Below are 56,602 nucleotides of genomic sequence, written 5' to 3' on the forward strand. Positions count from 1 at the left end.
TCATGGTCCCGCGACCGGAGCAGCTCGCCTACTACGGTGGTCTGGCTGCGCTGGCCGCTTTCGAACTCATCGACTGGCCAGTCGCGCTCGTCATCGCCGCGGGGCACATCCTGGCCAACAACCATCACAATCAGATCCTCGAAGAACTCGGCGAGGCGATGGAAGACATTTAATAGCCGCTGATAGCTGCCAATAGCCGCTAATAGCCGCGTCTTTCCCCACCCAGCACCCGATGGCGCACGGCCGCGCCGCGCACGGCCGCGACGCCACCGCGTGGTGCGCGCACCTCATCGCCGATCACCGCCCTAGCGGACGTGTCGTCCGGTAGCGGTGCGCGGCGATCGCCCCCGTCGCCACCGTGCACTTTCCCTCGCCAACCTCGGTTCCTCGCCCACCTTCGCCGGCGCTCACGCAAACCCGCTCGGACATTCGGGCGACACGCCGTCGACGGGCATTCTCACCTGAGAAAACGAAGGCGAAAACGCCGACATTTTCACCGAGTCAACGGGGTTACTTGACTCGTGTTTGAAACTCAATACAGTAACCAGGGATCGCCCAATGATGCCCAGGGGAGACCAATGACCTCCGTGAACGGGGACTGGCTCGACGACTTTTACTCAAGTGTTGACGCCATGCGAATAGACGAGATTGTGGAGCATTTTGCACCAGACGGTGAGTTCGTCTTCGCGAACCAGCCAGCCGCAATTGGTCACACCGCAATCCGGCGGGCCTTAAACGACTTCTACTCCACCATCGAAAGCATCCGCCATACGGCGCGTAACCGATGGTCGGTGGACGACCGCACTACCATTTTTGAAACGCACGTGCGGTATAAGACTCGCGCGCACAACGAGCTGGCCGTCCCCGGTCTCGCTGTCATCGAGCGCAATTCTTCGGGTCTGATCCATTCACTGCGTGTTTACGTTGACAACTCAGCACTTTTTGCGCCGCCCATGGCCGGCGCGGCGGAGGCCTGAGCGGCTGGTGGCGCCAAACCCGAATCCGGCGCACGGCTTCCCAGCCCACTTCGCCGCGGCCCGGCCAATGAACTCAGTTGCGCAGCACGGCGACGCCCCCCCATTGCAACTGACCCTGGCTCGCCTGAATCGTCTTACAACACAACGTATTAACAAGTAATGGGAGATAACACTATGGTCAAAATCGCTGTCATTCTGGGCTCCACCAGGCCGGGCCGCAGCGGTGAAGCGGTGGCCCACTGGGTCATGGAACACGCCGCCCGGAGAACCGGCGCCGAATATGCACTTGTGGACCTGCGCGATCACCTGCTGCCGCACCTCGACGAGCCGGTCCCGGCTCTGTTGTCTGACCAGTACGCAAACGAACACACCAGAAAATGGGGCGCGACCATCGCGCAGTTCGACGGCTTCGTTTTCGTGACACCCGAGTACAACTACTCGATGCCCGGCGTCTTGAAGAACGTCATCGACTACCTCTCCAAGGAGTGGAAGAACAAGGCCGCCGGGTTCGTCTCGTATGGCAGCTCGAATGGTGCTCGCGCGGTCGAGCAGCTCCGGTCGGTAATGGCTGCAGTTGGTATTGCTGACGTCCATACCAGTGTGGGACTGAACCTTTTCTACGATTTCGAAAACCTGACTGTGTTCAAGCCAAAAGAACTCCACGTTGCTGCTTTGGAAACAATGCTTGCTGAGGTCGAATCATGGGCGCAGGCCTTATCGCCGCTGCGCCAACAGAGCAGCGCGTGACCGGCCGCGCACAGCACCCTGCCGCGGCGTGACGGGCTGATGCGACCTCTTCTCACCGGCAACGAGAGGTGTGCCCGGACCCGGCCCGGCGTGTGTGCGCCCACGCGCAGTTGTGCCTGTGCCCGCGCACCAACTCGGCCGGATAGGCCTGCACACCGCCGAACCGCTGCGCTAGCGTGGACGCACAAGTCCACGCGCGGGAGCGCACGCCCAGTGCGCTGAGAGGACGGCTGGGGCCGTCGACCGTATGAACCTGACCGGGTAATGCCGTCGTAGGGAGATGTCCATGACCGATCTGTCCACATCCGCTCAGCCGATGTCCGTAACCACCGGACCGATCACGGGCAGCAGCAAGGTCTACCAAGACCTGGACGGCTGGCCGGGTTTACGGGTGCCGTTCCGGCGGGTGCACCTGTCCAACGGGGAGCATTTCGACCTGTACGACACCTCCGGCCCCTATACCGACCCGGACGCGGTGACCGATCTGCACCGCGGGCTACCACCCCGGGCCGGTGTGGTCGGGGACCGCGGCACCCAGCTGCAGCGCGCCCGGGCCGGGGAGATCACCCCCGAGATGGCGTTCATCGCCGCCCGCGAGGGTATGCCCGCCGAGCTGGTGCGCGACGAGGTGGCGCGCGGGCGCGCGGTGATCCCCGCCAACCACAAGCACCCCGAGTGTGAACCGATGATCATCGGCAAGGCGTTCACGGTCAAAGTCAACGCCAATATCGGCAACTCGGCGGTGACGAGCTCGATCGCCGAGGAGGTCGACAAGATGGTGTGGGCCACCCGCTGGGGTGCGGACACCGTCATGGACCTCTCGACCGGTAAGGACATCCACGAAACCCGGGAGTGGATTGTGCGCAACTCCCCGGTGCCGGTCGGCACTGTGCCGATCTATCAGGCGCTGGAGAAAGTCAAGGGCGATCCCACCAAGCTGACCTGGGAGATCTACCGCGACACCGTGATCGAGCAGTGCGAGCAGGGTGTGGACTACATGACCGTGCACGCCGGTGTGCTGCTGCGCTACATCCCGCTGACCGCCAAGCGGGTGACCGGGATCGTGTCCCGCGGCGGGTCGATCATGGCCGCCTGGTGCCTGGCGCATCACCAGGAGTCGTTCCTTTACACCCATTTCGAGGAGCTCGCCGAGATCTTCGCCCGCTACGACGTCACCTTCTCGCTGGGCGATGGGCTGCGGCCCGGCTCGATCGCCGACGCCAACGACGCCGCCCAGTTCGCCGAGCTGCGCACCCTGGGGGAGCTGACCAAGATCGCCAAAGCTCATGGTGCACAAGTGATGATCGAAGGGCCGGGACATATCCCCATGCACAAGATCGTTGAGAACGTGCGGCTGGAAGAAGAATTGTGCGAGGAAGCCCCGTTTTACACGCTGGGCCCGCTGGCCACCGATATCGCCCCGGCGTACGACCACATCACCTCGGCGATCGGCGCGGCTATCATCGCCCAGGCCGGCACCGCCATGCTCTGTTACGTCACCCCCAAGGAACACCTGGGCCTACCCGACCGCAAGGATGTCAAAGACGGGGTGATCGCCTACAAGATCGCCGCCCACGCCGCCGATCTGGCCAAGGGCCATCCGCGCGCCCAGGAGCGTGACGACGCCCTTTCCCAAGCGCGTTTCGAGTTCCGCTGGAATGACCAGTTCGCGCTGTCGCTCGACCCCGACACCGCACGCGAGTTCCATGACGAGACACTGCCCGCCGAACCGGCCAAGACCGCACACTTTTGCTCCATGTGCGGCCCGAAGTTCTGCTCGATGCGCATCACCCAGGACGTGCGCGACTACGCCGCCGCGCATGGCCTGGAGACAGCAGAGGACATCGAGGCCGTGCTGGCGGCCGGCATGGCCGAGAAGTCACGCGAGTTCGCCGAGCACGGCAACCGCGTGTACGTCCCGGTCACGTGAACTATCTGCCGCTGCCGCACCCGGGCGAGACGCCGGTGCGGGTGCTGACGATTGCCGGTTCAGACTCGGGCGGGGGCGCGGGCTTGCAGGCCGACATCCGTAATTGCGCGCTTCTCGGTGTGCACGCCTTGTGCGCGGTGACCGCAGTGACTGTCCAGAACTCGCTGGGCGTCAAAGGTTTTCACAAAATCCCCGATGACGTCATCGCCGCGCAGATCCAGGTGGTGTGTGACGATATCGGGTTCCAGGCCGCCAAGACCGGCATGCTGGCCTCGACCGAGATCATCGTCGCCGTCGCCCGGGCGTGGCGGGACCACGGCCCCGCCGTACCGCTGGTCGTCGACCCGGTGTGCGCGTCGATGCACGGTGATCCGCTGCTGCACCCGGATGCGTTGGATTCACTTCGCACCCAACTATTTCCGCTTGCCACCTTGGTCACCCCGAATCTATACGAGGTTCGGCTGCTGGTGGACATCGAGGTCGTCGACTCGGAGTCGCAACGCCAGGCCGCCCGGGCGCTGCATGCGCTGGGACCCATGTGGGTGCTTGTGAAAGGCGGCCATCTGCGGCCGTCACGGACCAGCACCGATGTGTTGTTCGACGGCACCGACTTTTACGAATTCGACACGCCGCGGGTGGATGTCATCCACGACCACGGAGCCGGGGACACTCTGGCCACCGCCATCGCGTGTGCGCTCGCCCACGGGTTCACCGTCACGGACGCGGTGCGTTTCGGCAAGCGATGGGTGACCGAATGCCTGCGCGCCGCCTACCCGCTGGGGCATGGCCACGGCCCGGTGTCGCCGCTATTCCGGCTCCGCGCATGACACTCCAGCAGATCGCCGGCGTCGCGCATGAACCTGCCGGTCAACCGGCGGGCGTGGTGGTGCTGACTCACGGCGCCGGCGGCAGCCGGGATTCGGTGCTGCTGCAAGGGGTGTGCGACGAGTGGGCGCGGCGGGGCTGGTTGGCGGTGCGCTACAACCTTCTGTACCGGCGGCGCCGTCCCACCGGCCCGCCGTCGGGGTCGGAAGCCGGCGACCGCGCGGGCATCGTCGAAGCCATCGAGGTGTGCCGGGGGCTGGTCCGCGGGCCGCTGATCGCCGGGGGGCACTCCTACGGCGGCCGGCTGACCTCGATGGTGGTCGCCGAGGGCGCCGCACCGGTGCGGATGCTGACGTTGTTTTCCTATCCGCTCCATCCGCCGGGCAAGCCAGAACGCGCCCGCACCGCGCACTTGCCCGCCATCACGGTGCCGACGGTGTTTACCCACGGCACCGCTGACCCGTTCGGCACAGTCGAGGAGCTGCGGGCCGCAGCCGGCCTGATATCGGCGCCGACTGCGATTGTCGAGGTCAGCGGCGCCCGCCACAACCTGGCCGCGACAACCCTCGACGTGCCCGCGCTGGCGGTAGATGCGGCGCTGCGGCTGCTGAGCTGACATGCCGAGCCGCCGAGAAAATTTGGCCGGTACCGCCGGTATTGTATCGTCGGTTTGTGGACTCATCGCCCTATGACGTCGTCATCGTGGGCGCCGGCTTCGGCGGCATCGGCGCTGCGATCCAACTCAAGCGGCTCGGCTACCACAACGTCGTCATCCTCGAGCGCGAGGCCGATCTGGGCGGGACCTGGCATATCAACCGCTATCCGGGCCTGGCCGTCGACATCCCCTCCACCACCTACTCCTACTGGTTCGAACCCAATCCGTACTGGTCACGGTTGTTCGCGCCGGGCCCGGAGCTCAAACGCTACGCCGACCACGTCGCCGACAAGTACGACGTGCGCCGCTACATGCGGTTCAACACCACCGTGGCAAGTGCCCTTTGGGACGAGGACGCCCAGCTGTGGCAGGTGGCGCTGGCCGGTGGAGAAACGCTGGCAACGCGGTTCCTGATCACCGCGACGGGTTTCCTGTCCCAACCGCACACCCCCGACATCCCGGGTATCGAGACGTTCGACGGCAAGGTGATCCACACCACAGCCTGGGACGACAGCTATGACTTCCGGGGTCGTCGCGTCGCAGTCATCGGCACCGGTGCGACCGCGGTGCAGCTGGTCCCCGAACTGGCCAAACAGGTCGCCGACCTGACGGTTTACCAACGCACCGCGATCCACGTGGTGCCCAAAATCGACTTCGCCATCCCGGTGTGGCTGCAGCACGTATTCGCGCGGGTCCCGCTGGTGCACCGTGCCTTCCGGCTGGTAACCGACACCGTCTTCGAGCTGATGATCGTCACGGGGGTGCTGCATTACCGGCGATTCCGGCGATTGAACATCGCCGCGGCGGACCTGGCCAAGATCAACAGGTTTGTTTCGGTCCGCGACAAGGAGCTGCGCCGCAAGCTGACGCCCGACTATGACTTCGGCTGCAAGCGGCCCACGTGGTCTAACAGTTACTACCGCACCTTCACCAAACCGCACGTGCATTTGGAGACCGGTTCGATCGAGCGGATCGAGACGGACGGGATCGTCACCGCCGACGGGCGCAAGACCGTAATCGACACCTTGGTGCTGGCCACCGGATTCGATTTGTGGGAAGCTAACTTCCCGGCCATCGAGATCGTCGGGCGAGAGGGGCGAAACCTGGGAAAGTGGTGGCGGGAGAACAGGTTTCAAGCCTACCAGGGTGTCTCGATCCCCTACTTCCCTAATTACCTCAGCCTGGCGAGCCCGTACGGATTTTCCGGGTTGTCGTTCTTCAACACCATGGAATACCAGATGCGGCACATGGATCGTCTCTTCAGTGAGGTAAAACGCAGGGGGGCAACGACATTCGAAGTGACCGAAGAAGCCAATGCCCGTTTCCTGGACCGGATGACCGAACTGCTCGATGATTCGGTGTTCTATCGGGGTGACTGCGCCACGTCGCGTTCCTACTACTTCAATCCCAGCGGTGAAGCGGCGCTGCTAAGGCCGACGTCCACCCGCAACGCGGTGCGGGAGGGCTCGACCTTCCCATTGAGTGACTACGCGATTGCCTAAAGCGGGTCCAAGACGGCCTGCAAGCGGGCGGCCCCCGGGTCGGGCGCGGCCAGCACCCAGCCGAGCCCGCGGCGCGGGTAACTCAGCCGTGTCAGTTCCCGCCCGTGTAGACACGACGGGATCAGGGAATCCCTGTCGGATGGCAATCACCGATGTGACGAACCGGTGCACCCGATACGGGGGTTCCCGCCCCGCTCACTGGCGCCGAAGTGCCGGGCCGACGTGAATAATCGTCATTTCGCGCTTGCCGTTGCCGGCGTCGCGCTGGTGGCGGTGGGTCTGCTGGCGCTGGAGTTCCCGGTCTATCTCAACCAGTACGACCAATACGGTATGCAGATCAGCTGCGGACGCGGTTTCAGCGCCAACCTGACCCAAGCGGCGGAGGCCAACGGCAACGGCCTGGTGGCGCATTGCGGGACCGCTTTGCTTATCCGGCGTGCCTGGGCGATTCCGACGGTCGTCATGGGTTGGCTGGTACTCACCGGGTTGCTGGTGGTGCGGGTCCATGGCACGTCGCGGAAAGAGGGACACGACGACGCCTCCGGCCCCGCAACCCCGCGGCAGGGACCGCAGTGACCGCCCTCGCCAGGCCCGGGAAAGGCCTCGCCGGTGTGCGGCCCGGGCCGGCGCCCGACCCGCGGTCCTGCCTCAAATATTCGATCAGGCAGTGAACGGTACGGTAGCACAATGGAATTAGGAGTTCATTTCATCGATTTTCTGCCAGGTGACCCGGCACGGCTAGGTCCGACACTGGCCGCGGCAGCCAAAGCCGCCGAACAAGCCGGTGCCGCGATGTTCACCCTGGCTGACCATTTCTTCCAGATGGACAGCGTGGGGCGTGCTGAAGACCCGTTTCTCGAGGGCTACACCTCATTAGGTTTTCTCGCCGGGCAGACGGAGAAGATCACGCTGGCGATGCTGGTCTCAGGGGTGACCTACCGCTATCCGGGGCTGCTGGCGAAAACGGTCGCCACGCTCGACGTGCTCTCCCAGGGCCGGTCCCTGTTCGGTATCGGGGCCGCCTGGTACGAGCGTGAGCACCTCGGTCTGGGAGTTCCGTATCCGTCGGTGCGCGAGCGGTTCGAGATGCTGGAAGAAACCCTGCAGATCTGCCGGCAGATGTGGAGCAACAACAACGGGCCGTATCAGGGCAAGCACTATCAGCTGGCCGAGACGATCTGCGAACCGCAGCCGATTCGGCGGCCACCGATCCTTATCGGCGGTTCGGGTGAGAAGAAGACGCTGCGGCTGGTTGCCCAATACGCCGACGTGTGGAACACCACGGTGTCAGAAGTCGACGAGCTCACCCACAAGATCGAGGTGCTCACTCAGCATTGCCAACCGATCGGGCGTGACCCGGCAACAATCCGCAAGACGGTGGGCCTCTTCGCTGATCCGTTCGGCGACCCGGCCGGGTATCTGAAAACCATTGAACGCTACGCACAGCTGGGTGTGAGTCTGATCAACGTCGGACCCCTCCGGGGCAACCCCGACCCGGTTGGCTTCGTCCGCCGACTTGGCGACGAACTGATACCCAGACTCGCCGAAATCGGGTGAACCTCGTCAGCGCGGCGGGCACAGCCACAACCCTTGATCAGTCCGACCGGTCCCATGCGCGGGGGCACCGGACCGGTCAACCTGGGTGACACCGGCCGCCGTCCCGCTACCGGCAGCCCGGGCTTCCGCCGGTTACCGCGGTGGACACGCCGACGTCAAGACTTCCGTCGTGACACGCGGTGACTGGACCGTATCGTGAATCCGTGCAGTCGTGGTAATTAAGACGTCGCGCAGGCATTTCAGAAGAGGTCGGGACATGGATCTTCGCCGCGGGATACGCCCGCAGCCGCAGCGCTGCCGGCGCCGCAACGTGATCACGTCAACCACGATTGTCATGATCTGCGGATGGCTGGCAGTTTCGGTTCCCGGCTGCGCGCATCTGATCGATGGGCACGGCGTGTCTATGCTCTACGACCCGTTCCACGTCGCGGGACTGCCGGTGTCCGACGGTAAAAGCGGTCCGCGCGAGAACGCGCCCGCGCCGACCGGCAAGGTGAAGCACACCGACCACGGCGACATCGACACACTGGCTTTGCTCTCGATCAACGACATCGAAGAGTTCTGGGCCCAGACCTACAGCCAATACCTGAAGGGCACCTTCACCCCTGTCGAGAAGCTGGTTTCCTACGACTCCACTGACCCCGCGAGTCCGCGTGTGTGCGGGCGCCGGACCTACCATTTGGTCAACGCCTTTTTCACCCCGCGCTGCACGCTGATCGCCTGGGATCGCGGCGCGATGTTGCCCGCCGGCCGACGCTATTTCGGTGATATATCCATTCCGGGTGTTTTGGCGCACGAGTATGGGCACGCGGTGCAGCGGATGGCGAAACTGGTCGACAAAAAGACACCCGGGATCGTCTACGAACAACAGGCGGACTGTTTCGGCGGTGTCTTCATGCGTTGGGTGGCCGAAAACCAGTCCCGCCGATTCACATTGAGCACCGGCGAGGGACTCGACCACGTCCTGGCGGGACTGATCTCGCTGCGTGACCCCGTCGTGACCCCGGAGGACCGGGAGTTGGTCGACGAGGGGCACGGCACGGCGCTTGATCGGGTCAGTGCATTTCAAATGGGTTTTGCCGGTGATGCAACCACGTGCGCCGGAATCGATATGCAAGAGATCAAGCAGCGGCGTGGTGACATGCCGATGTCACTGCAGATCAACCCCACCGGCGACCTCCAAACCGGCGATATCGCGATCGATGAGGACACGTTGTCGACGCTGGTCGAGGTACTGGGGAAGATCTTTTCGCCCCAACGGCCTCCCCGGCTGTCCTTCAATCCCGCGAAATGTCCCGACGCCGAGACCAGCACGCCCGCGTCCTACTGCCCGGCCACCAACGTCATTACCGTTGACCTGCCGGCCCTGCAGAAAATCGGTACGCCCGCACAGGAGAGCGAAGAACACGTTCTGGTGCAAGGTGACGACACCGCATTCTCGATCGTGATGTCCCGGTACGTGTTGGCGGTGCAACACGAACGTGGACTGCCACTGGACTCGGCGATGGCGGCGCTGCGCACCGCGTGCCTGACTGGGGTGGCGCACCGTAAAATGGCTGAGCCCCTGGCGTTACCGTCGGGCAAAAGCCTGGTTCTCACCGCTGGTGATCTCGACGAAGCCGTCGCCGGGCTGCTCACCAATCACCTGGTCGCCAGCGATGTCAATGGTGTCACGGTGCCGGCCGGCTTCACCCGGATCACCGCCTTCCGCTCCGGGGTCGTGGGCACCGAGGCCCAGTGCTACCTGCGGTTCCCGTGATCCACTCCAGCGGCCGTTGCTTCGCCCACCAGTACCACAGGTGTCGGCAAGCGCTAGCGCCAGTTGATTTCCGGTGGACTCTTCGACACGTCGGCAGTGGCCGACACAAACGCGGTGGCGGTGCCGGTCGTCGTACCGCCGGCACGGTCGTTGGCCGAAATCGGGTACCTGGCGCTTCCCATGACTGAAGCAGTCAGTCGGTACGGGTCGAAATAGCTTATTTTGAGATCACTGAGATCGGGCTTACCCCACCGGACAGTCCCGTCGACAATCGACGGATCCTCCACCCGCACCGGGCAATTCGGGGGGTCCACCACGTTCGACTTGGTGCACTGGTCGAGGTCGTCCTCGACCGCGGACATCACCGCCTGGTTTCCGGTGTCGCTGAGTTCGAATGTGAAGTCCGAACCATACAGCCCGGCACCGTACGAGCTGAGACGGTCGAGCAAGAGGGGTTTGGCGGTCACAGACAGGTTCGAATTAGACGTACCGACGTCGTCCCAGCCGGGGAACAGGTAAATCCCCGACTGGGCCACTGGTTTACCGAAGAATGTCACGGTCTTGAGCGCTTTGTTCTCCGTGTTCTGGTTACTCAGATCAACCTTGATGGCGGCTTGCTCCAATTTCCACCCGCGGTCGGTGCGCTTGACGCGCAGGGTGGTATCGGAGATTTGGTTGCCGAAGTTAGCTACCACGTGAACCTCTCCCGCGCCGAAGCGGGAATCCTCGTTGAGGATCTTAATGTTGGTGATCGGCCATTGAGCGATCTGCTTTTTCAATATTTCGTCGGTGAGCAACTCCGTGGACGCAGGCTGATCGTTGCTGTAGGACAGCGCAGCTTTCGCGTCGCCGCGGGCCAGCGCCTCCAAATAGCCTTTGACCGCATCTCCGCCGGTCCCTTTCCGGTTTCCGCCGCTCGTGGAGACCAGGACCACGACACCGACCACAACGGTGACCACGACAGCCGCCACGATCCCGAGGATCCAGGGGGTGCGCCGGCGACGGCGCGGCAGGAACGGCGGCGCAGCTCCGGGCGGGCCGGGAAAACCCCCCGCCGGCCACGGCGCCGCGGGTGGCACCGGGGGCAGAGGCGGCTGCTGATAGGGCGGCTGCGGCTGTTGCTGATAGGGCGGCTGCTGATAAGGCTGCTGATAGGGCGTCGGCTGGCTGAACGCCTCGGGTCCGACATAGGGTCCCTGGTGCGGCCCAACACCCGGGCCGCCGTGGCCGCGCCGCGGATCGGGCCAATTGCTCACGGCAACCTCCTGTCGAGTGCGCTGCCCGGAACCGTCGACCGTCGACGCTCCCCGGCCGCGCACCGGTCATCGCGTCAGCTTTGCCGGGCTGACCTGGGAATCATATGCCGCGTCGAAACCCTCGTCGGACGTGATGTGGTTGACGTGCAGGTTTGTGGCGGCGACCGCGGCGCGCCCGGGCGGCGGCTGCGCCCGGCGGCCATCCCTACGGCCGCATCGGTGTGCGGTTGCGCTTATCGTGGGGCGGCACGCCGTTGACACCCGAGAGGGACTGCGCGTAGCTGCCCACCGCGAACGCCACCGCTGAACCCATCACGGCCAACGCGTCCCGATTGATGTTGTCGATAGTGTCTCGGGCGCTGTGGTAGTTGGGGTCGAACGGGGCACCGGGCTTGCCGCCCCACAGCCGGGCCTGCGCGGTGGTCTTCTGCTGCGACGCGCCGGTAGTCACACCACCGATCGGCACCCCGGCGACCAGAAACGGACGGTAATCGGTTTTGGTGCTCAACGGCATGTCGGCGGGCCGCTTGCCGGCCAAGTTCAGGTAACCGGCCAGAACCCGCTCGATCCCCGCTGATCCTTCGGGCACGTCTTGAGGTGCTATGCCCGCCCCCGGCGGCCCCGACTGGTCGCCGTCATCGGTGAAGAACCCGGCATTTGGTGAGCCCACGGTGTCGGCGTTCAGGTACAGCGCAATGTCGTTGAGTTGAGCACGGCTCAGACCGAACACGTAGTCGATGGACCCGTTGATGCCCTCTTCCTCGGCCCCCCAGAACGCGAACCGCACGGCGTTGGTCACCGGCGGCGCCGAGCCCAGTTGCAGCGCCGTCTCCAGCACGGCGGCCACCCCGGAACCGTTATCGTTGATACCCGGCCCTTCCTGCACGCTGTCCAGATGGGCACCGACCATCACCACGTCTTTGGTTGAGCCGGTTTTGGTTTGCGCCAACACGTTTCGCGATGTGATCTTGACAGTCGCGGTGTCCAGGGTAAGGCGTATAGGCGAGGTCGTGTGCCGCAACGCGGCAGCGCCGTCCGCACCGGCCACTGCCACCGGAAGCCTCAGCTGGTTGTAGTAGCCGGGAACAAACAGTTTGGGTGGTGCGCCCTGGCTGCCGGGTTCACTGGTGACGATCAGTGCGGCGGCGCCCCGAGCCGCTGCGGCGTTGTGCTTGTCGACGATCGAGCACCCGCTGTCGTCGACGACGGCGATCGCACCCTTGGGCAGGGCAGACCGGTAGTCCGCTGCGGCGCATCCACCCGGTTTGACCGGTCGCACCACCGGTCCGGTGATGCCGCCGGGCGGGGTCCGCACCAGCAGTGACGCCTGGTCGACGGGGTAGCTCTGGCCGGCGACCGTCAGTGTCGGCTGGCCCGGCGATGCGGTGTACAACCGGTCGAACTGCGGCGTCGCCACGTCAAAGCCCTTGCTGCGCAGTGTCTTCACGACATATTCGACGCTGGCGTCGTAGCCGGGTGTGCCCTCGGCCCGATTCCCGTTGTGGGCCGTGGCGATGTCTTGCAGGGCGCGTAGATGCGTCAACATCGCTTCCGCGGTCACCTTGGCGGCCAGGGTGTAACCGAGGCTTGCCGGCAGGGACGGCGGGCCGGGTTGAGACGAGGAGCATGCCACCACCAGCCCGGTTAGCACCAGCAGCGCCACGCCCGGTCGAGCGATCATGTCTTGGTGAGCACGTTGCGGGTACGGTCCTCACGGACTGGGACACCGTTGCGGCCGCTGAGATCTTGGGAATACCATCCCACCGCGTAGGCGACACCGCCCCCGAGGATGCCGAGCGGGACCTGGTTGATGTGCTCAAGCGTGTCGGTCTTCTTGTGGTAGTTGGGGTCGAACGGCTCACCCGCGGTTCCGCCCCACAGCTCGGCCTGTTCTTTGGTCTTCTTCGCCTCGGCTCCCGAGAACAGTCCCCCGGAGGGGATGCCGGCCAGGGTGAACCCGTCGTAGTCGGAACGCCCGTCGAATGCCGTGTCCTGCGGTGTCTTACCGGCGGACTTGAGGTAGGCGACCAGTGCGCGCTCGATACCCGCCGAGCCTTCCGGCACCACCGGTTGACCGCGTTGGTCAGGCGGCATCGACAAATCCCCGTCGTAGGTGAAATAGCCGGGATTGGGTGACGCGAGCATGTCGAAGTTCAGGTACAGCGCGATATCTTTCAGCGCCTCCAAATCCAGTGAGCCGACATACTTCTGCGATCCGACGAGCCCGAGTTCCTCTGCACCCCAGAACGCGAACCGGACCGCGTTGTGAATGGCCGGCGAGTTTCCAAGCTGCACCGCGGTTTCCAGAACTGCGGCCACTCCAGAGCCGTTGTCGTTGATGCCGGGTCCCTCAGGAACACTGTCCAGATGCGCACCGACCACCACCACGTCGTGAGTCGACCCCGTTTTGGTCTGCGCAATCACGTTACAGGCCTGAAACGTTTGCGTGTTGGCCTTGAGTTTGACGGTGGCGGGGCCCGGGTGGGCACGCAGCTGCGCTCCGTCAGCCTTGGTGACGCTGACCACCGGGATCTTCACGTCCGAGTTCTCGCCCAGGGTGCCGCCCATGTCCTTTTCGTCGACGTTATCGGCGATGACCAGCGCCACCGCGCCGCGCTGCACCGCGACTTCCTCCTTGTGAAAGAACGGGCAGGTGCCGCGGTCCACCAGCACGACCGCGCCCTTCACTGGCAGCCCGTCGTAGTCGGAGGCCGTGCAGCCGGGGCTGTCCTCGACGGGGGCAGCCACCAGCGGGCCGCTCACCCCGTCGGGTGGGGTGGCGAGGCTGAACTGCAGCGCACGTGCCTCTACCGTCTTGCCGGCAACCGTCACCGATCCCGGGTCGGCGTGGAAAACCCGGGCCTCAAACTGAGGTGTCTGCACGTCAAAACCACTGCGCTGCAACGTCTTGACCACATAATCGACGCTGGCACTATACCCTGCAGTGCCCACCGCACGGGTTCCGTTGTTGGCGTTGGCGATGTCCTGGAGTTTCCTCAGGTGCCCCATCATCGCCTCGGTGCTGACCCGGCCACGCAGCGCGGTGGCGAACCCGGCAGCGGCGGGATTCTGCGTCGCGGACTGCGACGACGTCGACCAACGCAGGCATCCGCCGACCAGAAACAGCGTGACCACGACTACGACGACCATCAGCGGTGCGGTTCTCGAGTTGTTCGCCATCGCGCCCAGGTTAGACGCCGTCGAGATTCCCGGTCACGCGTGTCGCCGATCGGCCGCAGCTTCCACCCGCACGTTATCCAGGCCGAGCAGCTCGGCCAGCCGGGTGACGACCCGTTGCCCGGTGCGCAGAATGACCTCCCGGCCGTCGGCCCGGGCCTGCTCGTCCAGCGCGATCAGTTGACGATGAGTCACGAAACGCAAACCCTCGGCATCGATGACCAATTCCGTTTGCGCCATCAACGGCCAGATCCGGCGGAACGCGGCCGTGAACGCGTGGTCCTCGTCCGCGTCGATCTCACCCGACAGGGCGAAACCGCTGTCCCGCTCGGCGTAGAGCTGGAAGCCGACCGCGCCCGCGTTGGTGAGCGGGTGCAGACAAAGCAGCTCCTTGGCCGCTGCCCCCAGCACAGTGACGTCATAGGTACACAGCGCTGAAACGGGCAACATCGTCATGGTCCGGTCGGTGAGGAACTCGAAACGAGCGAGCGCATCGCGCTGCTCGGGGGTGTGTGCCACCGCGGTGCCGTCAACCACGGCGCGGCAACCCGGGCAGCCGGTGGCCAGCAGCTCCTCGAGAGTGGCGATACCCCGGGTCATCATCGCCTGGGGATCCACCACATCGCTGCCGGGACGAAACGTGTAGTAGTCCTCCACCGGTGCCACCCAGATCTGGCCGGACCGCACGCCCTCGCTGAAGCCGAGGTCGGCGAGTTCGGCCCGTAATGCTGCCCTACTGGCCGCACCGACGAACAGGATCCACTCGTTTCGCGCGAGCCCGTCGCCGATGTACTCGGCGGCACGGTACCGGAATTCGGCTCGGTTGACGTATCCCCACCCCAGATGCTCCGACGGGCCGAACCCCACAGCCGAGCGCACGGAGCCGTGGCGGCGCATCACGCCGCCTTTCCCGGCGAGCGGTCGAGCCGGATATACGCGTGAATGGTGGTGCCTGCTCGGGAGGTGTAGGTGCGCACCAGATCTGCTACCGCATTGACGACGAAAAGACCGGACGCGCTGACCTCGCCGACCGACGGTGGTCGCCGTCCCACCAGCGGATCGGCCAGGTGCGCGCCGCCGCGAGCCTCGCAGACCACATGGTTGTCGTGATGCCAAAACGCCAGGCGGCACCGCGCACTGCCGCGCTGCAGGCTACTGGTCGCGAGCTCGGTGACGACCAGCTGCAAATCCGCGATCCGGTCTGCCGACATCCCCAGCAAACTCCCGTACCAGGCGCACCACTGGCGTGCCCCGCTGAGATCGGCCAACTTGCCCACCGCAAAGGTCACCGCGGCCGGATGGGTTTGCAGCGGTTGATTGCCCCGCTCCACTGCGACGTCGACGGCGTACTCGGCGCTGCGCCGGTGGGCGCCGTCCTGCCACAGCAAGGGGTGGGTGAGACGAGCATCGGCAAGCACGCTGTCATCCAACCGGACCGCGTCATATAAACACAGGCAGGTCGCGTCCTGACCCTCCAGCGCCAGGTTGACCAGCGCTTCATGCTGGACACAGGCGGGGTATTCGACACTGCTGCGCCCCGGCCACATCGATTCACCGATGATCCGCACCGGCCGACCACGGTGCCGTTGCACGAAGCCGCTCATCCACCCCAGAATCCGGCCCGGGTTGCGGCCCACCTGGCAAATATCGGTAAGCACCACCTCGTGAGCCTCATCGTCAGCGACCCGGCGCAGCACACTGTGCAGCCGCACCATCTTCGCGCCGGGCACCGCGACCAATACCGGGCACGCCTTAGTCAACCACTCGGACACGAAATGCACCACGGAATCGACGTATTCGTGCTCCGAGCGGTAAAACAGCGCGGAGTGCAGCAGGCCGTGCTCAGTGTGACCAGTCATGCCGACGGCATAGTCCCCCAATCGGTGGCCGCGTCGGGGCGCCGCTAGGGGCCCGCCGCCAAGGTACCCCAGGTGGGGGATTCTCAATCACCGGCGCTCTGCGGAGGGCGCCGGATCACCGGGTCGACTGCACGATCAGGTCGGCGACGGCGGCCATTCCAGCGGCGTTGGGATGAAACGGCGCCGGACGCCGCGGCAGCGGCCAGGTCGCACCTGCCGTCCACGGGTTCGCTGACCAGGCGTGGTGTTCTCGGCTGGCCGCGCCGGCGCGCACGATCATGCAACCGGTGGCCGCCGCAGCCGCCGCGGTCAGTTCTTCGAGACGGGTCGCGACGTAACGTCCCAGCTCGGCGTCGGTGTCCGCCAGCGGGGCGGCCGACGTTCCCGCCGGCGGCAGCACCGTGAGGTAGTCGACGAAAACCACGCGGGCCTGCGGGGCGCGGCGGCGCACCGCAGCGCCCACCCGGCGCAGGGACTCGCCGGAATGGTCCAGCGCCTGCTCGCGGGCGGCCGGGTCCAGCAGCGAACCGATCACCGGCAGCAGCCGCGATACCCGGCGATCGCGCGTGCCTCGCCGACCGGGCACTAACCGCCTGGCCGACCCCAGCAGCGCAGCAGCCATCAGCAGCGGGATGTATCCGACGTCGTTGCCGCCAATCGTGATCGTGACCAGAGTTTCTGAGCCGTCCAGGGCATCGATCTGCGGCGGCGCGCCGCGCTGGCGATCGTTGAGCACATGCGCGGTCGTCGCGCCGGAGCATGTGACGTCGACAAGATCGAGGTTCAGCCGCTGGGCGACCAGGTGCGGATAGTTGTGCGCCGAGCGTCCGCAACCCCGCGGCGCGCCTGTGGCACGCGGCCTGATTCCCGGGCCTGCCGCCATCGAGCTGCCCATGGCCACATAGCGGCTCAATCGCGCGCCTCATCACCGGACCGCAGACCGCCCCCCGTCCTCGGCGGGCTGGACGCCCGGGCCCAAAAGCGTCTGGGGATACGCCCGGCCCGGCGGGCCAGGTAGCCGGCGTTCACGGCGGCGGCCATCGCCGCGGCCATCGTGGGCGGGTCGGCGGCCCGGGTCACCGCACTGGCCAGCAGCACCGCGTCACAGCCCAGCTCCATGGCCAGCGCCGCGTCGCTGGCGGTGCCGATGCCGGCGTCAAGCACCACGGGGACCCCGGCCTGGGCGACGATCATCTCGATATTGTGCGGATTGGTAATGCCCAGCCCGGTCCCGATCGGCGAGCCCAGCGGCATCACCGCCGCGCATCCGGTGTCCTGCAGCCGTCTGGCCAGCGCCGGATCGTCATTGGTGTACGGCAGCACCACAAACCCATCGTCCACCAATTGCTCTGCGGCCCGGACGAGTTCAACGGCGTCGGGCAGCAGGGTGCGGTCGTCGGCAATCACCTCGAGCTTGACCCAGTCAGTGTGCAGCGCTTCGCGGGCCAGTCGCGCGGTCAGCACTGCCTCGGCTGCGGTGTGGCAGCCCGCGGTGTTGGGCAGCGGAGTGATCCCGAGCCGGCCCAGGACATCAAGCAGCCCGGTGCCGCCCGCGGCATCAACCCGGCGCATCGCTACAGTGGTCAACTCGGTGCCCGACGCGATCAGCGCCTGCTCGAGCACCGCCAGGTTAGTCGCTCCCCCGGTGCCCAGGATCAGCCGCGACGAGAAACTGCGGTCGGCGATGGTCAGCTTCTGCTCCGCCCCGCTGCGGGCCGCGACGCGGGGTTCCGGGGACCAATCCGGCGATCGGGTGTCAGCCACCTTGCACCGCCGTCACCACTTCGAGCCGCACCGGGGTGGAAAGCTCAGCAAGTTTTGTCTCCCAACGAGATCGCGGTAGCACCTCCTGCCCGACTGCGACTGCGACCCCGTGGTGGGGATAGCCCAGCGAGTTCAGCAGCGCCGCAACGGTGGTCTGCTCGTCGACCTGCAGCGGCTGCTCGTTGACGACGACGATCATCGGTGGGCTCCCACCGCCATCAGCTCAGTGACAACCTGGTCAGCGGTCCACGGCGCCAACAGAAACCCGGAGCGGCCGTGCCCGGCGGCGACCAGAGTCCGCCCATCCAGGCGTTGCACCAGCGGCAGGTTATCCGGTGTCGTCGGGCGCAGCCCGGCGGAGCATTCGGCCAGCTCGTATTCGCCCAGCCCGGGCAGCACCGTGCAGGCGTCGTCGAGCAGGTCACGCACTCCGGAGACAGCCGGCGCGGTGTCGCGGCCGTGCTCGTATTGGGTGGCGCCGACGACCACCCCGTCGCCGCGCGGCACCACGTACACCTGCCGGCCGTGCACCCGGGCGCGGATCACCCGCTGCGGCACCGGCATAGCGCCTGTCCGCCAGCGCAGCCGCAGCACTTCGCCCTTCACCGGGCGGATCGGCAGACCGGGCCACAGGGCGGGAGCGTCGACACCGTTGGCGATGACGACCGCGTCGCATGGCACGGTGGACAGGTCTGTCACGGGCGGCGCCCAGCTGACGCCGAGCCCCTCACAGGCCGTGCGCAGCGCGTTCAACACCGCCCGGTTGTCCACCGCCAACTCGGTGGGAGCGCGAAAGCCGTGCCGGATGCCTTGGGCCAGCAAAGGTTCCACCTCGCGGGCGGCTGACTGCCAGATCACCGGGTGACCTTGCGCGGAGAGCCAGTCGGCGACGGTGCGCAGATCGGCCACATCGGCGGAGTCGACGCCCACGACCAGTGACTCGCGGGCGGTGATCACCTGCGCCGGCAGCCCGTGTGCGAAATCGCCCTGCTGCCACAGCCGCAGCGAGTCCAGGCCCAGTCGCAGCAGCCGCTCCTCACCCGGCCAGCCTTCGCTGTGCGGAGCCAGCATGCCGGCCGCCACCCAGGACGCACCCTGCTCGCTGCTGCGGTGCACCCGCACCGACCAGCCCGCCTGCGCGGCCCGGCGCGCGATCGACAGCCCGATGATCCCGCCGCCGATGACGGCCAACGACCCCGGTGAGTCTGCTGACATCGCTGCTCCCTTCGCCGGCATGATCCGGATCAGGTCCGACGGTAAGGGCAGGTCCTCTTCGGGTGTGCCCACTCTCAGCCCCGCACGCGCCCGGGACTCCCGTGTCTTAACGACCTCAGCGTTCCACGCTAGCGCGCTAACGTCGCGGTGTGCATTCACGTATCGACCGCCCTGCTCCCCCGTTGGGCGCACCGCCCCGGATCGGCGCGGGCCAGCTGCGCCGGCGTCTGGCGGCGGCGCGGCTGTATCTGTGCACCGACGCCCGCCGGGAACGCGGCGATCTGGCCGAATTCGCCGACGCGGTGCTCACCGGCGGGGTCGACATCATCCAGCTGCGCGATAAGGGCTCGACCGGCGAACAGCGCTTCGGCCCGTTGGAGGCACGCGATGAACTGGCCGCGCTCGAGGTGCTGGCCGACGCCGCCACGCGGCACGGTGCCCTGGTCGCCGTCAACGATCGCGCCGACATCGCACGCGCTGCCGGTGCCGACGTGCTGCACCTGGGTCAGCACGACCTGCCGCTGGAGGTGGCGCGCGATATCGTCGGACCGGACACGCTGATCGGGCGGTCCACCCACGACCGTAACCAGGTGGGCGGCGCGCTCACCGACAATGTCGACTATTTTTGCGTCGGCCCGTGCTGGCCCACCCCGACCAAGCCGGGCCGCCCGGCCGCGGGCCTGGGCTTGGTGCGCGCCGCCGCTGCGCTGGCCGGGGACACACCGTGGTTCGCGATCGGTGGTATCGACGCACAGCGGCTTCCCGAGGTCATCGCCGCGGGTGCCCGACGGGTCGTGGTGGTTCGGGCGATCACCGCCGCCGACGACCCACGTGCCGCCGCGGAACAGCTCAGGTCACTGCTTGCAGCAGCGAATTGATCCGGGATGTCAACCGGGACGGCGCCTGGTCAGCCGCACCCGCCATGCACCAGACGAACACCCCGGCTTCGATTTCCAGGGTGCGCGGGAGATGCCGCCGCCGCTCGTCACCGTCACGCAGCGGAACAGTCGCCGGTGCGGTGCGCAGCCGCGGCCAGCTGGCGGCGAACCCCGGGTGCAGAGGCAGGTGCGCGACCTCGTCCTCGCCCACCCAGCGCAGCTCGGTGCTTTCCCGGTTGGGTACCGTGCGCAGTAACTCGGCGGCGTCGGCGACGACCGTGGTATAGGTCCAGTGGCTGCCGCCGGCCCCGAAAACCTCGGCAGTGACCACCGTCGCGCGCACCGACAGCTGCTCGACGGGCAGCCCGGCCTCCTCCCGGGCTTCGCGCACAGCGGTCTGCTCCGGGGTTTCGTGACTATCGCGGGCTCCGCCGGGCAAACCCCAGGTGCCGCCTTGATGACTCCATTGCGCCCGATGCTGCAGCAGTACGGCCGGGGTGCCGTCAGCCCGGGGCGCCCGCAGCAACAGCCCAGCGGCGCCGTACCGGCCCCAGTAGGCAACCCCGTCAGATACCACCCACCCGTCACCGTCGCCGCGCACCCGTCCAGGATAAGCGGGCCTGCCCGCGGCGGCAGGGATGCGAGCGGAGCCGCGCGATCAGCGGCCCAGACAAACTCTTAGAATTCTTTTATACAGTGCGGGGGGTGAACGGCCGAAAGGTGGGGTCCGAAAAGACGTGACCGTTGAGCTGGCGCATCCGTCGACCGAGCCGTTGGGGTCGCGGTCGCCGCTGGAACCGGCTCACCCCCGCTGGTGGTTCATCTCCACCACTCCGGGCCGCATCCTCACCATCGGCGTGATCTTGGCGACGCTGGGCGTGCTGAGCGCATTTGCCACCTCGACGACAATCAACCACCGCCAGCAAGCGCTGTCCACGGTGCTCAACCACACCGAGCCGCTGGCATTCGCCGCCGGCCAGCTCTACACCACACTCTCGGTGGCTGATGCGGCCGCCGCCACCGCGTTCATCGCCCAAACCGAGCCGCGCACCGTGCGGGCGCGCTACGAGCAGGCGATCACCGACGCCGCCGTGGCGGTGACGCGGGCATCGAGCGGGTTGACCGACGAGCGGTTGGTGCAGTTGCTGGGCCGGATCAACGCCGAACTGGCCGTCTATACCGGGTTGATTGAGATCGCCCGCACCAATAACCGAGCCGGAAACCCGGTCGGCTCCTCGTATCTGTCGGAAGCGTCGGCGTTGATGCAGTCGACTATCTTGCCTGATGCGCAACGTCTCTATCAGGAGACGTCGGCGCGGGTGGACTCGGAAACCACGGCGTCGACCCAGATCCCGGCCCCGGTGATCCTGATTGTCACGACCACAGTGCTGTTCGGCGCGTTCGCGCACCGCTGGCTGGCCCGGCGCACCCGGCGACGGATCAACCCGGGCCTTGTCGCGGGCGCGCTTGCGATAATGGTTATGGTGATCTGGGTGGGAACCGCGCTGGCGATCTCCACGGCAGGGAGCCGCAGCGCCAAAAACACTGCGGCAGAGTCACTTAAAACTGTCACTAACCTGGCGATCACCGCCCAGCAGGCACGGGCCGATCAGACGCTGTCGCTGATCCGCCGCGGCGATGAGGAGGTGCGCAAGCAGTCCTTCTATCAACGCATCGACACCATGCAACAGCAGCTCAACGACTACCTGTCCCGACCCGACGCGGTCGACAAATCCGACCTGCGCGGCGCCGGCCAGCTGCTGACCCGCTGGCGGCAAGCCAATGACCGCATCAACGCCTACATCACGGTCGGCAACTATCGGGCCGCTACCCAGGTAGCGTTGGGTCACGACGAGGACGACGCCACTCCGGCGTTCGACAAGCTCGAAGACGCATTGACCAAGACCATGGAGCAGAGCCGCAGCCAGTTGCGCGGCGATATCCTCAACGCGCGCCGTGGGCTGGCCGGCGCCACGGTGGGCGGTGTGGTGCTTAGCCTTGGTGCGGCAATCGCGGTGGCCCTTGGTCTGTGGCCCCGGCTGAACGAGTACCGGTGATGACCCGCGCATCCGGGATCTGGTCGCTGTGCGTAGCGCTCACCGCGATCACGGTGCTGGCCGGTTGCGCGCGTACCGAACCCTTGGTGATCACGACGGCTCCGACGCTGCCGCCCCCCACACCGGCCGGTATGCAAGTGATGCCGCCGCAACCTCCGCTTCGGCCCGACACCGCTGCGGAGCACTGCGACCGCACCGCCAGCCTTCGGCCCTTTCCCACCAAAGCCGAGGCAGACGCTGCGGTGGCCGACATCCGGGCCCGTGGCCGGCTGATCGTCGGACTTGACATCGGCAGTAATCTGCTCAGCTTCCGTGACCCGATTACCGGCGAGATCACCGGGTTCGATGTGGACATCGCCGGCGAGGTCGCGCGTGACATCTTCGGCACGCCCGCACAGGTCGAATACCGGATCCTCTCCTCCGACGAGCGCATCATCGCGTTACAGAAATCGGAAGTCGACATCGTCGTCAAAACCATGACGATCACCTGCGAGCGGCGCAAGGAGATCAACTTCTCCACCGTCTACCTCGACGCCTACCAACGCATTCTCGTCCCGCGTGATTCGGCGATCACCAAACCGTCCGACCTTCCCGGTAAACGGGTGTGTGTGGCCCGGGGAACGACGTCGCTGCACCGGATCCGGGAGATCGCACCACCACCATCGATCGTGGAAGTGATCAACTGGGCGGATTGCCTGGTGGCGCTGCAACAACGCGAAATCGACGCGGTCAGCACCGATGACTCCATCCTGGCCGGGCTGGTTGCTCAAGATCCCTACCTGCACATCGTCGGCCCCAACATGGAGACCCAGCCCTACGGCATTGGGATCAATCTGACCAACACTGGTCTGGTCCGGTTCGTCAACGGCACCCTCGAACGTATCCGCCGCGACGGCACGTGGAACGCGTTATACCGCAAGTGGTTATCGGTGCTGGGCCCGGCGCCGGCCCCGCCCGCCCCAAGGTATTTGGACTGATGGGTGAGCCGATGGACTCCGAACGAGACAAGTTTGAGGAGGACGACGTCGGTCCCGGCACCCAGCCGGCCGACGTGCTGGCCGACTCGTCCGCGCAGCGGCGGGCGGCGGCCACCCAGGCGATCTTCCGCCCCGAGTTCGACGATGACAGCGAGCCAGTGGCGGTCGGCCGAGTCGACAGCGAGCCGCAAGAACGGGTGACGACGGCGACGCGAGTGGTTCCGCCGGTACGGCGGCTGGCCGGAGGCTTGGTGGAGATTCCGCGGGTGCCCGACATCGATCCGCTCAAAGCCCTGATGCCCAATCCGGTGGTGCCGGAGTCCAAACGCTTCTGTTGGAATTGCGGGCGGCCGGTGGGTCGGTCCGGCCCGGATGGCGAACCGGCTTCCTCCGAGGGCTGGTGCCCCTACTGCGGCAGCCCGTATTCGTTTTTGCCGCAATTGAATCCGGGTGACGTCGTGGCCGGCCAGTACGAGGTCAAAGGCTGTATCGCCCACGGCGGACTGGGCTGGGTTTATCTGGCGTTCGATAAGAACGTCAACGACCGCCCGGTGGTGCTCAAAGGCCTGGTGCACTCCGGCGACGCCGAGGCGCAGGCCATCGCGATGGCTGAGCGGCAGTTCCTCGCCGAGGTTGTGCACCCGTCGATCGTGCAGATCTTCAACTTTGTCGAGCATGCCGACCGCCACGGGAACCCGGTCGGCTACATCGTGATGGAGTACGTCGGCGGGCAATCGCTCAAACGGGGTAAGGGTGAGAAGCTGCCGGTGGCCGAGGCGATCGCCTACATCCTGGAAATCATGCCCGCGCTGGGTTATCTGCATTCCATCGGTCTGGTTTACAACGACCTCAAGCCGGAAAACATCATGCTCACCGAGGAGCAACTCAAGCTGATCGACTTGGGCGCGGTGTCACCGATCAACTCGTTCGGCTATCTGTACGGCACACCGGGTTATCAGGCACCCGAGATCGTGCGCACCGGCCCGACAGTGGCCACCGACATCTACACCGTGGGACGGACGCTGGCGGCGCTCACGTTGAACCTGCCCACCCGCGATGGCCGCTACGTCGACGGTCTGCCCGACGACGACCCGGTGCTGGCTAAATACGACTCGTTCGGCCGGTTGTTGCGCCGCGCCACCGACCGTGATCCGCTGCGCCGGTTCGCCAGCGCCGAGGAGATGTCCGGGCAGCTGATGGGCGTGCTGCGCGAGGTGGTCGCCCAGGACACCGGGGTGCCGCGGCCGGGGTTGTCCACGATTTTCAGCCGCTCCCGCTCGACGTTCGGGGTGGAGCTGCTGGTGGCGCACACCGATGTGTACCTCGACGGGCAGGTGCATTCGGAGAAGCTGACCGCCAAGGAGATCGTCACCGCGCTGCCGGTGCCGCTGGTCGATCCGGCCGATGTCGCCGCGCCGGTCCTGCAGGCAACGGTGCTGTCCGAGCCGGTGCAGACCCTGGATTCGCTGCGCGCGGTCCGCCACGGCGCACTGGAGTCGGAAGGCATCGACTTATCCGACTCGGTTGAGCTGCCGCTGATGGAGGTCCGCGCGCTGCTGGACCTCGGCGATGTCGCCAAAGCCACCCGCAAGCTCGACGACCTGGCCCAGCGCGTCGGCTGGCGATGGCGACTGGTCTGGTACCGCGCGGTCGCCGACCTGCTCAGCGGCGACTACGACGCAGCCACGAAGCATTTCACCGAGGTGCTGGACACCTTCCCCGGTGAGCTGGCGCCGAAGTTGGCACTGGCCGCCACCGCCGAACTGGCCGGTGTCACCGACACGCATGGCTTCTACCGCACCGTGTGGAAGACCGACGACGGGGTGATCTCGGCGGCTTTCGGGCTTGCCAGGGCCCAATCGGCCGCCGGCGACCGGGAAGGCGCGGTCCGCACTCTCGATGAAGTTCCCCCCACCTCAAGACATTTCACGACTGCCCGGCTGACCAGTGCGGTGACCTTGGTGTCGGGTGGATCGACAAGTGAGATCACCGAAAAGCAAATCCGCGACGCCGCGCGGCGGGTGGAGGCGCTTCCCCCCACCGAACCGCGGGTGCTGCAGATCCGCGCACTGGTGCTGGGCAGCGCGATGGATTGGCTGGAAGCCGGGCATCAGGCCAGCACCAACCACATCCTGGGGTTCCCGTTCACCAAACACGGGCTGCGGCTGGGAGTCGAAGCATCGCTGCGCAGCCTGGCGCGGGTGGCACCGACCCAGGCACACCGCTATACCCTGGTGGACATGGCCAACAAGGTGCGGCCCATCAGCACCTTCTAGGCGGGGGCCGGCGGCTGGCGACGCCGATATGCGCTCACCGAGCGCGCATCCTGGCCACCAGAGACATCCCCGGTAATGGTGTGCCGGTTCAGCGCTGCGCCAATGTCGGCCGGGTATCAACGTCACTGTCACAGCAGGTATTCAGTGAATTCCCAGCCCCGCGTTTCACAGTGAAACCGTGCCCGTACAGTCCGCGCGGTGGATGATGACGGCCCGCGTGTTGCGCTTGGCCGGCTTCGGCGTAACCGGTGCTCAGGTCGACTCGGTGGTCGCACAAGATTGGCCGGCCTACGTCGCGGCCGCACTGGAGTCGAACCCGGACACCGACCCCGGCGCGGTCGCCACCCCGATTCCCGCACTCGAGCCGCCGCGACCACCGGGTAAGAACGCCGGCGCCGAGGCCCAGCGTCACTACAACCACCAACTGGACGAGCAGATGTCGCAGCTGTCGGCGTGGTGGCTGCGCCGCATGGTCGCAGTGCGGCAGCCGATCCATGAGAAGTTGACCCTGTTGTGGCACAACCACTTCGCTACCTCCGCGGAGAAGGTGCGGATCGCGGCGTACATGGCGGCGCAGAACCAGAAACTACGCATGTTGAAGCTCGGCGACTTCCGCACGCTGGCCTACGCGATGCTCACCGACGCCGCGATGCTGCGCTGGCTGGACGGGCAGACCAACACCGCCAGGGCCGCCAACGAGAACCTGGCCCGCGAATTCATGGAACTTTTCGCCCTCGGCCATGGCAACGGCTACACCGAAGCCGATGTGCGGGCCGGGGCCCGGGCACTGACCGGATGGGTCATCCGGCCAAGTGGGCAGACCTCGCTGGTGCGGCGACGCCATGACGACACCGAGAAGACGCTGTTCGGCGTCACCCGCGATTTCGACGCCGCCGGATTCTGCGACACCGTGTTGGCCCAGCCCAGGTCGGCGGGCTATATCGCAGGACGGCTCTGGCAGCAGCTGGCCTCCGATGACCCGCCGTCACCGCAGGCGCTTGACCGCATCACCCGCGCCTACGGACCCCGTCGCGACCTGCTGGGCCTCACCCGCGCGATCCTCACCGACGACGAGTTCACCACCGGCCGCGCCACACTGGTCACCACCCCAGTCGAATGGCTGGTGGGGGTGATCCGCACCCTGCGGGTGCCGGTCGACACCTCCACCCGGGTCATGGTGCTCGAGGCGACGCTGAAAGCCCTGGGGCAGCGGCCGTTTTATCCGCCGAATGTCGGCGGGTGGCCGCGCGGGCGGGTGTGGCTGTCCACCGCCAGCGCCGGGGTGCGGCTGCGGGCCGCGACCAACCTGGCGCACGCCGGCGATCTGTCGGTCGTCGAGGACGCACCCGCCGGCGAGCGCATCGACGCGGTGGGCTACCTGATCGGCGTCGGCGGGTGGTCGGATCGCAGCGCGAAAGCGCTTCGCCCCCTGGTGCACAAGCCGCCGCAGCTGGTGGCCGCCGCAGTCAACACACCCGAATACCTGACGGCGTAGCGAGATGCCGATGCCCGAGATCAACCGCCGACAGTTCTTGATCGCCAGTGCCGGTGTCGGCGCGCTCGGCCTGCTGTCCGGGGCCGCGGCAGTCACCTGGCCCGAGCTGATGCGTGCAGCGCAAGACCGCCCGCTCGCCGAGGGCACCGGCGTGCTGGTGATCGTCACGCTTTACGGCGGCAACGACGGCATCAACACCGTGGTTCCCTACGCCGACAACGCCTACCATGACGCCCGCCCCGAACTCGCTTACGCTCCGGAAGAAGTCTTGCACCTCGACGACCAGCTTGGGCTCAACCCAGCCTTGAAGGGGCTGGCTCAGCTGTGGACTCGGCGTCAGCTGGCCATCGTGCGTGGCGTCAGCTATCCCCACCCCGACCACAGCCACTTCCGGTCCATGGACATCTGGCAGACCGCGTCCCCGGCTGAGCCCGTCTCGACCGGCTGGATCGGCCGTTGGCTGGACACCACCGGCGACGACCCGCTGCGCGCGGTCAACATCGGCACTGTGCTCCCTCCGCTCGCGATCGGCGAAAAATGCACGGCGGCAGCGCTTTCCCCAGCTGGCAGGACGCACTCCGAGGCGGGGTTCGCCGCGACGATGGACGCACTGGGTGCCGACGACCCCGATGACACCCCGGCGATGTCGGCGGTGTGTGCGGCTTACCGTGCCGCACGCACCACCGACACCGCCTTCGCAGCCCTCGAAACGCCCCGACAGGACCACAACCCGCTCAGCCGCCAACTCGCTATGGTGGCCGAGGCGGTGCGTGCCCGGGTACCGACCCGCGTCTACCTGGTGCAACTAAGTGGCTTCGACACACACGCCGACGAACGCGCGACCCAGCAGCGGCTCCTGCAAACCTTCGACGACGCCGTAGCCGGGTTCCTGCGCAACATGGCCACCGATCCCTGTGGTAAAAATGCTGTGCTGCTGGCATATTCGGAGTTCGGGCGCCGGGTCGCAGCCAACGCGTCGCACGGCACCGACCACGGCACCGCCGGCCCGGTGTTCGTCGCCGGTGCGCCGGTGCGAGGCGGGTTCTACGGAGAGGAACCCAGCCTCACCGACCTTGACCATGGAGATCTCAAGCCTACCATGGACTTTCGAGACATTTACTACGATCTGCTGACACACACCCTCGGCAGCGACCCGACGCCGTCGGTCGGGCCCGGTCGCCGCGGTGTGGGTTTTTTGGGTTAAATCAGCTGAACACAGTCCCGAGCGATAGCCAGCTCTTCGTTCGTCGGCACCACCAGCACCGTCGTCGGCGAGCTGTCGGCGGATATCCGCCGCACGCCGGGATGCGGGTCGGCGTTGCGGCGCTCGTCGAGCTCGATGCCCAGCGCCGACAGCCCGGTCAGCGCGTCACGGCGCACCGCAACGTCGTTCTCACCGATACCCGCCGTGAAGCTCAACACGTCGGTGCGTTGCAGCACCGCCACGTATGCGCCGATGTACTTGCGCAACCGGTGGATGAATACGTCATAAGCTAATTGCGCTGCAACGTCACCTGATTCGATCAGATCATGCAGGCGGCGAAAGTCACGTTCGCCGGACAGACCGAACACTCCGGAGCAGTGATTGAGCATCGACTCGATGTCGTCGACGCTCATCTTCGCGGCGCGCCACAGATAGCTGATCACGCCCGGGTCCACGTCGCCACTGCGGGTACCCATGACCAGCCCCTCCATCGGAGTCAGGCCCATGGATGTCTCGATCGGCCGGCCGCCCAAGACCGCCGACGCCGACGCACCATTACCCAGATGCAGCACAATCTGATTCAGGTCCTCCACCGGCCTGCCCACAAAGGCGGCGGCCTGCTGACTGACGTATTGATGCGAAATGCCGTGGAATCCGTACCGACGGATGTGCCACGTCTGCGCCAACCTGCGGTCGATTGCGTAGGTGGCCGCCGTGGCCGGCAGATCGTGGAAGAACGCGGTGTCGAACACGGCGACGTGCGGGATGTCGGGCAAAAGCGTGCGGGCCACCTCGATGCCCAGTATCGCCGGGGGGTTGTGTAACGGGGCCAGGGGCGATAACTCCCTCAACTTGGCCAGCAGTGCATCGTCGACAAGAGTGGGCCGGTAAAAGTCGTTGCCACCATGAACGACCCGATGGCCCACTGCGGCCGGGGCCACGCTCGACGGATCGAGCCCCGCTTCGGTCAACCGGGCGAACGCCATGCGCAACGCGGCATCGTGGTCGGCGACCGACGACTGTTCGCCGATCTGATCGATGACTCCAGCGGCCCGTGATATACCTGAGTCAGGCTCGACCAGTTGGTATTTCAACGTTGATGAGCCGGAGTTGATCACCAGCACGACACGTTCAGCAACCACGATTGCCCTGCGCCTGGATCGCGGTGATCGCGATGGTATTGACGATGTCTTCGACCGAGGCGCCCCGGGACAGGTCGTTCACCGGTTTGGCGAGGCCTTGTAACACCGGGCCTATCGCGATTGCGCCGGCGCTGCGTTGTACGGCCTTGTAGGCGTTATTGCCGGAGTTGAGATCGGGAAAGATCAGCACCGTAGCGTGCCCGGCGACCACGGAACCGCGGGTCTTGCTGGCCGCCACGGCCGGGTCGACCGCAGCATCGTATTGGATAGGGCCTTCCACGGGCAGTTCAGGTGCTCGGGAACGCACTAATTCGGTTGCAGCCCTGACTTTGTCGACATCTGCACCGGCACCAGACTCACCGGTGGAATAGGACAGCATGGCTATTCGCGGCTCGATTCCGAATTGCGCAGCGGTCTGCGCGGCGCTGATCGCGATGTCGGCGAGCTGCTCGGTGGTCGGGTCGGGGATGATGGCGCAGTCACCATACACGAGCACCCGGTCCGACAGGCACATCAGGAAGACACTGGACACCGTGGAGATACCCGGCGCGGTCCTGATGATCTCGAATGCCGGCCGGACCGTGTGCGCGGTGGTGTGCGCCGCGCCCGACACCATTCCGTCGACCTGGGAAGTGTAGACCAGCATGGTGCCGAAATACGAGACGTCTTGCATGATCTCGCGGGCCTGTTCGACGGTGACGCCCTTGTGCTTGCGCAGCTCGGCGTATTGGACGGCGAACTGGTCACGTAATTCAGCGCCGCGTGGATCGATCACCGCCGCCTCGTCCAGGTTGACGCCGAGTTCGGCGGCCCGCAACCGGATGTGCGACTCGTCGCCGAGGATGGTCAAATCGGCTATCTGCCGTTGCAATACCCGCCCCGCCGCCCGCAGAATGCGATCATCGTCGCCTTCGGGCAGCACGATGCGTTGACGATTCGCGCGGGCCTGCTCGCGCAGCCGATAGGTGAACATCTGCGGAGTGACCACCGTCGGGATCGGAATGGCAAGCTGCGCCAGAAGATCCGCGAGATCAACGTATCGGTCCATTAGTTCCAGCGCGGTGTCGACCTTGCGCTGCGAGGAAGCGGTGACCCGTCCGCGCGTCGACGCGACCGCACTGGCGGTGTCAAACGTATTCGACTCGGTGGCGATCACGGGCAACCGCAGCCGCAGCCCGGAGACCAGCGCCGCGATCGCCGGGTGCAGGTCGAACCCGCCGTTGAGGATGACACACGACAGCGACGGAAAGCCTTCGGCGGCATGCGCGCTGGCGACCGCCAAGACAACATCCGAACGATCACCGGGTGTGATGACCGCAGCCCCGTCGCAAAGCCTTTCCAGCACATGGTCGGCCGTCATCCCGGCGACCACCACACCCAGCGCCTCGCGCTGCATCAGCGCGGGATCCCCGCTGATCAGCGTCCCGTTGACGGCTTTCTGCAACTCGGCCACCGTCGGCGCGACCAGTAGTGGTTCGTCGGGCAGCGCATAGGTGCGCGGGGCGAACGGGCGCAGCGCCTCGGCGACCGCGCCCAGCTGCGCGGGCTCGCAGCGGTTGGCGACGACCGCGGCGGTGTGGGCGTGTTGGGCCGACAGTTCGGCCAGGCACACCCGCACAACCTGCGCCACCTCGTCGGGGCTGCGGCCTTTGCCGCGCACCACCAGCAGCACCGGGGCGCCGAGGTTGACCGCGATGCGCGCGTTGACCGACAGCTCGGCGGGGCTGGTGATATCGGTGTAGTCGCTGCCGACGATCACCACCGCGTCGCAGGCCTGCCGGATCACGTGGTACCGGTCGACAATATCGGCGATCGCGGCGTCGGGGTCGGCGTGCAGCTGCGGATAGCTCACGCCGACGCAGCTTTCGTAGGGTAGGGCGGTGCTGGTATGCGCCAGGAGCAGTTCCAGGATGTGATCGCGGTCTTCGCCGAGGCGCGTAATCGGCCGGAACACACCGACTCTGGCCACGGTCGCCGCCAATCGGTGCAGTATGCCCAGCGCGACCGTGGACTTACCGGTGTCTCCTTCGGGCGCGGCGATATAGATGCTGGACGTCGGCACAACACACCGGTTAGGCCAGCCGGCGCAACCTGGGCGCGAGATCTTTGCGGAAAAGCTCTAAAAAGCGGCGCTGGTCGTGCCCCGGCGCGTGGAACACCAGGTGATTGAGGCCCCACCCCACGTACTGGCCGACCTTTTCGACGGCCTCGTCGGGGTCTGACGCGACGATCCAGCGCTTGGCGACCTGCTCGATCGGCAGCGCGTCGGCCGCCCTCTCCATCTCGATGGGGTCGTCGATGCTGTGCTTCTGTTCGGCGGTCAGCGACAGCGGTGCCCAAAACCGGGTGTTCTCCAGCGCCAGTTCAGGATCAGGGTCATAAGAAATCTTGATCTCGATCATCTTGTCGATATCGTCGGCGTTTCGGCCCGCCCCGGTTGCCCCCTCCACGACAGCGGGGATCAGTTTGTCGTGGTAGAGCTCCTCACCCTTGCCCGAGGTGCAGATGAACCCGTCGCCGGCCCGGCCGGCGTATTTGGCCACTGCGGGACCGCCGGCGGCGATGTAGATCGGCACCCCGCCCTCGGGCACGTCGTAGATGGAAGCGCCCTTGAGCCGGTAGTACTCACCGTCGAAGTCGACCCGGTCTCCGCGCCACAGTTCCCGCATCAGTCGCACTGCTTCGCGCAACCGGGCGAACCGCTCCTTGAACTCCGGCCAGACACCCTCATAGCCGGTGGCGATCTCGTTGAGCGCCTCACCGGTGCCCACCCCCAAAAACACCCGGCCCGGATACAGACAACCCATGGTGGCGAACGCCTGCGCGACGACTGCGGGGTTGTACCGAAACGTCGGCGTGAGTACCGACGTGCCCAACTGGATCCTGCTGGTGCGCTCCCCGACGGCAGTCAGCCAGGCCAGCGAAAATGGGGCGTGCCCGCCCTGGTGACGCCACGGCTGGAAATGATCACTGACGGTGGCGCTGTCCATACCATGCGCTTCGGCCGCGACACCAAGTTCAACGAGTTCTCGCGGCCCGAACTGCTCAGCCGACGCCTTGTATCCGAGTTTGAGTTCCGCCACCCTGTCGTTTCTACTCCCTTGCCTACACTCGCGAGCATGGCACCGGCGCTCACTGCGATCACCGAGAGCGTGCACCTCGCCCAGGGTGACGCGGTCAACTGGCTGCTGGTCACCGACGACACCCGCGTCATGCTGATCGACGCCGGGTATCCGGGTGACCGTGCCGACGTGCTGAGCTCACTGCGCCAGCTCGGCTACCAGGCGGACGATGTGTGCGCAATCGTGTTGACGCATGCGCACATCGATCATCTCGGCTCGGCGATCTGGTTCGCCAAGACCCACGGCACACCGGTGTATTGCCATGCCGAGGAGGTGGGGCACGCCAAACGCGAATACCTGCAACAGGCGTCGCCCGTCGAGGTCGCGCTGCGCGTCTGGCGGCCCCGGTGGGCGGCCTGGGCTGCACATGTGGTCCGCAAGGGCGGCCTCGTTCGTGACGGCATCCCGACTGCGCAGCCGCTGACCGCCGACACCGCCGCCGAGTTGCCTGGTCACCCGATGGTGATTCGCACCCCTGGGCATACCAGCGGACACTGCTCCTACCTGGTGGACGGGGTGCTCGCCAGCGGCGACGCTCTGGTGACCGGGCACCCGTTACTGCGTCGCAGCGGGCCGCAGCTGCTTCCGGCGGTGTTCAGCCACAACCAGGACGACTGTGTGCGCAGCCTGGCGGCGCTGGCGCTGCTGGAGACCGAGATTCTGGCTCCCGGCCACGGTGACCTGTGGCGCGGCCCGATCCGCGAAGCCGCCGAGCGGGCTAGCGCACTGGCTCGGGGGCGCTGATGTGACCGCCCGAGTTTTCACAGCGCTCACCGCTGTCTGCAGCGGCGCCGGTCAGCGGAAGCGTTTCGGCCTCGGTTTCTCGCCTGGCCGGCAGGTTGACGGTCCGCGGCACGCTCGTGTCGGCAGACCTCGGCGTCGCGAGTGCGGTGACCGTTGCCGCCCAGTAGTCGCCCACATACAGCCACCGGCCCTCCGGATGGACAGCCACCGCTTCCGGGTTGCCTCCGACCTCGATCGTGGTCACGACGCTGTGGGTGGCCATGTCGATCACGGTGACGCTGCCGCCGCCGAAATTGGTGACGTACAGGTACCGACCATCCGGGTCGGCTGCCACACCGCGCGGAAGGTCACCTGCGATGTGCGTGCGCACCGTATTGGTGACGGTGTCTACCACCGCAACCGAACCAACGGTGATCACATACGCGCAGCCGGCGGGACTCACCACCACCCTCAAGGGGATGTCCTCCACCGGGATCAGGCTGACTTGGCGTGTCTTGAGGTTGACTGCCGAGACACAGCGGATCTCCGGATGCGTGACGTAAAGACGCCACCCCTCCGGCCCCAGCGTCATGGCGCTGGGACACACGCCGATCGGGATCCGGTCGACGACAGCATAGGTGGTGGTGTCGATGACCAGCACGCTGCCCTGGTCGTACTGGTGATGGGGCAATCGTTCCGATGTGGCGGCATAGAGGCGGGCACCGTCGGAACTGACCGCCAGGCTCGCGATGCGGCCGGGGAGCCGAATTGCGGCAATTGTGGTGCCACTGGGGTCGATGACGGAGATCCGGCTGTGCCGGCTCGCGTCGCCGACCGGGCCGTGTGCGAGGTAAAAACGGCTGCCGTCGGGGGCGGCCACTTCGTCAACTGTGGGGGCGCACCGACCGGTCCGCACGGTGTGGTGGGTGGGACAGATCATCGACACCAAACCGGAATAGCCGATGACGCAGACGGTACTGCCATCGCCGGCGGTCACGATGTTCTTGGGGTGCCCGGGAATCGGGACGGTAGTGATCACCCGGTGGTCCCGGCCGTCGATGACCGTGACGCCGTCGGTGGTGGCGGCGTAGACGTGCCCGCCGGGCGTGACCGCTATGCCCACCACCCCGCCGGAAACCGGAATGCTCACCGCAGCCGACTCCGCGCCGTACCGCCCACGCTGCTGAGAACACATCGCTGGTGTCATGGCCGCCCCCTTCCCGCACCCGGTCGCAGCGAGAGATATCCGAGAGATATCAAGGTGATCAAAACAACCATGGAGATGTCGCCGGGATTCCCGTCACGCTGATTGCCCAGCGTCTCCAGCCGCGCCGCGGTGGCGCGAACGGCGGGTGGCGGTGACGTAGCGCTGCGAGACCGGGATGTTTGCGAGGTCGTCGCGCCGCAGCCGAGGCAATCCGGTGGCAGCGAACAGGTCAGCCAGGTTACTCGTTGCCGTCTCCCAGCCCCGGGCCGCCAGGTATTCCCCGACATCGTGATGCCGGCCCGCGTAGGTCAAACCGGTCAGGCCGATCTCCAAACCGTGGTGGCGCCAGCGTTCGGCTAGGGTCTGCTCTCGCTCGGCCCACGACTGGATACCAGTCGGCATGTGGTCGGCGGCCAACCTGCTGCCGGCGGCGCTCAGCGCGGTGACGTTGTCCAACAACCGGTCCTGCGCTTCGGGAGATAAAACCCCGCTCAGCAGCCCTTCGGCGATCCACACGCCCGGTTCGCCACCATCGAAGCCGACCCGGCGCAGTGCCGCGGGCCAATCCTGGTTGAGGTTGACGCCCACCGCGCGGCGATTCACGGTCGGGGTTGCGCCCAACTGCCGCAGCACCCCCGTCTTGAACTCGATCACCGAGGGCTGGTCGAGCTCGTACACGGCCGTGCCCGGCGGCCACCACAGCCGGTAGGGCCGCGCATCCAATCCTGAGGCCAGGATCACCACCTGGCGGATGCCGTGCCCCACAGCCGTGGCCACGAAATCATCGAAGAACCGGCTGCGTACGGCGAAAAGCTCGATCATCCGCGCCAGCGCAGCGTCGTCGCCGAGATCAAAAATGTCCAGCTCCCCGTCGATGAGCCGGGTGAAAAAGCCTATCCGCGTGGCGCGTACCAACGGCTCGGCGAATGGGTCGGTGATCAGCCCGCGCTTGGTTGCCACCGCCCGGGCGGCCGCGACCAGTGTTGCCGCGGCGTCCACGCGGAGTGCCGGGCCCGCGCTGTGGTGCTTCGTCCGTGCCATGGTGTCGTCACCGTCACCGACGCCGGCGGCGTCGTAGCAACGTGGCAGCTCCCCGCCACCCCAGCAATAACACAGCGGTGACGGACGCGGCCACCGCCACGAAACTCACCGCCACACCGGCAGAACTGACCTTGCGCAGCAGCATTCCGGCCACCAGTGTGCACACCCACACCACGACACCGGTCGGGAATATCGCCAGTGGGTCTCGCCAGCCCCGTGATACCAGCCAGCCAGCCGCCGTTCCGGTGAGGAACGGCCAGGCTGTCGTCGCCACGCCGGCCACGCTGAGCCCTTCGCCGTGGCTACGCCGTCCGACCACGCAGAACACCAGCACACCGATGACGTCAACGCCCAGCCAAGCCGGGCTGCGCTGTGCCCGCATGCCGCGACCGTACCCCGACCGCGGTGGGCCTTGACCCCGCCGTGTGATGAATGTAGGTTCGTCGCCGATGAATGGCGATTCATTCGCCGGTGCCCGGGTGCCCGCGATGGTGGAACCCCGATGACGTCGGCCAGGGCGCCGCGGTCGTCACGGGTGCTATGTCACGACCGGAGGGGAACCGTCGATGAGCGACAAGATCGCATTGGTGACCGGCGCCGCATCGGGCATCGGTAAGGCCGTCGCGCTGGGCTTCGCTGCTCATGGTGAGCGGGTGATCGCCGCTGATCTTGATGAGGCGGCCGCGAAAGCGACTGCGCAGGAATACCCCGAGCTGATCACCGCCCTGCCCGTCGACGTCGCCAACCGCGCCCAGGTGGATCTGCTGCGCGACCGGGCGCAGGCTGAGGTCGGTGCGCCCACCATCATCGTCAACGCCGCGGGATGGGACCGCACGGACCAATTCCTTAACGCCACAACAGAATTTGCCGAAAAGGTGGTCGCTATCAACTACCTCGGCCCGGTGCACGTGTGCAGCGCGTTTTTGCCGGGGATGATCGCGGCGGGCGGCGGAAGAGTAGTCAACCTAGCCAGTGATGCCGGGCGCGTCGGCAGCGCCGGCGAGACGATCTATGCCGGCGCCAAAGGCGGCGTCATCGCGTTCACCAAATCGCTGGCCCGGGAAATGGCTCGCCATCAGATCACCGTCAATTGTGTGTGCCCCGGTCCCACTGATACACCACTGTTTCACGCTCAGCCGGAGAAACTGAAAGAGGCTTTGGTCAAGGCGATCCCGTTTCGTCGGCTGGCCCGGCCCGAGGAAGTTGCCGCGGCTGTTTTGTTCTTCGCCTCCGACTCCGCATCCTTCATCACCGGCCAGGTGATCAGCGTCAGCGGCGGCCTCACCATGGCGGGCTGACTAGGATCGATCGATGAGCACGGCATCAGATTTCCACCCACTCGACCCGCTCAGCCTGGACGCGTCGTTGTCCGACGACGAGATCGCCTTACGCGAGACCGTCCGCGCGTTCTGCGCTGAGCATGTCACTCCCTACGTGGCCGACTGGTTCGAAACCGGCGATCTGCCTGTAGCCCGGGAGCTCGCGAAACAGTTCGGCCAGCTCGGCCTGCTGGGTATGCACCTGCGGGGCTATGGGTGTAGTGGCGCGTCAGCCGTCCACTACGGACTGGCCTGTCTGGAGCTCGAGGCTGCGGACTCCGGCGTCCGGTCACTGGTGTCGGTGCAGGGGTCGCTGGCAATGTTCGCCATCTGGAACTTCGGCTCCGAGGAGCAAAAACAGCAGTGGCTCCCGGGTATGGCCGCGGGCGAGCTGCTTGGCTGTTTCGGCCTGACCGAACCTGATGTCGGATCCGACCCGGCCGCCATGAAGACCGCAGCGCGCCGCGACGGCCCGGACTGGGTGCTCAACGGTCGAAAAATGTGGATCACCAACGGCTCGATCGCTGACGTCGCGATCGTGTGGGCTACCACCGACGACGGTATCCGCGGGTTCATCGTCCCGGCCGACGCCCCGGGGTTTTCCGCCCATACCATTCATCACAAGCTCTCGCTACGGGCTTCGATCACCAGCGAATTGGTTCTCGACGATGTGCGGTTACCGGAAAAGGCCATGCTGCCCAAGGCTATCGGACTGCGCGGACCACTGGCCTGTCTGTCCGAGGCGCGGTACGGAATCGTCTGGGGCGCGATGGGCGCGGCGCGTACGGCATGGCAGTGCGCGCTGGAGTATGCGCGCCAGCGCACCCAGTTCGGGCGTCCGATCGCCGGATTCCAGTTGACGCAAGCCAAGCTCGTCGACATGGCAGTTGAGCTGCACAAGGGGCAGTTGCTGGCCCTGCATCTCGGCCGTCTCAAGGATCGTGCCGGGCTGCGTCCTGAACAGGTCAGCTTCGGCAAGCTCAACAACACCCGAGAAGCGCTGGAGATCTGCCGCACAGCGCGAACGATACTGGGCGGAAACGGAATATCGCTTGAGTATCCGGTGATCCGGCACATGACCAACCTGGAATCGGTGCTGACTTACGAGGGCACGGCTGAGATGCACCAACTGATTCTGGGCCAAGCGTTCACTGGTATGAACGCCTTCCGCTGACAGGAGTACCGTCATGACGTCACGCCTGGCCCACTCCCCCGAACATCACCAGTTTCGGGAACTGGTGCGTGATTTCGTGCAGCGTACTGTCGTACCCGCCCACGAGGACTGGGAGCGGGCCGGATGCTGGGATCGATCCCTGTTCACCGAGGCAGGAAAACTGGGACTGCTGGGCTTTCCCGTGCCCGAACAGTTCGGCGGCCCGGGGGTCAACGACTTTCGCTACCATGCGATCGTCGTCGAAGAGCTGCAACGGGCCGGGGCAGCTGCCGAGGCAGTCGCATTCTCACTGCAAAACGACATCGTATTGCCCTATCTCACCGAGCTGACGACCGCAGAACAGAAACAACGGTGGCTGCCCGGTGTAGTGACCGGCGAAACGATACTCGGCATAGCGATGACCGAGCCTGGCGCCGGTAGTGATCTGGCGGGCATCCGCACCACGGCGGTTCGCGATGGCAACCACTACGTCGTCAACGGTGCGAAAACCTTCATCTCCAACGGACAAAACGGCGACTTGTTCGTCGTAGCGGTGCGCACGTCGCCGGAGCGGCACAAAGGCCTGTCGCTGCTTGTGGTCGACGCGGACACCCCGGGTTTTCACCGTGGACGTAACCTGGAAAAAATCGGCCTGCACGCCCAGGACACCAGCGAGCTAACCTTCACCGACATGCGGGTTCCCGTCGACAACCTGCTTCAACAAGAGGGCCAGGGCTTTTATCAGATGATGAAAAACCTTCCTCAGGAGCGGCTTTCGCTCGGTGTTGGAGCAGTGGCCGCCGCTGAGGGAGTGCTGGCCGAAACCATCGACTATGTTCGCCAACGGCACGCGTTCGGCACGTCAGTCGCGAGCTTTCAAAACAGTCAGTTCCTGCTGGCCGAGCTGGCAACTGAGCTCGACGTGGCGCGCACCTACCTTGACGACTGCATCGCCGAACACGTAGCCGGTGAGCTGACCGCGGCTCGCGCAGCACGGCTGAAATGGTGGACTACCGAGCTGCAGGTACGCGTCGCCGACCGCTGCCTGCAGTTGCACGGGGGATATGGCTATATGCGGGAATACCCGGTGTCGCGGGCGTTCGTCGACGCCCGGATCCAGACGATTTACGGGGGCACCACCGAAATCATGAAGACGATCATCGCCAAGGATCTGGGTATCTGATGGCCACTGACGTCGCCGACTACGGCGCTCTGCCTGTCGAGGAGGCGGTGCGCGCTGCCCGGATCAGTTCGCGGCGTCGCCAGGTGCTTGACGCTGCGGTCAAAATTATGGGTAAGACTGGGTTTCACCAAATGTCCATGCAGGATTTGGCCGCCGAGGCCAACGTCAGCGTGGGCTTGATCTACACATACTTCGGCGGCAAAGAAGATCTGCTGCTTGCGACGATCATGCGGATCCAGGATGCGTTTCGCGATCAGCTGGCGCCTGCGATGAATGCCGCAGGCGAGGATGTCGTCGAGCGGCTGGCCGCCGGTATCCGTCGCTATATCGAGATCGTCGACGAGAACCTGGACGCGGTGGTGTTGACCTACCGGGAGAGCCGCACTCTTGACGCGGCCGGGCGCGCGCAGATCAAGAAACTCGAGATCGCCACCGCCGCCCCGCTACGTGCGGCGATCACGGACGGTATCGCCGCCGGGGTTTTCCGTGATACCGACGTTGATCTGATGGCATTCGACATCATGCTGCTCGCGCACGGTTGGGCCTTGAAGCACTGGCATTTCCGCCCGATCTATAGCCTCGACGACTACATTCGCCTGCAGACCCGCTCTGTGCTCAATTCGTTGATCGCACCCGAGCGGCGCGGCGACTATCCGCGGCTACTGGCTGACGACTGATCCGATACGCCCGCGCACCAGGGCGTCCTGACTCCGACAGCGAGATTCTCGCAGCACCTCCCAGGCGCGCGTCGACACCGGTCCCGGATCAGCAGGTCGGTGATGTGCGAGTCGGTGCTGCAGCCACAAACCGGCGCCGGGGGAGGTCATGGACCGTCTCGGTGGTATACCTATAGGGGTATTGGTATGATGGCGGCATGAGTGAACACACCCACCACCATGACGTGCTGAATGAGCTTCGCCCTCAACACCGCGCGCTGCGCACCATGATCCCCGACGTCTATCGCGGATTCGCCGAGCTGAGCAATGCCGCGCTGACGTCGGGTGCCTTGGACAAGAGAATTAAAGAGCTCATCGCGCTGGCGATCGGGGTGGTAGCAGGCTGTGACGGCTGCATCGCTTCACACGCTCAGGGCGCCGCGCGTGCCGGCGCCTCCAAGGAGGAAGCCGCCGAGGCGATCGGCGTCACCTTCCTCATGCACGGCGGGCCGGCCACCATCTACGGTGCTCGGGCGTATGACGCGTTTTGCGAATTCGCTGACGCGGAAACCAACACCGCAGCGGGATCACCCCGATGAATAGTGCCGATTCAGTGAGGCGGATCTCATCCCAGCGATCCTGCACTGGATCGATGCCGAAGGGCCCGACCAGCCCGATGGCGTTCCCGGCAATGGCTGCGTCGACTGCCCGCAGGAAGACGTCAAACCACGACAGCCCAAAGACTTTCACCAAAACTGGAGCGACCAATGTGCTACCCGGTACGTTGCCCGAGCTGCGGTAAAACCACCTGGGCGGGCTGCGGCGAACACGCCGCCCGGGTCATGGCGTCGGTGCCGGCCGGTCAGCGATGCACCTGCCGAAACGACGTGCCCAGGTAGTGCGGGACGCCGAAAAGAAAGAAGGGAGAAGGAAGTCTCATGACATCAGGTAGTCCTGACCAGTCCGCCATGGACCAGAAACAAAGGGAGCTAATCGCCGAACTCCAGGCGGCCCACGAGCGCAACGAGCATCTGATGGCCGTCAACGATGAGTTGCGTGAACGCCTTAGCAGCCTCACCGAGGCTTACGCCACGCTCATCGGTGACGCGATGAACCTGGCGGAGGTCAAAGACCACATGCCGACACTCGCCGCCAACGTCGACCCGCAGTGGTGCGCGCAGGCTACCGCCGCCCTGTGCCGATCCAGGTAGTCGGGGCGGCGCCGGACACACGAAACCCCAGACACGTCGTGACGTCCAGCACTGGGCACTCCGGGCAATCCGCGCCCCCGATGTCTGCACGCTGAGGTTTCCCCGCCGCCGACCGCGGAAATGCTGAGGAGGGCTATGACTGCCGAAGCACCACCTGCCGCAACGTTACAAGCGCACCGCCCGTTTCCGGCGCGCTTGCGCCCGAAGGGTACGCTGGTCTACCAGTTGGTGACCACCACCGATCACAAGATGATCGGCATCATGTACGTGGTCACCAGCTATGCACTGTTTTTCGCCGCCGGGCTGATGGCGCTGTTGATGCGCGCCGAGCTGGCCTCGCCGGGGCTGCAGTTTTTGTCCAATGAGCAGTACAACCAGCTGTTCACCATGCACGGCACCATCATGCTGCTGCTGTATGCCACCCCGATCGTGTTCGGCTTCGCCAACCTGGTGCTGCCGCTGCAGATCGGCGCCCCGGATGTGGCGTTTCCCCGGCTGAACGCCTTCTCCTACTGGTTATTTCTCTGTGGCGCTTTGATCACGCTGGCCGGGTTCATCACCCCCGGCGGGGCGGCCGATTTCGGCTGGACCGCCTACACCCCGCTGTCCGACGCCATCCATAGCCCCGGCGCCGGCAGCGACCTGTGGGTCATGGGTCTGATCGTGGCCGGTCTGGGCACCATCCTGGGCGCGGTCAACATGATCACCACCGTGGTGTGCATGCGCGCACCCGGGATGACGATGTTTCGGATGCCGATCTTCACCTGGAACATCCTGGTGACCTCCATTTTGGTGCTGATGGCATTTCCGCCGCTGACCGCCGCGCTGTTCGCGTTGGCCTACGACCGCCATCTCGGGGGGCATATCTACGACCCCGCCAACGGCGGCCCGATCCTCTGGCAGCACCTGTTCTGGTTTTTCGGCCACCCCGAGGTCTACATCGTGGCGCTGCCGTTCTTCGGCATCGTCACCGAGATCATCCCGGTATTCAGCCGCAAACCCGTCTTCGGCTACACCACCCTGGTCTATGCCACCCTGGGCATCGCCGGGCTGTCGATGACAGTCTGGGCGCATCACATGTTCGCCACGGGCGCGGTGCTGCTGCCGTTTTTCAGCTTGACCTCGTATCTGATTGCGGTGCCGACCGGGATCAAGTTCTTCAACTGGATCGGCACCATGTGGAAGGGCCAGCTGACCTTCGAAACACCGATGCTGTGGGCGTTCGGTTTTTTGGTCACCTTCCTGCTCGGCGGGCTCTCCGGGGTGCTGTTGGCCAGCCCGCCGCTGGACTTTCACGTCACCGACAGCTATTTCGTGGTCGCGCATTTCCACTACACGCTGTTCGGCACCATCGTGTTCGCCTCGTTCGCCGGGGTGTATTTCTGGTTTCCGAAGATGACCGGACGGCTGCTGGACGAGCGGCTGGGCAAACTGCATTTCTGGTTGACGCTGATCGGGTTTAACACCACGTTTTTGGTGCAGCACTGGCTCGGTGACATGGGCATGCCGCGCCGCTACGCCGACTACCTGCCCAGCGACGGCTTCCAGCCGCTTAACGTGGTCTCCACGATCGGGGCGTTCATCCTGGGGGTGTCGATGCTGCCGTTCGTGTGGAACGTGTTCACAAGCTGGCGCTACGGCGAACCGGTCACCGTCGACGACCCGTGGGGCTACGGCAACTCCCTGGAGTGGGCGACCACCTGCCCACCCCCGCGGCACAACTTCTACGAACTGCCCAGGATCCGCTCCGAGCGCCCGGCGTTCGAGCTGCATTACCCCCACATGGTGGACCGACTGCGCGCCGAAGCCCACGTCGGCCGCAACCACAAGACCGTCAAACCACCAGCCAGTCTGGCTGGCACCTGAGTACAGTCGGGGACAATGTGCCGCAGAAATGCGTGACTTCCTGGCCGGTCACATCCCGCGAATCGACTGGACCACCGTATAACAGGCGACAGCCACCAGCAGCCACACGAACCACCGGGTGAGCCGGGCCGCCGGTACCCGACTGGCGATCAGGGTGCCGACGCCGACGCCGATGATTCCGGCCGCAGTAAAAGGGATCGCCACCCGCCAGTCGATTTCGCCGCCCGGTAGACGGAATATCACACCTTCTGCCGAGGTGATGACGATCACCAGCAGCGAGGTCCCCACCGCGGCAGGAATCTCGAAGTCGAGTGCCAGCACCAGCGCCGGCACAATCACAAAGCCCCCGCCAACCCCGAAAAGTCCAGTGAGAAAACCCACGATGGTGCCGGCGATCACCACACGTGCGCCGGTGGCCAGCACCGCCCGCCGCTGACGCTCACCCCCCGACACCGTCCCCGACCCTTCCGAAGCGGCCCGTGCCGGGCGGACGCGCCGTGCGCTTGCGGGTCGGCCACGGTCACCGTCGATAGCCACTGTATTGAATTGTCTAGCGTGACACGATGTCTCGGCTTGCCGGACATGCATCCGCCATGCGGCCACCAGAATCAGCACCGAAAATGCCAGTAACAGCACTTCGCTGGAAACCATGCGATTCAGTAAGGATCCGAGTAACGAGCCGCCGATGCCGACTATCCCGAAAATCAGCCCCGGCGCGACTCGCACCGTACCGGTGCGGATGTGGCCGGCCAGGCCGACGAACGCCGTGGCGCCGACCGCGACCAGCGAGGTCGTCATCGCTGTTTGGGCTCTCTCACCCACCACGTAGACCAGTGCTGGAACCGCCAGAATGGAACCCCCGCCGCCGAGGGCTCCGAGCGCGACACCGATCACAAAGCCCAGGAGTGCCGCACTGGCGATGCCGCTCATGCTGATCGCCGCCAGACGGACACTGCACACGGTGGGTTACCTCGTCGCGGCCCGGGCAGCGAGCGGGTGGGTACCACATACCTTCTGCCGCGACACGACCCGGTCGTTTCGCACCCCCCAGGATCTGGTCTCATCGGTCGTGCTCCCGGTTGGCCCGGCCTTTGCCGGCCCGATCGTCATTGGATACCCGGTGCTCTCGCCAGTACACCGAAAGGTAGCCGAGCAGTCCCAGTGGGATAACGGCCGTCACCAGCGCCTGGGCCAGGGTCAACGGCGTCGACGTGTGATTGTGAGTCACTACCGCCGCGACTGCACAGGTCGCGGGTGCAGCGCCCACCACACCGATGCGTAACCATTTCTCGTTCGTTTTCATCCCGCTACCTTGTCGGTGGCGTTTCCATACGTGATACGGGCTGTCACAATCATGCCGATAAAGACGGCTACGGCGAATAACCACCCGCTGGCCGCCATTTGAATTCCGCCGCTGAGGATATGCCCACTGGTACATCCGTCGGCCATCCGGGTCCCAAACATCAGGATAAAGAACCCGCCGAAGCTGCCGATTGCTCGCTTGACCGGACTGTTTCCGAACCGATTGCGCCAGGACGGGGGTATGACTGACCTGAATCCCTGGAAATGGCGGCTCACGAGAACTGCTGCGATGAGGGCGCCCAGGAAAGTGCCGATATCCGAGAACGGCTCCCAGCCTATTTTTTGGTTCACTGCATCAGTGTATTCGGACCGAAAAGGCAGCGTATACCCGATAACCCACGAATACGTGGTCGATTCACCGAAGATCTGATGAAGGAAAATTGCCAGCACCACGACTAACCCGAGTAGCGCGCTCGTCCCCAATTTTGCGCGCGAGTAGAAATTGGGGTTCGGTACGTCGGCGGCGACCATCCGCTCGAACCTGCCGAGGGTGCCCCGGTCTAATCCGCCCTCCGCCAGGTAAGCGACGGTGTCTGCTATCAGCTCCTGTTCGCGTGGATCCGGTTTGTGTGTAAGCGCTTGGACGAGAGAGCTTTTACCACGCGCGTAGCGCGGCAGCAGCGCCGTACCAACAAGAAGTGCGATCGCGTACAGCCCAGCGATCGCAAGTGTGAACATCGGCCGAAGATGATGGATAGATCCGGACGCCACCAGGTCACCGTAATTTCCAGTGCTCACCAGCTACTGACCAACCGGGGTCGGGTATAGGAGTGTCCACGCCGCCGCACCGAGGAGTCCGCCCGGCAACGCGTACACCGCATCGCGTCGACCTTCGCCGAGCGCCATCAGCTCAGAACCCGGGACATAGCCGGAGATAGCCATTCCGGCTCCGAAAAGAAGCCCGCCGATCATCACGCCGGCGATGTAAATCGGTTTCGGCGAAAAATGCATAGAGAATCCCAGCGCGGAAAGACCGTACAAGGTCACGGCGCCAACCGCCGAGGCGATAGCGATGCAGCCGACGAGTAGCCGGTCTTTCCACCGGGCCAGCCGGATAAGGGTCTCCGGGTTTGCGATGCCCCAGATCTCTCCGATCGCTCCGACCACCATTCCGAAGATCACGCCGACCCATAGCGGAGCTGTCAGCGTTATCATCATCACGCTTCCTCCACCTCGACATTTCGCGGCCAGCCATTAACCGCCTTCGACCTGGACCTCGGTGGCGCCGCCTCGCCATGCGGAGAGCTGCCGTCGCGGTCGTGGGTGCACCGGGCAACGCTCGGCCGGTGCCGATCGGCGTTGAGCCGCGGCACCGGACGAGTGCGGGAGCCACTCGACAGCGATCATATACCCTGTGGGGTATATACTCGGCGGTAGTACCGCTTCAGGAGGATCGAAGATCATGACCGCTGCCGCCGAGACACCAGCCACCACACCGCCCATGCCACGTATCGGCGATCCGGCACCGGCATTTAGCGCCGTGAGCACCCGGGGGAAGATCGACTTTCCCGCCGACTACGAAGGCAAATGGGTGATTTTCTTCTCACACCCGGCCGACTTCACGCCGGTATGCACCACCGAGTTCATGACGTTCGCTTCCATGCAGCAGCAGTTTGCCGCGTACAACACCGAATTGCTGGGACTGTCGGTGGACGGGCTCTACAGCCACATCGCGTGGCTGCGCACGATCAAGGAGAAAATCGCCTTTCGTGACTTGAAGAACGTCGATGTGAGCTTTCCCGTCATCGAAGATGTCTCACTGAGTGTCGCCCGCAAATACGGGATGGTCATGCCAGGCGAGGATTCCACCAAGGCGGTGCGGGCAGTGTTTGTCATCGATCCGAAGGGCATCATCCGCGTCATCATCTACTACCCGCTCAGCCTGGGACGTAACTTCGACGAGTTGCTGCGGGTCGTCAAGGCCCTGCAGACGTGTGACCATTTCGGGGTCTCTACACCGGCGGACTGGCAACCCGGTGAGCCCGTCGTCCTCGCCGCGCCCGGCACCACCGGTGCCGCCCAGGAACGTATGGCGGGCACCGCTGAAGGCGTCGAGTGTACAGAGTGGTTTTTGTGCACCAAAAAGCTGTCCGCCGAAGAGATCGAAGCCGCCATCCGGGTCGCCTAGCGGGGGCCCGGCGTTGACAACGGGCGACGGGCTTCCCCCGTGGCGAAACGTGTTGGCCGTGGTCGCCCACCCCGACGACGAGTCGTTCGGTTTGGGCGCCGTCCTCTCGTCCTTCGCCGAACGGGGAGCGAGATTAGCCGTTTTGTGCCTGACCCGCGGCGAGGCGTCAACATTGCACGGTGTTGCCGGTGATCTGAGCGAGATTCGGGCGCGTGAGCTGGCGGCGGCGGCCGAGGTGCTCGGCGTGTCGACTGTCGAACTGCTCAGTTACCCTGACGGCCATTTATCTGAGACGCCCGCCGATGAGCTGTCGGTTCCGGTCGTCGATTTCGCCAGAAAAGTCGGCGCGGACGGCGTGCTTGCGTTTGATTCTAATGGTGTCACTGGCCATCCCGACCATCAGCGGGCGACCGCTGCTGCACGGGCCGCCGCACTTGACCTTGACCTGCCTGTGCTGGGCTGGACGCTGCCCAGCGCAGTCGCCGACACGCTGAACCACGAGTACCACACGTCCTTTGCCGGATACCCGAGCACACATATCGACCTCGTGATACCGGTCGACCGGCATCAGCAATACCGGGCGGTACGCTGCCACCCCAGCCAGGCGCTGCCAACCAGTGTGCTGTGGCGCCGCCTGGAACTATTAGGTCCGCATGAGCACCTGCGCCGGCTCACTCCCGTCTGATACCGACATCCAGCCACAAGCATCTACTGCCTAGGCACCTAGGCAGTAGGTTGGTCACTGTCGAGGTTTCGTATCCGAAGGAGTCACCGTGCCCCGTCGTTTGACCACGTGGTTGGCTGCCGCTGCACTACTGTTGGCGGGTTGCGGCTGGTCCCACACCACTGCACCTGCCCCTGTTCAGCTGCAGTTCTCTGCTAAAACCCTTGCTGGTCAACCGTTTTCCGGAGAAAGCTTGAGGGGTAAACCGTCTGTGTTGTGGTTTTGGGCTCCGTGGTGCCCCCAGTGTCAGCAGGAGGCGTCGACGGTCGCCAAGGTCGCGGCGGCCAACCCTGCGGTGACGTTTGTCGGCGTGGCCGGACATGACCGGATACCCGCCATGCAGGCGTTCGTCGACAAATACCGCCTGGGTGGGTTCACCCAGCTGGCCGATACCGACGGGACGATCTGGGCCAGGTTCGGGGTCACGCACCAGCCGGCCTATGCTTTCGTCAGCTCGCACGGTAGTGTCGACGTGGTCAAAAGTTCCCTGCGGGAATCGCAGTTGAGCGAGCGGGTTCACGCGCTGGTCACTCAATGATCGACACGGCGGCATTGGGTTTCGCGTTAGGCGCCGGGCTTGTCGCCGCCCTCAACCCTTGTGGATTCGCTTTACTGCCAGGTTATTTGGGTTTGGTGATCGCCGAGGCCCAGGACATATCGCGCGGCACGGCGCTGGCCCGCGCGGCGGCGGCCACCGTGATGATGGCGCTCGGATTCCTCACGGTTTTCGGCATTTTCGGCCTGGTGATCTCGCCTGCAGTCGCATCGGCGGAGAAATATCTGCCGTTCGCCACCGTCGTCATCGGCGTTGTGCTGATCGCGATGGCCATCTGGCTGCTGGTCGGTAAGGACATCAATGCCGCCGTGCCCAAGCTGACGCGCGGAACACCGACACGACGGCTGGGGTCGATGTACGGCTATGGCGTGAGCTACGCGGTGGCTTCGCTATCGTGCACGCTCGCACCGTTTCTCGCTGTCATCAGCACGACGTTCAAACAGGGTTTGATGCTGTCCGGCATCCTGGCCTTCCTCGCCTACACCGCCGGGATGACAGCGACGGTGGGAGCTGCCGCATTGGGTGTCGCGCTGGCCGGTTCGTCCGCCGGCGCTGCACTGCGCAGGATTCTGCCGTATGTGGGCCGTATCGCCGGCGTTGTCGTTCTGTTGACCGGACTGTACGTGACCTACTACGGCTATTACGAAATCCGGGTGTATTTCGCTGATGCTGCCCCGGACGACCCGGTCGTCCACATCGCCGGTATCGTACAAAGCTGGCTGGTGCACCAGGTCGACAAGCTCGGTGTATGGCCACTGCTCGGTATGGCCGCCTTGTTCGTCGCTGCGGCGTTCCGCTGGCGCTCAGTGAGCCGCTGGCTTCATCGACACCCCGATGCCACCAGCGATTCCAGCTAACCAGACGCTGAAAACGGGTGCTCTCAAAGACGACAGGCCATTCCGACCGCCAGTGGTGTGTGCAGCGCCAGCGCGGCGACGCCGTTCAGCAGCAACAAGACGGCTGTGTTCATGCGTCGTTCCGGTTGTCGATGATGCGGCGCAGCGCAGCCCGAACCCGCGTTGCTTCTTGTTCATCCATCTGGTTGATGAAGAATGCCAGAACCAGGTCCGAATCGCCGCCGGCGTCGAAGGCGTCGCGCATCACCGCCGCAGAATGTTCTTCCCGCGCGCTACGTCGTCGAAGACCGCGCGAACCGTGGTGACCTCGCCGCGCTCCCGCACGCGGTCCATGATGACCGCCTCCTCGAGCCCACCCAAGCAGCGGGCCCGCGTCGGCACAGTCGCGCGGCTCTGACGCTTCGCCACGACGGTACGCTACCGATCTGCCGATTCGACAACACCGCCGGCCCACTGGGCCGATGGCCCGGGACCGGCGGCGCATCAACCGACATCAGCGCCTGTCACTGGCGGTATTTCGACGGTGACCTCGACACCGGGGTGCGGTCCACCGCAGCCGGCGTTATGACGCGGCAGGAACCTGATTACAGTACGTTGCCCGTGCGATCGCCACGAATTGTGACGCCTTCGTCAGCGACAATTCCGGATTGGCGTTTTTCACTCCGCGTGCAGCTTGGTTCGTGGTATGTCCCTGCGCGAGATAGTCGCATACTTCTCGGGCGCTGGCGACCGCGTCGGTGGGGTTGGGGTACTGGATACCGATCTGGTCGAGCGAGCTGAGGAAGGCCGTGTCCCCGGGATCGGCGTTGGCGGCCGCGGGCATTCCGACCACCGCAGCCACCCCGGCTGCGGCAAGAAGCGATCGTATAACTGTCATTGTCCCTCCGTAACGACAACGGGCCGGCTGGTTCGCCACTTGACGAACTCAGTTTTTATGAAATGGCTTGTACGCCAAGAGTTTATCGCTGGGCTGGCGGTGAGAACACGCCGGCGAGGGCTTTGGTCGACAGTGTTCACGCAGTGTTCAGCAACCTGCAAGGCCGGTGCCGATCGCCGCGGCGTTCGCACCATGATTACCCCCGCGATGACTGGCTTCACCCACTGCCCCGTGACCGATAACTCGTGGCCGCGTTTCAACCGCTGATACCGCCGGCCGGCAGCTGCGCAGGGCAGTACGTCTGCGCGGAGATCGCGACGAACTGGGCGGCGTTATGCATCGACAGGTGGTGGTTCCGCATTTTCAGGGCGCGCACGACGGTGTTCACCGGGCGCCCCGCAGCAAGGTAGTCACAGACGTCCTTGCCGATAGACACGGCATCCTGCGCATCTGCGTATTCGATTCCTGCACGATCGAGTTCGTCGAGGAACACGGTGTCGGTGTTATCGGCGTGTACCGGCGCGGCCAGGCCGACTGCCGTGACAGCACCGGCTGCAATCAACAGCCATCTCGCATACTGCATAGTTCCGGCAGCGTTATCGCTGTCGATGAACAGTAGCTGTGCAGCAGGTGAACCACACGTGAACGTTGCCCGTCACCTTGCCGCGGCGCGCACTTTATGGCGAACACCACACCGAGACCAACTCTGCAGCAATGGCTTTCGCACATCACGCGATGGGATCGCGCTGGCTGGTTGATTGTGCGGCGGCATCCAACAGTTCACCGTCACGGCAGTGTTTCGACCATCCGGCCGTAACCTCCGGTTTACCGCGGCGGGCTGTTATAACCCCGGCCCGGCAACCGGTCGCTTGGAGGGAGGCTCGCGATGAGGCGCATCAGTGCAGGTTCCGCAGCCAGAAAACACGGCGTACGGACCTCACGTTGCGCCCGCCCGGTGCCGCCCGGCCCGGTGTCCGCTGTCCCGGCGGGCGCACTCATGCGGCGGCGCATCCCGTTATCAGCTCTGGTACCGGCCGCAGGGTGCATCAGCACGTCGCCACACCGCTGTGGCAGGCCGGACGGTGACACCGATAACGAGCACCACCACATCACCTAGGACCGCAGACATCAACAGCAAGGAGAACGGGAGCCGAGATGTTTCTTGACTACAGTTTATTGCCTCCGGAGATCAACTCGGGGCGGATGTATGCCGGTCCCGGAGCGGGGTCGCTGCTCGCCGCCGCGGCGGCCTGGGATGAGCTGGCCGCCGAATTACACTCCGCGGCGGCCCAATACAGTTCGGTGATCGCAGCCTTGACAACCACACGGTGGACCGGCCCGTCGTCGGCGGCTATGGCGGCTGCCGCCCAAACGTATGTGACCTGGTTGCAGAACACAGCAGTTCAGGCTGAGCAGACGGCTGGCCAGGCCAAGGCGGCCGCGAGCGCCTACTCGACCGCGCTCGCCGCCCATGTGCCTCCGGCGGTCATCGCCTCCAACCGCGCCCTGTTGGCCGCACTGATCGCGCACAACTACTTCGGGCAGTACACGGCAGCGATCGGGGAGACCGAGCGTCAATACGCGCAGATGTGGGCCCAAGATGCCACTGCGATGAACGGATATGCCCGCTCGTCGGCGGCCGCGTCGGGACTCACTCCGTTCAGCCAACCACCGCAGAACACCAACCCGGCCGGACAGGCCGCCCAATCCGCCTCGGTTCTCCAGGCAACAGGCAGCAGCGCTGGTACACACGTGCAATCCGTGCTGTCGCAGCTGCTCAACCTTGGCACGTCGTCAGGCTCGTCGAGCACGACAAGCTCGTCGACGAGCACGATCAGCTCGGCAGTCAACAATGCTGCCAGCTACGCGTCAATGACCTTCGGTAACGGCACCGCCAGCTGGGCCGACGCCGCAAACGCGATTAGCAATATCAACAACGGGATCGGTTTGTTTACGTTCCTGGCCGAAAACCCCGCGGGGCTCTTCGAAACGCTCAACCCCCCGTTCGTGGGACCAGCGGCGCTGGGCTTCGGCGGCTCGGGGCTGGCTGCCGGCATGGGCCAGGCAATCAAGATCGGCGCGTTGTCGGCGCCGCCGAGCTGGGCGATGCCCGCTTCGGCGATCACCCCTGTCTCCTTCACCGTTCCGGCCGCCGGCGCGCCGAGCGTCCCGGCTGTCGTCGGAGGCTTCCCCGGCGGAGCGTTCGGCGAGACCATGCTGGGCACGCTGGCCGGCCGGGGTCTCGGCGGGGTTGCGGCCCGTGCCGTGGTGTCACGTAACCGCAAGGTGGTACCGCGTTCACCCGTCGCCGGGTGACCTTTGATGCCCGCGCGGCCGGTTTCCCGGCCGACTGGCACCCCGCCACCGCTACCGAGGCGGCCTGAGGTGTCGATCCCGAGAAATCTACGGCCACAACAACTTTCAAGACGGAAACGAGAAGTCGGGAAAGAGAAAACGAGATGGATTTTGCGTTGTTGCCGCCGGAGGTCAACTCCGGGCGCATGTATACCGGACCCGGGTCGGGGCCGATGCTGGCGGCGGCGGCGGCCTGGGACGCGCTGGCTGTGGAGCTGGAGACCACCGCGGCCGGCTACTCCTCGGTGATCGCGGGGCTGACCGGCCAAAGCTGGTCAGGGCCGACCTCGGCGGCGATGGCCGCCGCGGCCGCACCCTACGTGGCCTGGCTGCAGAGCACCGCCGCCCAGGCCGAACAGACCGCCATGCAGGCCAAAGAGGCCGCCGCAGCCTACGAGGCGGCGTTTGCGATGACGGTGCCCCCGCCGGTGATCGCGGCCAACCGGGCGCTGCTGGCAGCGCTGGTCGCCACCAACTTTTTCGGCCAGAACACCCCGGCGATCATGGCCACCGAGGCCCACTACGCCGAGATGTGGGCCCAAGACGCCGCCGCCATGTACGGCTACGCCGGCGCGTCGGCACACGCGAGCGCACTGAGCCCGTTTAACGAACCACCCCCGACCACCGACCCGGCCGGGTTGGGCGCCCAGACCGCCAGTGTGGCCCAGGCCGTCGGCACTGCCACCGGCTCCCACGTGCACCAGCTCACTCAGGTGACCACGGCGCTGCCTGCCGCGCTGCACCAGTTGGTTTCGCCGTCGGGTACATCGGGCTCCACGGAGACATCGACGACGTCGTTGCTGAACGAATTGAACACCTTGTTCGGTGGTAACACCGGTATGGCGTCAGCGTATACATCCAACTCGCTGGGCTACTTCACTGCCAGTTACACCGTCGGCGCCAACGGTTTCGGTTTTTACCGCGAAATACTCGTCCGCGGTGGAATCGCCGGCTACCTCACGTTCGAAGGCCTGGGGCCGCGCGAGGCCCTGTTCGGTGTGGCCGGGGCGCAGACGCCCGGGGGTCTGGGCCGAGCCGCCGCGCTCGCGCCACTCGCGGGAGTCGGGCAGGCGTCCTCGGTCGGGTCGTTGTCGGTGCCACCCAGCTGGGCTGCCGCCGCCGAGACCGAGCCGGTGGCGATTTCCCTGACGTCCACCGCCACCGACGCCGCCCCGCTGGTCGCCGCCAGCCTGCCTCCGGGTATGGCACTGCAAGAAGCGATGATGGGCACGATGTCGGGGCGGGGCGCGCTGACCGGTGTGACGGACCGCCGCGACGGCAATGACGATGATCGCGATGACAAGAACCAAAAGGGGAAAGCCGAGAAGGAAGGGGAGCGTCCGGCCGCTGCCTTGATCACGCCCAGCGGCTGGCTGGCGTCAACGTGGGCCTATAACAGCCGCCGGCGCGTGGAACCGGATCCGTTGCCGCTTCCGCCACAATGGCAAGAGGAATTGGCCGCCAACCAATCCGCCTGGGGATAAGAGGCGGAATCGCGACGACACGACGATACCGGGCCCGGGACGCGGCGCACCCCGCCGGTATCGGGCACGTGGTGCCGGCTGGCGGCTAATCAGCTTGCCGTCGACCATCTTTCACACGTCTAGCGTGTCGTGGGCTCTGCCGCGCGATCCGGTGGTCACCCGATACGGTGGGACCGTCCCCGCGCCCGTCTAGTCGGTGGCCGCGTCACGACCGATCACCGATGTCGCCCGTCCGATCGGGCGCCGGAAATCACGGGATTCGCTCTCGCCCGGTCGGCGACACCGCTTTAACAGATAACGCCCGCGGACCCTGGCTCGGTCAGCGACAACACGGTGCGCAGCGCCATTATTTAGCCGCCGCCGCCACCGCCCATGGGTGGTAAGGGGCAGTACGCGCCGCGCGCGAGATCGACGAACTGGAGCGCCTGATCCGGCGATAGTTCGGGATTCTCCTCTGCGACCATTTGGACAGTTGCGTTAGGGCTGTGTCCTCCCGCCATGTACGAGCACACCGCTTTCCCGCTGGCGATTACTCGATCCGCGCTGGGATAGGTGATCCCAACTTCTTGCAGTGCCTGAAGAAAAGCAGCGTCACGGGGGTCGTCGTCAGCGCGTGCAACGCCGGCCATACCAATCAAGGTGGTTGCCCAAATCGCAGCCAAAAACAGCTTCACCATGTTCATTACTTCTCCCACCTTGAGATCCGAAAAACCCAATCTTTTAGCGAAAGCATAGAACACCAGCGCTATTCGCGCGCATCTTCGCGTAAGCTCTAGGACCGCCCATCAGTGGCCCGATTCGAATCCGCAGAGCCGGCCCGCGTGACAGGCGTCGGCGCGGACGTCGGTCGCGGTACCAATCACGACAAAAGCCGTGTGAGCAGAGGGCCGAGCCCACAACGGCCACATCCACGCCGTGGTGGCGGTGCCGGCGTTCTGTCCTGCCCCGTCTTGCCCGGTCCACGGGTTCTTGCGGGCTCGCGCACTTCCGGGCAATCAGGCGAACTGCGACCGTCTGCTACCCCAGCCGGACACGCCAGGCACCGTCGTCCGTGCACACTCCGCGGCATGGGTTGCATCGCAGGCCACGCTATCGCCGTGACCGTGCCACACGCGATCAGACAGCCCGCCGCCGACCGTCTTGGACACGGCTCACACCCACGAGAGCGGAGACATCGGCGTGGCGGGCCCCGTGCGGAGCTTTCGTCATCGCGGTGAAATCACGGCAGCAGACTGCCGTCACCGTTGAGGCCGGACTTAACGCCAATGCAGTCGGGGCCGCGAGAAGTTCCCGCCATCGCTGGATACACTCATAGTGCTGCGGTTTGCGAGTCGACATATGCCCCAATTCGCCGGAACCACGCAGTAATGTTTGGCGTCGGATCCGGATTCAGCCGCGCACCGTGGTCACGGTGTTCGGATGCATGTCTGTGCACCGCGAATTATGTCTGCCCACCAGTGAGCCTGCGAATTGTTTGAATTTCGTTATCCGCAAAAGGTCGCCCGTCGGGCCGTAGCAAGTCGTGAAACCAGACGTTTGGGACACTCGTATATGGGTGATCCCACGAGTCCCAAGGGAAGTAGGTTTGGGTCTTGCCGGCCACCAGACCCCAATTGAGCGCACCCACGTTGTGCTGCTTGGCGATCGGCAACACACCGTCGATGGTGCTTCCCTGAGTCCGTGCCATGTACTCTGTGCACAGGATCGGCCGTCCCAGGGTCGTCAACTCGCCGATCCGGTTTTCGAAGGCGGCCGGCTCGTCGTAGCAGTGAAAACTGATCACGTCAGAGTTGTCCAGTTGCATACCGCTGATCGCGCTGCGTCGCGCCGGATCCGCCCACTGGCCCTGCCACACCGCGCTGGTCAGCGGCTGGCGGGGTTCAACCGAGCGCGCCCACCGAAAAACCTGCGGTAGCAGCTCAGCCACACGCTCGGTCTTGTCGGTTCGCTCCACGTCACGATAGACCCGTGCTGGATTGTCGGGCTCATTCCACACATCCCATCCCAAAACCCGGTCGTCATTGCGGAACTGAGCCACTACTCCGGTGACGTACTCGTACAAAACCCGCATGTAGCGGCGATCATCCAGCCGCTCCGCACCCGGGCTTTGCACCCATCCGGAGTTGTGTACCCCGGGCCGCGGGGCGCGCTGCCGGCCCGCCCTGGGCAGCGGATCCCAGCAGGAGTCAAACAACACAAACAGCGGTTTGATGCGATGACGTGCTGAAATGGCCACAAACTGCGCCAGACGCTGCTGAAAACCTTTGCGATCAGCGGCCCACAACTGATCATGCAAGAACACACGCACACTGTTGAGTCCGTGGGACCGCGCCCAGCCCAACTCGGTGTCGATACGCCGCGGATCATACGTATCGGGCTGAAACATCTCCAGTTGGTTGATAGCGTTGGACGTGATGTAATTCGCGCCCACCAGCCAACCCTGCGCCTGATACCAGCGGTTGGCACGATCGGCAGACCACCGCCCCGGCTCGGCGAAAGCCCGCGCCGAATGAGCCAGCACAGTGCCTGCCGCGACGAGTAGCGGCAACTTCAACACCGTGCGACGGTACACGAAGTGACCATAGTTTGCAGGGGGCGATATCCCCGGTATTTGCTTGCCGCGTCGCGATAGTTTTCAGTGAAAATTGTTATCTCGCCGTCACCTGATGGCGGTCGCTGTCACCGAAATCGCTGCCGGAGCGGCGTCTTAGCGCAGCGCCTGCTCGAGGTCAGAGATCAGGTCGTCGGTATCTTCCAGCCCGACCGAGATACGGATCACATTGTCGCCCAGCCCGATCGCGGCGCGACCTTCCGGGCCCATCGCTCGGTGTGTCGTGGTCGCGGGGTGGGTGATCAGCGATTTGGTGTCGCCGAGGTTGTTGGAGATGTCAATCAACCGCAGCTTGTCGAGGACCTCGAAGGCCCGCTGTTTGGCCGCGCTTGCCGGGGTGTCGAGCGCGAAGGTGACGACAGTGCCGCCGCCGGACATCTGACGCGTGGCCAGATCGTACTGGGGATGGGACGGCAGATACGGGTAGCGCACCCAACTCACGGCCGGATGCCCCTCCAAAAACTCTGCGACCCGCTGGGCCGAAGAGTTAGCGTGCTCGACTCGAATCGCCAGGGTCTCAAGACCTTTCAGCAGTATCCACGCGTTGAAGGCACTAATCGCGGGGCCGGTGTGACGCATCAGCTTCTGCACGGGTCCGTCGATGTACTCCTTGTCACCCAGGATCACCCCGCCCAGCACTCGTCCCTGCCCGTCCAGATGCTTGGTGCCCGAATAGACCACCACGTCCACACCGAGCGGGAAACCCTGCTGCAGCAGTGGTGTGGCAAAAACGTTGTCCAGTACGACTTTCGCACCAGCTGCGTGGGCCAGCTCGGTCACCGCGGCGATATCGACAAGCGACTGCATGGGATTGGACGGTGTCTCGAAGAACACCGCCTGGGTGGGCACCGACAGCGCCTTCGCCCATTGGTCCAGATCGTCGCCGTCGACGAAGACGGTCTCCACCCCCCAGCG

General features: G+C 65.4%; 58 protein-coding genes and 1 riboswitch (2 of these 59 only partly in view). Of the genes, 31 read left to right on the forward strand and 27 right to left on the reverse strand.

Annotation, left to right across the window (positions count from 1 at the left end; translation table 11 throughout):
* The 10 genes from G6N08_RS04020 to G6N08_RS04065 all read left to right on the forward strand — a co-directional run.
* Positions 1–173 carry the 3' portion of a hypothetical protein gene (locus G6N08_RS04020; RefSeq protein WP_163756652.1) on the forward strand. Its footprint begins 103 nt before the window's first position, so 173 of the gene's 276 nt are visible here — the last part of the coding sequence; its start codon lies off the left edge, out of view; it ends in the stop codon at positions 171–173.
* 405 nt (positions 174–578) lie between these two features.
* Entirely contained in the window at positions 579–977 is a 399-nt protein-coding gene (locus tag G6N08_RS04025) for a nuclear transport factor 2 family protein (protein WP_163754619.1), read from the forward strand.
* 159 nt (positions 978–1,136) lie between these two features.
* Positions 1,137–1,724, forward strand: coding sequence for an NADPH-dependent FMN reductase (locus tag G6N08_RS04030; RefSeq protein ID WP_246216597.1), 588 nt, complete (start codon positions 1,137–1,139; stop codon positions 1,722–1,724).
* A 186-nt stretch (positions 1,725–1,910) separates the two neighbouring features.
* A riboswitch (TPP riboswitch) is annotated at positions 1,911–2,021 on the forward strand.
* 19 nt (positions 2,022–2,040) lie between these two features.
* Positions 2,041–3,654, forward strand: coding sequence for a phosphomethylpyrimidine synthase ThiC (gene thiC / locus G6N08_RS04035; protein WP_371868990.1), 1,614 nt, complete (start codon positions 2,041–2,043; stop codon positions 3,652–3,654).
* Positions 3,651–4,481 (forward strand): bifunctional hydroxymethylpyrimidine kinase/phosphomethylpyrimidine kinase, encoded by an 831-nt coding sequence (gene thiD / locus G6N08_RS04040; RefSeq protein WP_163754622.1) that lies wholly within the window; start codon positions 3,651–3,653, stop codon positions 4,479–4,481. The genes thiC and thiD overlap by 4 nt, the downstream gene beginning before the upstream one ends.
* Entirely contained in the window at positions 4,478–5,095 is a 618-nt protein-coding gene (locus tag G6N08_RS04045) for an alpha/beta hydrolase family protein (RefSeq protein WP_163754624.1), read from the forward strand. The genes thiD and G6N08_RS04045 overlap by 4 nt, the downstream gene beginning before the upstream one ends.
* A gap of 56 nt (positions 5,096–5,151) precedes the next feature.
* A complete protein-coding gene (locus G6N08_RS04050) occupies positions 5,152–6,636 on the forward strand; it encodes a flavin-containing monooxygenase (protein WP_163754627.1) in 1,485 nt (494 codons plus the stop codon).
* Positions 6,637–6,858: 222 nt separating this feature from the next.
* Positions 6,859–7,212, forward strand: a complete 354-nt coding sequence (locus G6N08_RS04055; RefSeq protein ID WP_163754630.1) for a hypothetical protein — start codon at positions 6,859–6,861, stop codon at positions 7,210–7,212.
* A gap of 111 nt (positions 7,213–7,323) precedes the next feature.
* A complete protein-coding gene (locus G6N08_RS04060) occupies positions 7,324–8,193 on the forward strand; it encodes an LLM class F420-dependent oxidoreductase (protein WP_163754633.1) in 870 nt (289 codons plus the stop codon).
* A 256-nt stretch (positions 8,194–8,449) separates the two neighbouring features.
* Positions 8,450–9,952 (forward strand): neutral zinc metallopeptidase, encoded by a 1,503-nt coding sequence (locus tag G6N08_RS04065; RefSeq protein ID WP_174813248.1) that lies wholly within the window; start codon positions 8,450–8,452, stop codon positions 9,950–9,952.
* A 53-nt stretch (positions 9,953–10,005) separates the two neighbouring features.
* On the opposite strand, the gene G6N08_RS04070 is transcribed toward G6N08_RS04065, so the two are convergent.
* From G6N08_RS04070 to thiO, 9 genes are all read right to left on the reverse strand, one after another.
* A complete protein-coding gene (locus G6N08_RS04070; protein ID WP_163754637.1) occupies positions 10,006–11,208 on the reverse strand; it encodes a DUF4878 domain-containing protein in 1,203 nt (400 codons plus the stop codon).
* 205 nt (positions 11,209–11,413) lie between these two features.
* Entirely contained in the window at positions 11,414–12,889 is a 1,476-nt protein-coding gene (locus G6N08_RS04075; RefSeq protein ID WP_163754640.1) for a M28 family peptidase, read from the reverse strand.
* The gene (locus G6N08_RS04080) at positions 12,886–14,388 is read right to left on the reverse strand and encodes a M28 family metallopeptidase (protein WP_163754643.1); all 1,503 of its coding nucleotides are present in this window, start codon (positions 14,386–14,388) and stop codon (positions 12,886–12,888) included. The genes G6N08_RS04075 and G6N08_RS04080 overlap by 4 nt, the downstream gene beginning before the upstream one ends.
* 33 nt (positions 14,389–14,421) lie before the next feature.
* Positions 14,422–15,282, reverse strand: a complete 861-nt coding sequence (locus G6N08_RS04085) for an MEDS and STAS domain-containing protein (RefSeq protein WP_163754646.1) — start codon at positions 15,280–15,282, stop codon at positions 14,422–14,424.
* Positions 15,282–16,244 (reverse strand): anti-sigma factor RsbA family regulatory protein, encoded by a 963-nt coding sequence (locus G6N08_RS04090; RefSeq protein ID WP_163754650.1) that lies wholly within the window; start codon positions 16,242–16,244, stop codon positions 15,282–15,284. Before G6N08_RS04090 ends, G6N08_RS04085 begins: the two co-directional genes overlap by 1 nt.
* 115 nt (positions 16,245–16,359) lie before the next feature.
* The gene (locus G6N08_RS04095) at positions 16,360–17,157 is read right to left on the reverse strand and encodes an SGNH/GDSL hydrolase family protein (RefSeq protein ID WP_163754652.1); all 798 of its coding nucleotides are present in this window, start codon (positions 17,155–17,157) and stop codon (positions 16,360–16,362) included.
* The gene (locus G6N08_RS04100) at positions 17,154–17,936 is read right to left on the reverse strand and encodes a thiazole synthase (protein WP_246216689.1); all 783 of its coding nucleotides are present in this window, start codon (positions 17,934–17,936) and stop codon (positions 17,154–17,156) included. The genes G6N08_RS04095 and G6N08_RS04100 overlap by 4 nt, the downstream gene beginning before the upstream one ends.
* A 64-nt stretch (positions 17,937–18,000) precedes the next feature.
* Positions 18,001–18,207, reverse strand: coding sequence for a sulfur carrier protein ThiS (gene thiS, locus G6N08_RS04105; RefSeq protein WP_163754658.1), 207 nt, complete (start codon positions 18,205–18,207; stop codon positions 18,001–18,003).
* The gene (thiO, locus tag G6N08_RS04110; protein WP_163754661.1) at positions 18,204–19,223 is read right to left on the reverse strand and encodes a glycine oxidase ThiO; all 1,020 of its coding nucleotides are present in this window, start codon (positions 19,221–19,223) and stop codon (positions 18,204–18,206) included. The genes thiS and thiO overlap by 4 nt, the downstream gene beginning before the upstream one ends.
* Positions 19,224–19,438: 215 nt before the next feature.
* Here thiO and thiE point away from each other — a divergent pair, with 215 nt between their 5' ends.
* A complete protein-coding gene (gene thiE / locus G6N08_RS04115; RefSeq protein ID WP_163756661.1) occupies positions 19,439–20,101 on the forward strand; it encodes a thiamine phosphate synthase in 663 nt (220 codons plus the stop codon).
* Here the strand turns inward: thiE and G6N08_RS04120 are convergent.
* Complete coding sequence (locus G6N08_RS04120) at positions 20,073–20,702, reverse strand: NUDIX hydrolase (protein ID WP_163754664.1); 630 nt, start codon at positions 20,700–20,702, stop codon at positions 20,073–20,075. The two genes, thiE and G6N08_RS04120, sit on opposite strands and share 29 nt — an antisense overlap.
* Positions 20,703–20,838: 136 nt before the next feature.
* Between G6N08_RS04120 and glnX the strand changes: the two genes are divergently transcribed.
* From glnX to G6N08_RS04145, 5 genes are all read left to right on the forward strand, one after another.
* Entirely contained in the window at positions 20,839–22,158 is a 1,320-nt protein-coding gene (gene glnX / locus G6N08_RS04125) for a protein kinase G-activating protein GlnX (protein WP_163754667.1), read from the forward strand.
* On the forward strand, positions 22,158–23,135 hold the full coding sequence (locus G6N08_RS04130) for a glutamate ABC transporter substrate-binding protein (protein WP_163754670.1): 978 nt from the start codon (positions 22,158–22,160) through the stop codon (positions 23,133–23,135). Before glnX ends, G6N08_RS04130 begins: the two co-directional genes overlap by 1 nt.
* Positions 23,135–25,411: a serine/threonine-protein kinase PknG gene (locus tag G6N08_RS04135; protein ID WP_163754673.1), complete on the forward strand. Its 2,277-nt coding sequence runs from the start codon at positions 23,135–23,137 to the stop codon at positions 25,409–25,411. Before G6N08_RS04130 ends, G6N08_RS04135 begins: the two co-directional genes overlap by 1 nt.
* 202 nt (positions 25,412–25,613) lie before the next feature.
* Positions 25,614–26,906 (forward strand): DUF1800 domain-containing protein, encoded by a 1,293-nt coding sequence (locus tag G6N08_RS04140; RefSeq protein ID WP_163756663.1) that lies wholly within the window; start codon positions 25,614–25,616, stop codon positions 26,904–26,906.
* 10 nt (positions 26,907–26,916) lie between these two features.
* Positions 26,917–28,110: a DUF1501 domain-containing protein gene (locus G6N08_RS04145; protein ID WP_163754676.1), complete on the forward strand. Its 1,194-nt coding sequence runs from the start codon at positions 26,917–26,919 to the stop codon at positions 28,108–28,110.
* Here the strand turns inward: G6N08_RS04145 and G6N08_RS04150 are convergent.
* Genes G6N08_RS04150 through fgd form a run of 3 tightly spaced genes read right to left on the reverse strand, consistent with a single transcriptional unit; the run spans position 28,107 to position 32,335 of the window.
* Positions 28,107–29,234 (reverse strand): acetate kinase, encoded by a 1,128-nt coding sequence (locus tag G6N08_RS04150; RefSeq protein ID WP_163756667.1) that lies wholly within the window; start codon positions 29,232–29,234, stop codon positions 28,107–28,109. The genes G6N08_RS04145 and G6N08_RS04150 overlap by 4 nt on opposite strands.
* A 7-nt stretch (positions 29,235–29,241) precedes the next feature.
* Positions 29,242–31,314, reverse strand: a complete 2,073-nt coding sequence (gene pta, locus G6N08_RS04155; RefSeq protein ID WP_371868951.1) for a phosphate acetyltransferase — start codon at positions 31,312–31,314, stop codon at positions 29,242–29,244.
* A gap of 10 nt (positions 31,315–31,324) precedes the next feature.
* Entirely contained in the window at positions 31,325–32,335 is a 1,011-nt protein-coding gene (fgd, locus tag G6N08_RS04160) for a glucose-6-phosphate dehydrogenase (coenzyme-F420) (protein ID WP_163754681.1), read from the reverse strand.
* A 36-nt stretch (positions 32,336–32,371) separates the two neighbouring features.
* On the opposite strand from fgd, the gene G6N08_RS04165 reads away from it, so the two are divergent.
* Positions 32,372–33,118 carry an MBL fold metallo-hydrolase gene (locus G6N08_RS04165; protein ID WP_163754684.1) on the forward strand — a complete coding sequence of 249 codons (747 nt, stop codon included), beginning with the start codon at positions 32,372–32,374 and terminating at the stop codon, positions 33,116–33,118.
* On the opposite strand, the gene G6N08_RS04170 is transcribed toward G6N08_RS04165, so the two are convergent.
* From G6N08_RS04170 to G6N08_RS04180, 3 genes are all read right to left on the reverse strand, one after another.
* On the reverse strand, positions 33,093–34,304 hold the full coding sequence (locus G6N08_RS04170; RefSeq protein ID WP_163754687.1) for a YncE family protein: 1,212 nt from the start codon (positions 34,302–34,304) through the stop codon (positions 33,093–33,095). The genes G6N08_RS04165 and G6N08_RS04170 overlap by 26 nt on opposite strands.
* 93 nt (positions 34,305–34,397) lie before the next feature.
* Complete coding sequence (locus tag G6N08_RS04175) at positions 34,398–35,345, reverse strand: SAM-dependent methyltransferase (protein WP_163754690.1); 948 nt, start codon at positions 35,343–35,345, stop codon at positions 34,398–34,400.
* Positions 35,346–35,358: 13 nt separating this feature from the next.
* Positions 35,359–35,727, reverse strand: coding sequence for a DUF3054 domain-containing protein (locus G6N08_RS04180; RefSeq protein WP_163754693.1), 369 nt, complete (start codon positions 35,725–35,727; stop codon positions 35,359–35,361).
* Positions 35,728–35,911: 184 nt separating this feature from the next.
* On the opposite strand from G6N08_RS04180, the gene G6N08_RS04185 reads away from it, so the two are divergent.
* The 8 genes from G6N08_RS04185 (at position 35,912) to ctaD (ending at position 42,733) form a co-directional block, all read left to right on the forward strand.
* Complete coding sequence (locus tag G6N08_RS04185) at positions 35,912–36,643, forward strand: SDR family NAD(P)-dependent oxidoreductase (RefSeq protein WP_163754695.1); 732 nt, start codon at positions 35,912–35,914, stop codon at positions 36,641–36,643.
* A 13-nt stretch (positions 36,644–36,656) separates the two neighbouring features.
* Entirely contained in the window at positions 36,657–37,838 is a 1,182-nt protein-coding gene (locus G6N08_RS04190) for an acyl-CoA dehydrogenase (protein ID WP_163754697.1), read from the forward strand.
* A 13-nt stretch (positions 37,839–37,851) separates the two neighbouring features.
* The gene (locus G6N08_RS04195; RefSeq protein ID WP_163754699.1) at positions 37,852–39,000 is read left to right on the forward strand and encodes an acyl-CoA dehydrogenase family protein; all 1,149 of its coding nucleotides are present in this window, start codon (positions 37,852–37,854) and stop codon (positions 38,998–39,000) included.
* Entirely contained in the window at positions 39,000–39,677 is a 678-nt protein-coding gene (locus G6N08_RS04200) for a TetR/AcrR family transcriptional regulator (protein ID WP_163754701.1), read from the forward strand. Before G6N08_RS04195 ends, G6N08_RS04200 begins: the two co-directional genes overlap by 1 nt.
* A 197-nt stretch (positions 39,678–39,874) precedes the next feature.
* Positions 39,875–40,255: a carboxymuconolactone decarboxylase family protein gene (locus G6N08_RS04205; RefSeq protein WP_163754703.1), complete on the forward strand. Its 381-nt coding sequence runs from the start codon at positions 39,875–39,877 to the stop codon at positions 40,253–40,255.
* Positions 40,256–40,423: 168 nt separating this feature from the next.
* Complete coding sequence (locus G6N08_RS21490; RefSeq protein ID WP_503826677.1) at positions 40,424–40,555, forward strand: DUF8730 family Cys-rich protein; 132 nt, start codon at positions 40,424–40,426, stop codon at positions 40,553–40,555.
* 39 nt (positions 40,556–40,594) lie between these two features.
* Positions 40,595–40,867 carry a hypothetical protein gene (locus tag G6N08_RS04210; protein ID WP_163754705.1) on the forward strand — a complete coding sequence of 91 codons (273 nt, stop codon included), beginning with the start codon at positions 40,595–40,597 and terminating at the stop codon, positions 40,865–40,867.
* A gap of 135 nt (positions 40,868–41,002) precedes the next feature.
* The gene (ctaD, locus tag G6N08_RS04215) at positions 41,003–42,733 is read left to right on the forward strand and encodes an aa3-type cytochrome oxidase subunit I (protein ID WP_163754707.1); all 1,731 of its coding nucleotides are present in this window, start codon (positions 41,003–41,005) and stop codon (positions 42,731–42,733) included.
* A 48-nt stretch (positions 42,734–42,781) separates the two neighbouring features.
* Here ctaD and G6N08_RS04220 read toward each other — a convergent pair whose 3' ends face one another.
* From G6N08_RS04220 to G6N08_RS20325, 4 genes are all read right to left on the reverse strand, one after another.
* The gene (locus G6N08_RS04220; RefSeq protein ID WP_163754709.1) at positions 42,782–43,693 is read right to left on the reverse strand and encodes a sulfite exporter TauE/SafE family protein; all 912 of its coding nucleotides are present in this window, start codon (positions 43,691–43,693) and stop codon (positions 42,782–42,784) included.
* A 100-nt stretch (positions 43,694–43,793) separates the two neighbouring features.
* Complete coding sequence (locus tag G6N08_RS04225) at positions 43,794–44,036, reverse strand: hypothetical protein (RefSeq protein ID WP_163754710.1); 243 nt, start codon at positions 44,034–44,036, stop codon at positions 43,794–43,796.
* Complete coding sequence (locus G6N08_RS20320; protein WP_218033336.1) at positions 44,033–44,773, reverse strand: YeeE/YedE thiosulfate transporter family protein; 741 nt, start codon at positions 44,771–44,773, stop codon at positions 44,033–44,035. Before G6N08_RS20320 ends, G6N08_RS04225 begins: the two co-directional genes overlap by 4 nt.
* Positions 44,774–44,836: 63 nt before the next feature.
* Positions 44,837–45,253: a YeeE/YedE thiosulfate transporter family protein gene (locus tag G6N08_RS20325; RefSeq protein ID WP_218033337.1), complete on the reverse strand. Its 417-nt coding sequence runs from the start codon at positions 45,251–45,253 to the stop codon at positions 44,837–44,839.
* A 244-nt stretch (positions 45,254–45,497) separates the two neighbouring features.
* Here G6N08_RS20325 and G6N08_RS04235 point away from each other — a divergent pair, with 244 nt between their 5' ends.
* The 4 genes from G6N08_RS04235 to G6N08_RS04250 all read left to right on the forward strand — a co-directional run bounded on the left by G6N08_RS04235 (position 45,498) and on the right by G6N08_RS04250 (position 48,360).
* Positions 45,498–46,223 carry a peroxiredoxin gene (locus G6N08_RS04235; RefSeq protein WP_371868952.1) on the forward strand — a complete coding sequence of 242 codons (726 nt, stop codon included), beginning with the start codon at positions 45,498–45,500 and terminating at the stop codon, positions 46,221–46,223.
* Positions 46,224–46,236: 13 nt separating this feature from the next.
* Complete coding sequence (locus tag G6N08_RS04240; protein ID WP_371868953.1) at positions 46,237–46,908, forward strand: PIG-L family deacetylase; 672 nt, start codon at positions 46,237–46,239, stop codon at positions 46,906–46,908.
* A gap of 112 nt (positions 46,909–47,020) precedes the next feature.
* Positions 47,021–47,485, forward strand: coding sequence for a redoxin domain-containing protein (locus tag G6N08_RS04245; protein WP_246216690.1), 465 nt, complete (start codon positions 47,021–47,023; stop codon positions 47,483–47,485).
* Positions 47,482–48,360, forward strand: coding sequence for a cytochrome c biogenesis CcdA family protein (locus G6N08_RS04250; RefSeq protein WP_163754714.1), 879 nt, complete (start codon positions 47,482–47,484; stop codon positions 48,358–48,360). The genes G6N08_RS04245 and G6N08_RS04250 overlap by 4 nt, the downstream gene beginning before the upstream one ends.
* 109 nt (positions 48,361–48,469) lie before the next feature.
* Here G6N08_RS04250 and G6N08_RS21165 read toward each other — a convergent pair whose 3' ends face one another.
* From G6N08_RS21165 to G6N08_RS04265, 4 genes are all read right to left on the reverse strand, one after another.
* Positions 48,470–48,607 (reverse strand): hypothetical protein, encoded by a 138-nt coding sequence (locus tag G6N08_RS21165; protein ID WP_308494697.1) that lies wholly within the window; start codon positions 48,605–48,607, stop codon positions 48,470–48,472.
* Positions 48,604–48,768, reverse strand: a complete 165-nt coding sequence (locus G6N08_RS21170; RefSeq protein WP_308494698.1) for a hypothetical protein — start codon at positions 48,766–48,768, stop codon at positions 48,604–48,606. Before G6N08_RS21170 ends, G6N08_RS21165 begins: the two co-directional genes overlap by 4 nt.
* A 154-nt stretch (positions 48,769–48,922) precedes the next feature.
* Positions 48,923–49,237, reverse strand: a complete 315-nt coding sequence (locus tag G6N08_RS04260; RefSeq protein ID WP_163754716.1) for a DUF732 domain-containing protein — start codon at positions 49,235–49,237, stop codon at positions 48,923–48,925.
* A gap of 256 nt (positions 49,238–49,493) precedes the next feature.
* Positions 49,494–49,820 (reverse strand): DUF732 domain-containing protein, encoded by a 327-nt coding sequence (locus G6N08_RS04265; RefSeq protein ID WP_163754718.1) that lies wholly within the window; start codon positions 49,818–49,820, stop codon positions 49,494–49,496.
* Between the two features lie 572 nt (positions 49,821–50,392).
* Here G6N08_RS04265 and G6N08_RS04270 point away from each other — a divergent pair.
* Both G6N08_RS04270 and G6N08_RS21020 read left to right on the forward strand, forming a co-directional pair.
* Positions 50,393–51,553, forward strand: a complete 1,161-nt coding sequence (locus G6N08_RS04270; protein ID WP_163754720.1) for a PPE family protein — start codon at positions 50,393–50,395, stop codon at positions 51,551–51,553.
* 143 nt (positions 51,554–51,696) lie between these two features.
* Positions 51,697–53,076 (forward strand): PPE family protein, encoded by a 1,380-nt coding sequence (locus G6N08_RS21020; protein ID WP_163754723.1) that lies wholly within the window; start codon positions 51,697–51,699, stop codon positions 53,074–53,076.
* A gap of 350 nt (positions 53,077–53,426) precedes the next feature.
* Here the strand turns inward: G6N08_RS21020 and G6N08_RS04280 are convergent, their stop codons facing one another.
* The 3 genes from G6N08_RS04280 to G6N08_RS04290 all read right to left on the reverse strand — a co-directional run.
* Positions 53,427–53,759 carry a DUF732 domain-containing protein gene (locus G6N08_RS04280; protein WP_163754725.1) on the reverse strand — a complete coding sequence of 111 codons (333 nt, stop codon included), beginning with the start codon at positions 53,757–53,759 and terminating at the stop codon, positions 53,427–53,429.
* 758 nt (positions 53,760–54,517) lie between these two features.
* Positions 54,518–55,648 carry a glycoside hydrolase 5 family protein gene (locus tag G6N08_RS04285; protein WP_163754727.1) on the reverse strand — a complete coding sequence of 377 codons (1,131 nt, stop codon included), beginning with the start codon at positions 55,646–55,648 and terminating at the stop codon, positions 54,518–54,520.
* 135 nt (positions 55,649–55,783) lie between these two features.
* A protein-coding gene (locus G6N08_RS04290; RefSeq protein WP_163756673.1) for an O-succinylhomoserine sulfhydrylase crosses the window boundary here: on the reverse strand, positions 55,784–56,602 show its 3' portion. 402 nt of this gene lie beyond the right edge of the window; 819 of the gene's 1,221 nt are visible here — the last part of the coding sequence; its start codon lies beyond the right edge, outside the window; it ends in the stop codon at positions 55,784–55,786.

The sequence above is a fragment of the Mycobacterium botniense genome, from assembly GCF_010723305.1.
GTDB lineage: Bacteria > Actinomycetota > Actinomycetes > Mycobacteriales > Mycobacteriaceae > Mycobacterium > Mycobacterium botniense.

Excerpts from the sequence above, each read along its gene's own strand:
- G6N08_RS20325 (WP_218033337.1), bottom strand. The coding sequence starts at position 45,253 with ATGATGATAACGCTGACAGCTCCGCTATGGGTCGGCGTGATCTTCGGA.
- G6N08_RS04225 (WP_163754710.1), bottom strand. The coding sequence starts at position 44,036 with ATGAAAACGAACGAGAAATGGTTACGCATCGGTGTGGTGGGCGCTGCA.
- G6N08_RS04260 (WP_163754716.1), bottom strand. The coding sequence starts at position 49,237 with ATGACAGTTATACGATCGCTTCTTGCCGCAGCCGGGGTGGCTGCGGTG.
- G6N08_RS04195 (WP_163754699.1), top strand. The coding sequence starts at position 37,852 with ATGACGTCACGCCTGGCCCACTCCCCCGAACATCACCAGTTTCGGGAA.
- G6N08_RS04065 (WP_174813248.1), top strand. The coding sequence starts at position 8,450 with ATGGATCTTCGCCGCGGGATACGCCCGCAGCCGCAGCGCTGCCGGCGC.
- G6N08_RS04090 (WP_163754650.1), bottom strand. The coding sequence starts at position 16,244 with ATGACTGGTCACACTGAGCACGGCCTGCTGCACTCCGCGCTGTTTTAC.
- G6N08_RS04085 (WP_163754646.1), bottom strand. The coding sequence starts at position 15,282 with ATGCGCCGCCACGGCTCCGTGCGCTCGGCTGTGGGGTTCGGCCCGTCG.
- G6N08_RS04250 (WP_163754714.1), top strand. The coding sequence starts at position 47,482 with ATGATCGACACGGCGGCATTGGGTTTCGCGTTAGGCGCCGGGCTTGTC.
- G6N08_RS04180 (WP_163754693.1), bottom strand. The coding sequence starts at position 35,727 with ATGCGGGCACAGCGCAGCCCGGCTTGGCTGGGCGTTGACGTCATCGGT.
- G6N08_RS04145 (WP_163754676.1), top strand. The coding sequence starts at position 26,917 with ATGCCCGAGATCAACCGCCGACAGTTCTTGATCGCCAGTGCCGGTGTC.
- G6N08_RS04135 (WP_163754673.1), top strand. The coding sequence starts at position 23,135 with ATGGGTGAGCCGATGGACTCCGAACGAGACAAGTTTGAGGAGGACGAC.
- G6N08_RS04025 (WP_163754619.1), top strand. The coding sequence starts at position 579 with ATGACCTCCGTGAACGGGGACTGGCTCGACGACTTTTACTCAAGTGTT.
- G6N08_RS20320 (WP_218033336.1), bottom strand. The coding sequence starts at position 44,773 with ATGTTCACACTTGCGATCGCTGGGCTGTACGCGATCGCACTTCTTGTT.
- G6N08_RS04045 (WP_163754624.1), top strand. The coding sequence starts at position 4,478 with ATGACACTCCAGCAGATCGCCGGCGTCGCGCATGAACCTGCCGGTCAA.
- G6N08_RS04265 (WP_163754718.1), bottom strand. The coding sequence starts at position 49,820 with ATGCAGTATGCGAGATGGCTGTTGATTGCAGCCGGTGCTGTCACGGCA.
- G6N08_RS04205 (WP_163754703.1), top strand. The coding sequence starts at position 39,875 with ATGAGTGAACACACCCACCACCATGACGTGCTGAATGAGCTTCGCCCT.
- G6N08_RS04190 (WP_163754697.1), top strand. The coding sequence starts at position 36,657 with ATGAGCACGGCATCAGATTTCCACCCACTCGACCCGCTCAGCCTGGAC.
- G6N08_RS04130 (WP_163754670.1), top strand. The coding sequence starts at position 22,158 with ATGACCCGCGCATCCGGGATCTGGTCGCTGTGCGTAGCGCTCACCGCG.
- G6N08_RS04030 (WP_246216597.1), top strand. The coding sequence starts at position 1,137 with ATGGGAGATAACACTATGGTCAAAATCGCTGTCATTCTGGGCTCCACC.
- G6N08_RS04175 (WP_163754690.1), bottom strand. The coding sequence starts at position 35,345 with ATGGCACGGACGAAGCACCACAGCGCGGGCCCGGCACTCCGCGTGGAC.
- G6N08_RS04185 (WP_163754695.1), top strand. The coding sequence starts at position 35,912 with ATGAGCGACAAGATCGCATTGGTGACCGGCGCCGCATCGGGCATCGGT.
- G6N08_RS04280 (WP_163754725.1), bottom strand. The coding sequence starts at position 53,759 with ATGAACATGGTGAAGCTGTTTTTGGCTGCGATTTGGGCAACCACCTTG.
- G6N08_RS04075 (WP_163754640.1), bottom strand. The coding sequence starts at position 12,889 with ATGATCGCTCGACCGGGCGTGGCGCTGCTGGTGCTAACCGGGCTGGTG.
- G6N08_RS04080 (WP_163754643.1), bottom strand. The coding sequence starts at position 14,388 with ATGGCGAACAACTCGAGAACCGCACCGCTGATGGTCGTCGTAGTCGTG.
- G6N08_RS04140 (WP_163756663.1), top strand. The coding sequence starts at position 25,614 with ATGATGACGGCCCGCGTGTTGCGCTTGGCCGGCTTCGGCGTAACCGGT.
- thiC (WP_371868990.1), top strand. The coding sequence starts at position 2,041 with ATGTCCGTAACCACCGGACCGATCACGGGCAGCAGCAAGGTCTACCAA.
- ctaD (WP_163754707.1), top strand. The coding sequence starts at position 41,003 with ATGACTGCCGAAGCACCACCTGCCGCAACGTTACAAGCGCACCGCCCG.
- G6N08_RS04210 (WP_163754705.1), top strand. The coding sequence starts at position 40,595 with ATGACATCAGGTAGTCCTGACCAGTCCGCCATGGACCAGAAACAAAGG.
- thiO (WP_163754661.1), bottom strand. The coding sequence starts at position 19,223 with ATGTCAGCAGACTCACCGGGGTCGTTGGCCGTCATCGGCGGCGGGATC.
- G6N08_RS04060 (WP_163754633.1), top strand. The coding sequence starts at position 7,324 with ATGGAATTAGGAGTTCATTTCATCGATTTTCTGCCAGGTGACCCGGCA.
- G6N08_RS04165 (WP_163754684.1), top strand. The coding sequence starts at position 32,372 with ATGGCACCGGCGCTCACTGCGATCACCGAGAGCGTGCACCTCGCCCAG.
- G6N08_RS21490 (WP_503826677.1), top strand. The coding sequence starts at position 40,424 with ATGTGCTACCCGGTACGTTGCCCGAGCTGCGGTAAAACCACCTGGGCG.
- thiS (WP_163754658.1), bottom strand. The coding sequence starts at position 18,207 with ATGATCGTCGTCGTCAACGAGCAGCCGCTGCAGGTCGACGAGCAGACC.
- G6N08_RS04200 (WP_163754701.1), top strand. The coding sequence starts at position 39,000 with ATGGCCACTGACGTCGCCGACTACGGCGCTCTGCCTGTCGAGGAGGCG.
- G6N08_RS04235 (WP_371868952.1), top strand. The coding sequence starts at position 45,498 with ATGACCGCTGCCGCCGAGACACCAGCCACCACACCGCCCATGCCACGT.
- G6N08_RS21020 (WP_163754723.1), top strand. The coding sequence starts at position 51,697 with ATGGATTTTGCGTTGTTGCCGCCGGAGGTCAACTCCGGGCGCATGTAT.
- G6N08_RS04170 (WP_163754687.1), bottom strand. The coding sequence starts at position 34,304 with ATGACACCAGCGATGTGTTCTCAGCAGCGTGGGCGGTACGGCGCGGAG.
- G6N08_RS04270 (WP_163754720.1), top strand. The coding sequence starts at position 50,393 with ATGTTTCTTGACTACAGTTTATTGCCTCCGGAGATCAACTCGGGGCGG.